The sequence below is a fragment of the Phycisphaerae bacterium genome (assembly GCA_017999985.1).
Classification (GTDB): Bacteria; Planctomycetota; Phycisphaerae; order UBA1845; family Fen-1342; genus JAGNKU01.
On sequence record JAGNKU010000005.1, the window covers coordinates 288358 to 346028 of the forward strand.

The following is a 57671-nucleotide window of genomic DNA, read 5'->3' on the forward strand; positions in this document are numbered from 1 at the left end:
TACCGCGACCAACCCAGCTGCGGCGAATGTCGTATAGCGGATAGGAGATCAACGCGGTGCGGGCTGCGAACGACATGGCGACAGAAGTGCAGGTCGTGGAGAGCGGCGCGCCCCCCACGTCGCTGCCGCGTCTGCTGACGTTGCCGCTCTGGGGGCTGGTCCGACCCCGCGCCGCAGCGGCGAGTCTGGCAACCATTTCACCACCGGCATGGGCCGCACTGCTGGCGCTCAGCCTGTGCGCATACGCTGCCGTGTTGATCGGACTCATGCTGTGGGACCAGACCATGACCGAAGTCTGGGTGCCTGCGCCGGCGAGTGCGCCGACCAGCGCCGGCGGCGGCTACCCCATCTACTGGAGCGGCTCGACCGAGCTGCGACAGCGCACGTTGGCCGAGGTATGGGCGGGGTGGCGTGCCGAAGCCCTGGCCGGCTGGTGCGGTCCGGCGGAGTTGACGCTTGCACTGGTGGTGACGCTGGGAATGGTGCTGATCGCGCTCCTGGCATGGCTGAATCTGCCATTCGTGCATCGCAGTGGGTCGGTGGGGTGGTCGTACAAGCGCGTGCTTCGGGCGATGGCGGGCGTGTTCTGGCCACTGACCGGCCTCACGTTTGTGTGCGGCGCGGTCTTCGTCTTCCGAGAGCATGCGAGCTATGGCAGCGCCCATTCCGCTGCAATGCTGGCGGAGCCAGGCGTAGTCCTGATGGTGCTGATTTCCGCGGCGGTCTGGCCGCTGGTGTGGTGGCTGTGCGGCGCGGTGCGCGGCATCGAGGTTTTGGCGCCCGACTTGTCCTTGCCGCCGCGCTGCGAGGGCTGCGGGTACGATCTGACGCATCGGGCGGCGGACGGTCTATGCACCGAGTGCGGGCTTCCGCAGGTGGAGTCGCTGGATCCACGGCGCAACCGGCCCGGCAGCGCGTGGTCGCAGCACAAGTGTCTGGCGAGCTGGATGGCTACGGCGGTTGCAAGCCTGCTGCGCCCCCGGGAGTTCTATCGGGCCGCGCGGCTGCGCGCGCCGCTCCGGGCGGACTCCGGTTTTGCCACGCTGAATCTGGTGCTGATCGCGTGCGCGGCGCTGCTGTGGGCGGGACTCGCCACGCAGATCATGTCGCTGCGTCATGGACCGCTGCCCGATGACTTTCCCGTGTTTCTCGCGGCGCTCATCGCGCTCGGCACGTTCGGTTGCTGGCTGGGGCATCGTGTGATCGCCGCGGTCGTCGTATCGTGGTGGCTGGCGCGCGTCGCGCTGCCGGATTTCCGCTGGGCAACGAAGGCCATCGAGTACGAATCGAGCTACTTGTGGGTCTTCTGCGTCTTCTGGGGGCTGATGCTCAGCAGCCTCCTGGCATTCGAGACGTGGATCTCACGGCTGATAGGCTTCGCCGGGTTCCTTCCGGCCGGCGAGTTTCTCGCCATCGTCGGCGGCACGCTGCTGCTGGCTGTGATCTGGCTTATCCGCTACACCATCGCCTACCGCGCGATCCGCTGGAGCAACTTCTGAGTCGTCCCGCACCGAGGAGCACGACCATGGCACGCAAAGGGAAACGCCGGCGGGCTGTGCCGCACGAGTTTCAGCGCCGCACCGAGCCGGGCGCCCCGCCCGGAACGCTGATCCCCGACCCCGACGCGCCGCGGTGCGAAATCCACGTGATGGCGTACGGCGCCGAGGGCTACGAGGAAAAGCCGCTCACCAGCCTCGCCGACCTCCCCAAGCTGCTCGAAAAATGGCCGGTCACCTGGGTGAATGTCGATGGCGTGGGCGACGCCGCCCTGGTCAGCGAGTTGGGCCGGCTCTTTCAGCTCCACCGGCTGGCGCTGGAAGACGTGCTGCACGTCCACCAGCGGGCCAAGGCCGAGTCGTACGGCAGCTACTACTTCATCGTCGCCCGCATGCCCGTACCGCAGCACCCGTGGCAGACCGAGCAGATCAGCTTCTTCTTCGGCGAGAAGTTCGTCCTGACATTCCAGGAGCGGCCGGGCGGCGATTGCCTGGACGCGGTGCGTATCCGCATCCGCACCGGCTGGGGCCGGTCGCGGGCGGCGCGGCCCGACTACCTCGTGTACGCCCTGCTCGACTCGATCGTGGACCACTTCTTCCCGCTGATCGAGGAATGCGGCGAGCAGCTCGATGACCTGGAGGGCGACGTGTCCGGGGGACCCGTGCCGGACATCATGGCCCGCGTGCACCACATCAAGCGGCACCTGCTGACCGTCCGGCGGATCATCTGGCCGCTGCGTGACGCCGTGAACACGCTGTTGCGTGACGCCACACCGCTAATCTCGGACGATACGCGCCTCTACCTGCGCGACGTGCATGACCACACGATCCAGATTCTCGACCTGGTCGAGAGCTACCGCGACATCTCGTCAGGCATCACGGAAATTTACCTTTCGAACGTCAGCCAGCGGACGAACGAGATCGTCAAGGTGCTCACGATCATCTCGACGATCTTCATCCCGCTGACCTTCATCGCCGGCGTGTACGGCATGAATTTCGACCCCGGCGCGTCGCCATGGAACATGCCGGAGCTGCGCTGGTACTGGGGCTACCCGATCGCGTGGCTGCTGATGGCGGGGGCCGCGGGCGTGATGGTCTATTTCTTCTATCGTCGTGGATGGGTCTGGAACCGGCCGCCGCGCAGCCTGCCCGAGGAGCCGGAGTGACGGCTATTCGACGAGGAGCTGCTTGAGTTCGGCGACGTGCTCGGACTCGACGACGATCTGCGAGCGGATGAACTCCTCGAGCGGGATGTCGCCCTCGATCCGGCGGAGGGCGTCCTGGTAGGCTTCGAGCGCGGCTTCCTCGAACGTCAGCGCAGTTTCGAGTGCCTCCTTCGCGTCCACCGATGGCGGGCCGAGCGAGAGGTTCAGCTCCAGCGCGGGCACGGCCCCCAGGGCGCGGATCTTGTGCGCGATGACCTCCGCATGCTCGATCGTCTCGTCGAAGCCCTTCTTCAGCACCGGTCCGACGACGAGGTAGTTCACGCCGCGCACGGCATGCGACAGGTGCAGATACCGCAACGCGGCCTCGACCTCCTCGGCGAACAGGCGATTCAGTTCCTGGACGACCTCGTTGCGCGACAGGCTGCTCACTGGCTGGTCCCCTTCTCCGCCGCCGGGCGGACGTTCTGGTCGAGACACTCCGTATCGCAGACCGGGCAGGCCGCCGGGTCGCAGGCGCAGGTGGCGTCGAAGGCGCGCCATTCGGCCACCAGTTCGCGCCCCCGGCCGGCCGTGGTATCGACGAACCGCAGGAACGCGAGCATGCGCTGGGCGGTCTCGTTGCTGACGAGGTGTTCGAGCTTGCAGGCGTCGATCTCGGCCTGGTCGTCGCGCACGCCGAGCACTTCGCTGAGCAGGCGCTGCATCAAGTGCCGCTTGGTCTTGATCGCGGCGACCAGGGCCTGCCCAGACTCGGACAGGCGCAGATGGCGGTTTTCATCCTGCTCGACGAGGCCGGCCTTCTTCAGCGGGCCAAGCGAGATGGAGACGCTGCCGCGCGTGATGCTCAGCGCGCGGGCGACATCGGACACACGGGCATAGCCCAGCTTGCCGACCAGGTCGTCGATCGCCATCAGGTGATGGGCGGCGCTGTGCGTGATGACGTTCTGATCGAAGGCCTTCCAGGTTTCCACGCGCGGGCTCCGGGGCGAGCGGGTAGCGCTCACCTGCCTGGATTATACGGCCGGCGGACGCGGCGGGCAGCGCTTAGCCTTCGGCCTTCAGCCGCTCGGCCTTCTCGGCGGCCATCTCGATGCTGCCGACGTACATGAACGCCTGCTCGGGCAGGTGGTCCCACTTGCCGTCGCAGAGCTCCTGGAAGCTGCGCAGCGTGTCGGTGATCTTCGTGTAGTTGCCCGGAAAACCGGTGAACTGCTCAGCGACGAAGAACGGCTGGCTGAAGAAACGCTCGATCTTGCGGGCGCGCGAGACGATCAGCTTGTCCTCTTCGCTGAGCTCCTCGACGCCCAGGATCGCGATGATGTCCTGCAGGCTGCGGTAGCGCTGCAGGATTTCCTGCACGCGGCGGGCGATCGCGTAGTGCTCCGCACCGACGACGATGGGGTCCAGGGCGCGGCTGCTGGAGGCCAGCGGGTCAATCGCGGGATAGATGCCTTTCTCGGAGATGCCGCGTTCGAGCACGATGAACGCGTCGAGGTGCGTGAACGTGGTCGCCGGCGCGGGGTCGGTCAGGTCGTCGGCCGGCACGTACACGGCCTGCACGCTCGTGACGGCGCCCTTGCGCGTCGACGTGATCCGCTCTTGCAGCTCGCCCATCTCGGTGCCCAGCGTGGGCTGGTAGCCGACGGCCGACGGCATGCGGCCCAGGAGCGCCGAGACCTCCGAGCCAGCCTGCGAGAAGCGGAAGATGTTATCCACGAACAGCAGCGTGTCGGCGCCGCTCTCATCCCGGAAATACTCGGCCATCGTCAGGGCCGACAGCGCCGCCCGCAGACGCGAGCCCGGCGGCTCGTTCATCTGACCGAACACCATCGCGGTCTGGTCGATGACCGACTTGCCGGTGGTGCCGATCTTGGCTTCCTGCATTTCGAGCCACAGATCGTTGCCCTCGCGGGTGCGCTCGCCGACGCCGGCGAACACGGAATAGCCGCCGTGCTGGGTGGCGATGCGGGCGATGAGTTCCTGAATCACCACCGTCTTGCCGAGGCCGGCGCCGCCGAAGAGGCCGATCTTGCCGCCGCGGACGAAGGGCACGAGCAGGTCGATGACTTTGATGCCGGTCTCGAACTGCTCGGTCTTGGGCGTCAGGTCGGCGAATTCAGGCGGCTCGCGGTGGATGGGGTCGCGGCGGTCCGCCTGCACCGGGCCGCGGCCGTCGACCGGCTCGCCGACCAGGTTAAACACGCGGCCCAGCGTGGCGGACCCGACCGGCACGGTGATGGACTGGCCAGTGTCGAGCACGTCCATGCCGCGCACGAGGCCGTCGGTGGAGCCGAGCGCGACGGCGCGGACCTTCCCGCCGCCGAGGTGCTGGGCGACCTCGCACCAGAGCGTCTGCTCGACGCCGGTGAGCTTGTTCTGCACCTGAATCTGGAGGCCGTTGTAGATCCGCGGCAACTTGTCCGGGCTGAACTCCGCATCGAGCGTGGAGCCGATGACCTGAACGATCTTGCCGATGTTCTTGCCGTTACCTGCCATGACTGACTCCCGAACTACGAGAGATTAGTTGCTACTGGACCGCGTTAGCGCCACCGACGATATCCGCCAGCTCCGTCGTGATCTGCGATTGGCGCGCCCGGTTGTACTGACGCGTCAGGAAGCGGAGCATGTCACCGGCAGCGTCCGTCGCCGCCTTCATCGCGACCATCCGCGCGACCTGCTCGCTGACGATCGCATCGTTGAAACACTGGAACAGCCGGATCTTCACCGCTTCCGGAATCAGGCGGGCCAGCAACTGCTCCGGCGGCGGTGAGAACTCAAACTGCGGACGGACGCGCGGCTCCGCGGCAGTGGCCTGCGGCGGCTCGATCGGCAGCAGTTGCACACACGCCGGGCGCTGTACGCCGACACTGTGAAACTGCATGTAGACGATGTCGACCCGCGCGATCTCATTCTGGCGGTAGAGCGTCATGTAGCGCTCGGCCATTTCGCTGACGCGGCTGAACGCGATCTTGTCCTCGATGTCGGTGATCTTCAGACTGACCGGGACGTTCAGGAAGCGCAGGTAGTTCAGGCCTTTCTTGCCGACAACCTCCATCTCCGGCTGGAAGCCGCCTGCGCTGAGTTCGCGGCGGGCTTCGAGCATCCGCCGTAGCACGCCGGCGTTGTACGAGCCGCACAGGCCGCGGTTGGCGGTGATGACGAGCAGGAGGCTGCGCGGCCCGGCGTCGTTGGGACGCAGTAGCGGGTGATCCGTGGCCTCCTGCCCGCCGAGCGTCTGGATCATCTCGGTGATCCGCCGCGTATACGGCTGCGATGCGACGGCGCGTTGCATGCACTTCTGGAAACGCGCCGTGGCGATGAGCTGCATCGTCTGCGTGATCTTGCGGATGTTTCGCACCGCCCGGCGGCGTTTCACGATGGCGCGGGCCTTAGCCATGGCGGCCTCCTGCCAAGCCGGCGGCGGCGCGCCCCGCCCCAGCCTCCCGGCCGCATAGCGGCCAACGGTGGTTGCCAGAGGCGTAGCCCCTGGGCCCCGCCGCCCGCCAGTCCTTGCCCCGCCCCCACGGAGCGGACGGATGCGAGGACGCCGCGATCGGACGACCGGACTTTGCCTGCCTCATGCTCACTTCTTGCTCTCACCCGCGCGGGTCACGAACTGCCGCTTGAAATTCCCGACCAACTCCTTCAACCGGGCATCCAGCTCGTCCGAGAGCTTCCGCTCCTTCTTGAGTTGCTCGACCACCTCGGGAAACTCATCGTGATAGTGCCGCAACAACTGCTCCTCGAACAAGTGCACCTGATCGAGCGGCACATCGTCCAGGAAGCCCCGCGCGCCGGCGTGGATCGCCAAAATCTGGCTCCACACGTCCATCGGCTGGTACTGCGGCTGCTTCAGCAGCTCCACCATGCGGCGCCCGCGATCGAGTTGCCGCTGCGTCGCCGGATCCAGCTCCGTGCCGAGCTGGGCAAACGCCTCCAGCTCGCGGAACGCCGCCAGGTCCAGCCGCAACGAGCCGGCGATCTTCTTCATCGCGGGCACCTGGGCATTGCCGCCCACGCGGCTGACCGAAATGCCGACGTTGATCGCGGGCCGCACGCCGGCAAAGAACAGGTCAGGCTCCAGGTAAATCTGTCCGTCGGTGATCGAGATCACGTTCGTCGGGATGTACGCGGACACTTCGCCTTCGAGCGTCTCAATGACCGGCAGCGCCGTCAGGCTGCCGCCGGACTTCTTCAGCTTGCGAATCTCGTGCTGATCCTTGTCGGGCAGCGCGGCGAAATCGTGATCCAGGGCATGCTGGTCCTGCAGCCCCTTGTAGACCTTGCCGTTCACGCCGGTCTCCACATCCGCCGGCGCGCCCTTTTTCACGATGACGCGCAGCTCGGCCATCTTGCAGGAGCGCTCCAGCAGACGGCTGTGCAGGTAGAACACGTCGCCCGGGTACGCCTCGCGGCCCGGCGGCCGGCGGAGCAGCAGTGACAACTGCCGGTACGCCGCCGCCTGCTTCGACAGGTCGTCGTAGATGCACAGCGTGTCGCGGCCGTGCTCGTACATGAAGTACTCGGCCATCGCACAGCCCGCGTACGGCGCGATGTACTGCAACGGCGCCGGGTCGGACGAGCCCGCCGTCACCACGATCGAGTAGTCCATCGCGCCGTGCTTGCGCAGGATCTCGACCAGGCCGGCGACCGTCGATTCCTTCTGCCCGATGGCGACGTACACGCAGATCACGTCGCCGCCCTTCTGGTTGATGATCGTGTCGATCGCGATCGCGGTCTTGCCGGTCTTGCGATCGCCGATGATCAGCTCGCGCTGCCCGCGGCCGATCGGGATCATGCTGTCGATCGCCTTGATGCCGGTCTGCAGCGGCACCTTCACCGGCTGCCGCTCGGCGATGCCGGGGGCGATGATTTCCAGCGGTCGGCGGACCTCGGACTGTACCGGGCCGCGGCCGTCCAGCGGTCGGCCCAGCGGATCGACCACGCGGCCGATCAACGCGTCGCCGACTGGCACGCTCAGCAGGCGCCCGGTCGTGCGGACCTCCTGGCCTTCCTTCACGTCCAGGAAGTCGCCGAGCACTACGGCCCCGATCGAGTTCTCCTCAAGGTTGAACACGAGCCCGACCGCGCCCTGCTCGAACTCGAGCATCTCGCCGGCCATCGCGCTCGACAGCCCGAAGATGCGGGCCACGCCGTCGCCGACCTCCAGCACGCGCCCCACCTCGGCCACGTCGAGCTCGGCCCGGTAGCGGCTGATCTCTTCCTTGATGACACTGGCGATTTCGTCTGCCTTGAACTTCATCTGTGTCTCTCCGCCAACAGGTTGGCGTTCAGCGTGCACGCCGGCCTACGTCGTCGCGGCGGCGCGGTTGGTCCGCTCCAGCAGCCGCCGGCGCGCCATGCTCAGGTGCCGCCGGAGCGAATGGTCGTAGCGGTGGTCGCCGATCCGCAGCACCAGTCCGCCGATGACCTCGGGATCGACGATGTACTGCACGAGCGGCTTGCGGCCGGAGAGCTGCGCGGCCAGGCGCTCGATTTCCGCGCGCTGCGCCGCGTCGAGCTCGACCGCGCTGGTCGCCTGCACCTCGATCTGCCCGCGCGCGTCCTCGAGGCGCAGCACGTAGGCCCGCCAGAGCGCGTGGATCAGCTCCAGCCGGCCGTGCCGGTTCATTACCTGCAGCGTGTCGAGCACCAGGTCGCGCAGCCGGCCACGAAACATGCGCTCCAGGCTCTGCTCGCGCTCGTCGTCATCCACGGCCGCGGACGCGATGAACGTGGCGAAACTGCGGTCCCGCTCAACCAGCCGGACCAATTCGGCCAGCTCGTCGCGCACGTCATCGAGCACGTTCTGCTCGCGGGCGAGCGCAAACAGCGCCGCGGCATACACGTCGGCAACGTCGATACCCTTTTCAACATCGTGCGCCATGCGCGCCTCGTTCATGCGGCCCGGGCCGCATCAGTTCATCCGCGGCCGCCCCGCCGCCTGCATCTCCGCGAGCGCCTCGGCCACCAGCGCCCGGTGGTCCGCCGCCGCCAGCTCCTTGCGGAGAATGCGCCCGGCCACGCGGACCGCCAGCTCCGACGCTTCGTCTTGCAGCTCCTTGCGTGCCGAGTCGGTCGCGAGCTGGATCTCCCGGCGGGCCCGCGCAACGATCTCCTCCGACTCGCGCCGGGCCTGCTCCTGGACCGCGCGGGCCGCGACTTCCGCGTCGCGCCGGCCCTCGGCGACAATCGCGCTCGCTTCAGCGCGCGCCTTTTCGAGCTGGGCCTTGTACTCCACCAGCAACCGCTCCGCCTGCTCGCGCTCATGCCGGGCGTCGGCGATCGACTTCGCGATGAACCGCTCGCGCTCCTGCAAGACCCGCAGGATCGGCTTCCACGCCGTCAGCCGCAGCACCATCAGCAGCAGGACAAAGACGATGATCGACCACACGCTCGCGCCAGGGTCGAACTGCAGCAGGGCCGGCTTATTCGCGTCCTCGCCGTGCTCGCCGCCGGGCTCCGGCGCTTCGGCCGTGACGGCGTGCCCGGCCGCGGGTGGGGTGGCGGGCGGGGACGCGTGCTGAGCCCACGCCAGCGGCGTGGCCAACATGAGCAACCCACAGGCCGCCAGAATGCACCAGTGCTTACGCATACTCGTTCCTGCCTCGCTAACGCACACCGGCCTGGCGCCTAGGCCCCCGTGGCGATCTTGCCGGCGATGCCGTTGCACACAACCAGCGCGAAGAACGTGAAGCCTTCGATCAGGGCCGCCGCGATGATCATGGCGATGAAGGCGTTGCCGCGCACTTCCGGCTGACGGGCCATGGACTCGACCGCGCAGCCGGCCAGGTGCCCGATGCCCTTGGCGGCCCCGATGCAGACCAGGCCCGCGCCGATCCCGGCGCCCAGGCCCATCAGGCCCGCATTGCTGAACAGGGGTACCGCTTCCGCGAGGATGGTGAGCATGATTGAATCTCCTAGTGCACCATGCCGTACGATGAATCGATCCGACCGGCGTTAAGCAAGCGGGACCGGGCGCCGGCTACCCATGCCCTAAATCCGTGTAGCTGTCAGCCGTCAGCTTTCAGCTCTCAGCTTCAATGCATCAATGCTCCGGCGCCACCGCCATACTGATGAAGAGTGTCGTCAGGAACACGAAAATATACGCCTGCAGAAACGCGACGAAGAGTTCGAGGCAGTTCAGGGCGACACAGCCGACCGTGCTGATCGCGCCCACGGTGTAACCCATCACGACTGACTTGGCCGTGAAGATCAGCAGCAGGATGGAGCCGAGCACGATGTGCCCGGCGACCATGTTCGCGAAGAGACGAATCATCAGCGCGAACGGCTTGATCACCGCCCCGATCAACTCGAGCAGCAGTAGTACCAGCCACATGATGACATCGAGCACGGTGAGCACAATGGCGGCGGCGACGCTGCTCCCGGGTGCAGGCTTGAATACGTGGGGTGCAAAGTTCCAAACGTACAGGGGAAACGCAACCAGAACTGCAAGCGCCGGCGACATCCCCGCGCGGCGATTGTGATGCGCGTGATCGTGCTGTTCGTCACCTTCATGGCCGTGATGCCCATACGTCCCGGCGACAAGGCTGCGATAGACTTCCTGCACGCCGCTGCCATGGATCATCAGGAACGCACAGAGCGCGAGTCCCCCGGTGATCGCCAGGTTGCCCGTCGCCGTGCCGCCGATGTTCTGCAGCTTGCCTCCGGACGCGAACCGAATGATGTCCGCCAGGGGAATCAGGCCCAGCAGATTGCAGAACAGAATGAAGAAAAACAGCGTCCAGAGGAACGGCATGAACCGGTCCGTGCGGTGTTTCAGAACCGGACGCGCCACTTCCTCGCGGATGAACTGCAACAGCGCCTCGAACAGATTCATGAGCGAGCCGCGCGGCGGGTTCGGCACCGCGCCGCCGCCCGCGTAGGCCCGCGCCAACCACGGGAAGATCAGCAAGCACAACAGCGCCGCTACCAGCGTCATCAGCAGTTGATTGGTGAAGTAGAACTCGTGACTCAGCGGAAAGCCGAGCAACGGAATCTCGTTGGCGCCGAAGTCGAGGTTCGTCGGCAGCAACTGGAAAAAGCGGTGCGGCAGGACGTGGTCGACCGGATCGTGGGCAGCCAGCGTCAACACGGGCGTGTCACTCCGCGTGCGGGGGATGCGGGGCGTAAACGCGGCGGACAATAGTAACGATCAGGACCGTCTCCGCCACTAACAGCAAGAGATATATCGCCAGAATGCACGCCAGGAATGGCGTCAGCGGCGGTTCGACGAACGCTTCGTAGCCGATGGCGAGCGCACCCGTGACCAGGAGACGGATAGCCGTCGCGCCAAACGCGGTCATTGGTGCGTGCTGTGGCCAGTACGTCGCCACTACGCCCAGCGGGATGGCAGCCAGCACGCCGCCGACCAGGCAGATTACCGCCGCCGCATACAGCGTCGCCACGCCGGGTGGTCCCCAGCGCTCGGCCACCGGGCCGCGTCCGAGGCCGACGGCGAGCACGACGACCGCCGTCAGCACGACGATCTGTAAGAGCGTGTATTTCATAGCACTTACAGCCCAAGCCGCTTGGACTCACGGAGCATACGATATAGCCCGAGTGCCGTGCCGAGCAGGAGCCCGCCGAGCAGGCCCCAGGGTTCCCAGCCGCGCCGCTGGTCGAGCCACCAGCCTCCATAGCCGAAAACGCCCAGGTAGGCGAGGAACTCGAGGACGAGAGCATACATCCGCAGCCAGCCGACCGGCAATCGTCCGTCCGGGTGGTCCTGCTCATCGCCGGATTCAGACCGCTTGGCCGACATCGCTGACCGCGGGCTCCCGAGGTGCAAGCGGGCGGCTATACCCACAACGCCGCCCTCGGCACATGACGCCCAACGGGGCGCTTCCGATTCGTTGGTCCCTAAGTCTATGCGCGATCCGTGCCCCCGACAACGCCGAAAACATTGCTCACGCGCCGCCCGCGCGACAGCGCAATTCTCGCCGCTCCACCGCTGCTCGACGCGCCGTTCCGGCGTACTCGGACGGCCGGCGGGGGTCGGGTCGCCACTTGGAAAAACTCCCCGACTGGGGTACAACGATCCGTGTTCGCGCGCGACGACACCATCTGACAACGATGCGGATCGTGCATGGCGACTGAACCGACATCCGGGCATCCGCGACGGATTCTCCTGATCGCGGATTCGCAGGCCGCGCCCCTCTGGCTCCCGGCGCTGCAGGATCGTGGTGCGGTGCACGTGGCCGCCACGGTCGCCGAGGCGCTCGCTGCGCTGCACGACACACAGTTCGATATAGTCATCTGCCCCGGATCGGAACTGCTCCCGCTCAGCACCGCCGCCGCGCGCGATCAGGCCCGCACCATCCTGGACGGCATCGCGCTCGGTGTGTGCACGGTCAGTCGCGACGGGGCCTTGCTGTGGGCCAACGCCGCCCTGCACCAGTACGCGCCCGAAGCCGTCGAGGCCGTGCGGGCCACGTGTGCGGCACTGTTGCCGGACCTCGTGGCCGACACTGCGCCGCGGACGATCCAGCGCACGTTGAGTGTGGGGCAGAAGCAGTTCCTGGACCTGACCGTTTCGGCGCTGCGCGATGCCGCCGGCGTGGTGGACCGCGTGGTCGGCCTGGTGAACGACACGACCACGCTGGTGCGCATGCGGGACAAGCTCGACGCGATCGACGCCGCGGGGCGCGAGCTGGTCGCGCTGGGCGCCGACGACGCCACGCGGATGGAAGTGCCTGAGCGCCTGCAACTGCTCGAGGACCGGCTCATCCGCTACTGCCACGATCTGCTCGACTTCACGCATTTCGCGGTACGCGTGCTCGACCCGCAGACCGGGCGCCTGGACACGGTCCTCTCGGGCGGATTCTCGGAGGCCGCGCGGGCCACCAGCGTCTACGCCCGCAAGGAAGGCAACGGCATCACCGGCTACGTCGCCGCCACCGGAACGCCCTACATCTGCCCCGACATCACGCACGACCCGCTCTATCTGCCCGGTCTCGAATGCGCCCGCTCGTCGCTGACCGTGCCGCTGCGACTCAACGAGCGGATCGTCGGCGTGCTGAACATCGAATCCGACCAGCCCGCCGCGTTCACCGACGAGGATCGCCAGGTCGCCGAGATCTTTGGCCGCTACATCGCGACGGCCCTGCAGATGCTGAAGCTGCTGGTGGTGGAGCGCAGCGAGACCACGGGGCAACTGGCCGCCGACGTGCGCTCCGAGCTGGCTCAGCCGCTCGACGACATCGTCGCCGAAGCCACGCACCTGCTCGCCCAGCGCCCCGACGCGGACGAGACGCAGCGGCGGCTGCGCGCCATCCTGGGCCACGTGGACCGCGTGAAGGAGACGCTGCAAGGCATCGCGACGCCGCCGGCCATCCGCGGCCTGACGCCCGAAAGCGGCGAACGCCGCCCGCTGCTCAGCGGCAAGCGCGTGCTCGTCGCCGATGATGAAGACATCATCCGCGAGACGATCGCCGACGTGCTCTCGAAGGCCGGCGCCCTGCCGGTCACGGCCCGCGACGGCGAGGAGGCGGTCGGCATGCTGCACACGCAGCACCTCGATCTCGTGCTCTCCGACATCAAGATGCCGTACAAGAACGGCTATGAAGTCTTCGCCGCTGCCAAGGCCGTGAACGCCCGCTGCCCGGTGATCCTGATCACGGGCTTCGGGTATGATCCGGAACATTCGATCGTGCGGGCCAGCCGCGAAGGTCTGGCCGGCGTGCTCTTCAAGCCCTTCAAGGTCGAGCAGTTGCTCGAGCTGATCGAGAAAGCCGTCGCCACGGATGCCGGATAGGCCGGCCTCCCCTGCCCGGTGCGCCTGCCGAAGGCCGTAATACCATGAACATCCACCTGCCAGAGCGGATTTGCACGAACGTGGACGCGACCCTCGGCCGCGAGTGGCTCGTGACCAACGGCCTGGGCGGGTTCGCCGCCGGTACGGTCGCGGGCGCGCTCACCCGGCGCTATCACGGCCTGCTGCTGGCGGCGCTGCACCCGCCGGTGGGGCGCCGCCTGCTGGTGACGAAGCTGGATGAAACCCTGCAGGTCGGCGCGCGGTCGATTCAGCTCTACACCAACATCTGGAGCACCGGCGTCGAACAGCCGGCCGGCTGCCAGCACCTGCGGCGCTTCGACCTGCTCGGGGGCGTGCCGACCTGGACGTATGTGGTCGGCGGCCTGCAACTGCTCAAGCGGATCTGGATGGAGCCCGGGCAGAATGTCACGTACGTGCGCTACGAGCTGGACCGGCAGGCGCCCCGCGTGCGCTTCGCCGCGCGCCTGCTCGTGAATGACCGGGCGTACGATCAGCTCGCGCACGGCGGCGAGGAGGCGTTCCAGGTCCAGGCCGCCGAGCATCTGCTCGAGATCCAGCCCCCCCACGCGCGCGTGCCGGTCCTGGTGCGCTGCAGTGGCGCGGGCATCGCGGATCTGCGCTGGCACGTGGAATACGGCTGGTGTCGCGGGTTTCATCTGCCGCTGGAGGCCGCACGCGGGCAGGACCACGTGGAGGACCACCTCGACCTGGCGCGCTGCGAGCTGACGCTTGACCCGGGCGCGACCGTGACGTTCACGCTGGCCGCGGCGCCGCGCGGCCGGCTTGACGAGCGCACCGCGCTGCAGCGCCGCGCCAAGCACACCCACGCGCGGCTCGCCGAGTGGTCGGCCCGCACGGGGCAGCCGGTCGAAACACTGCCGGTCCCGCTGGCGCAGCTCGTGCTCGCGGCGGACCAGTTCGTCGTGGCGCGCCAGGTGCCGCAAGCGCGTGACGGCCACACGGTCATCGCCGGCTATCCGTGGTTCACCGACTGGGGCCGCGACACCATGGTCGCACTGCCGGGATTGACGCTGGTCACCGGGCGGCCGGAGGTGGCGCGCCAGATTCTGCGCACCTGGGCCCACCACGTGGACCAGGGGCTGATCCCGAACCGCTTCGCCGACGCCGGCGATCGGCCCGAATACAACACCGCCGACGCCACGCTGTGGTACCTGTGGGCCATCGACCAGTACGTCCGCGCGACCGGCGACGTGGCCACCCTGGCCGAACTGTTCCCCGTGATGACGGACATCATCGCCTGGTACCGGCGCGGCACGCACCACAACATCCGCGTCGGCGACGACGGGCTCGTGTACGCGGCCGATCCCGGCTTCAATCTCACCTGGATGGACGCCAAGTTCTTCGACCTGCTCTTCACGCCCCGCATGGGCAAGCCGGTCGAACTCAGCGCGCTGTGGTATGACGCACTGTGCAACATGGCCCGCCTGGCGGACTTGGTGGAAGCGCCCGGCGACGAGTACATGCGCCTGGCCGACCGCACGCGCGGCTCGTTCCAGCGCTTCTGGAACGCCGAGCGTCATTGCTGCTACGACGTACTCGACGGCCCGGACGGGGCGGATCCGCGCGTGCGCCCCAACCAGATCTTCGCCGTCGCGCTCACGCATTCGCCCCTGTCGCGCGAGCAGCAGGCGGCGGTCGTCGCCACCTGCGAGCGCAAACTGCTGACGTGGTTCGGGCTGCGGACGCTCGCGCCCGACGAACCGGACTACCGGGGACGCTACACCGGCGTGCTGCGCGAGCGCGACGCCGCCTACCACCAGGGCACCGTCTGGGCCTGGCTGCTGGGGCCGTTTGTCATCGCGCATCATCGCGTGCACCACGACACCACCCGCGCCGGCCACTTGCTCGAACCGCTGCTCGGGCAGTTGTGGACGACCGGCGTCGGCTCGCTCAGCGAAGTCTTCGACGGCGACGAGCCCCACGAGCCGGACGGCTGCTTCGCCCAAGCCTGGTCGGTGGCGGAAACCTTGCGAGCCTGGTGGTTGACTCAGGGAACGGGCAGTCGCGCTTGACGGCGCGCACCCCCGGTGGCGGGGTCAATTCTTGCGCGGCGGCCGCGTGCTGATCCCCAGCTTGCGCATCTTGCGCCAGAGGGTGGTCCGGCTGAGGCCGAGCTCTTCGCAGACGGCCGCGCGGTTCCAGTGGTTGCGCCGCAGGACATCCTCGATCGTGCGACGCTCCGCGGCCTCGAGGATCGGCAACTCCGCCAGCGCCTGCGCGGAAGCAACCTGGGCCCGGGCGACCGGCCGCGTGGGCCAGGCCCCCGGCGCCTCGAACGCCGGCACTTCGTGGAACGTCTCCACGCCGCCCACGATCGTCCCCGTGCTGTCGCGCAGCGCGCGCGCCGACACGTGCAGCGTTACCGGACGATTGTGGCGGTCTAGAATGTGATGCTCCTGGCTGAGCGTGTCGCGGCCGTCGCCGAACAACTGTGTCATGGGACACTCGGCGACATTCTGGCAGACGGAGCGCCGCATGATTTCATAGCAGACGCGCCCGACCGCGTCGACCCGGTTGAAACCGGTCATGTATTCCGCGGCACGGTTGAAGCTGGTGATGACGAAATCACGGTTGATGGTCAACACCGCATCCGATACGGAGTCGAGAACGGATTGATACTGCTCCCGACTCAGAGCAGAACTGAGGCGTGGTTCACTCATCACCGCCATTCTAGCATACCGCCGGCCGGCATGTGAATGCCCCGCGCTGGCGCACCTGCGCTTTTCCGCGCGGCGCGCTTCGGATAAGCTGGCTTGGCCGCTGATTCGCCAGTGAAACACTGTTTATCGGAGACACGATGGCCCGCCCGCCAGCCACTCCACGCCGCGACCAGCGCCCGTCGCGGACGACCGCCAGCCCGGCGACCGCTCGGGGAGGGCTGATCGCCGGCGCCGTGTGCCTCGCGGTGAGCAGCGTCGCCGCGCTACTCCTGGTCATCGACCATCTCGGCGCCAGCCTGCCGGGCTGCGGCCCCGGCGGGGCGTGCGAGCAGGCCGCCAACAGCATCTGGGGCAAGCTCAAGATCGGGACATTCGACTGGCCCGTATCGCACCTCGGGCTCGCGTACTTCGCCGCCGCCCTGGTCACCTGGCTGGTCACGCGCGCGGCGTTGCCGCGACCGCTGCGCTACATCGTGCGGCTGGGAGCGCTCGCCTCACTGGGCTTCTGCGGCATTATCGTGCTAGAGCACTTGCCGTGTCCGTACTGCCTCGTGGCGCATCTGGGAAACTTCGCGTTCTGGTTGACGATGGAACTGCGCCGCACCACAGGCGCTCACCCGCGCGGCGCATTCACCGCGGCGGTCGGCAGTTTCATCGCTGCAACCGCGGTGCTCGGCATCGTGGAACACCAGTACCGGGCGGGGGTCGCCGCCCGGGGCGAACGCGACCTCGCCGACGCCACCCGGACCATCATCGAACGTTCCCACACGTCCACGCAGTCCGCGACACCCGCCACGACCCCGGTCGCGCCACCGCGAACCGGCGAGACTGCACGATCACCGCAGACACTTCCGACCACGAGCGCCCCGGTCGCGCCCCCGCCCGCGAGCACGCCGGCGGACTGGCAAAAGACACCCTTCATTGGCCGATATCCCCACGGCCCTCTCGAAGCCCCGATCCGCATCGTCCTGTTTACCGATTACCAGTGCGCGGACTGCCGGCAGATCGAGGCCCAACTCGCCACCCTCATGAAGAGTCGCACTGATCTCTGCGTCTCGGTGAAGCACTTCCCCTTCTGCAAGGAATGCAACCCCAGCGTGGAGCGCGACATGCACCCCAACGCCTGCTGGGCCGCCCGCGCCGCCGAGGCCGCCGGCATGTTGTGGGGGGCGGACGGGTTCTGGAAAGTGCATGAGTGGCTGTTCGCCCGCCGGGGCAGCTTCACCACCCGCGAAGAACTCGAGCAGGGGATCCGCGACCTCGGGTTCGAGCCTGCTGCGTTCGTCGCCATGATGACCAGCCAAGAAACGCTGAATCGCGTCCGCGCCGACGCGGAGGAAGGCAAGCGCCTGGGGCTGTTCTTCACACCCATGATCTTCATCAACGGCGTCGAGTTGAAGGGCTGGTATGTGCCAAACGCGCTAGCGCGCGCCATCACGGAAATCGCCGCGACCAACCCGCCGCCGCGCACCGCCGCCTTCGACCAGCCGCCGCTGGCGCGCGACAAGTACGTGCAGGATTGGGTCGATCAGCCAGTCCGCAACCTGCCGCCGGATGCACAGGCCTGGACCCTCGGCGCGGAGCAGCCGCGGATCGAGATCGTCCTCTGGGGCGACTACTCGGAGCCCTACACCGCCGAGTCCGACGGGATCATCCGCGCCTTCGTCGCGCAGCATACCGATGCACGGTACACCTACCGCCATTATCCATTCAACAAGGACTGCAACCCGCAGGTGAGCAATACCAGGTTCCCGTTCGCGTGTCGGGCCGCACAGGCCGCGGAGGCCGGCGGCCACCTCGGCGGCCACGACGCCTTCTGGAAGCTGCACGCCTGGCTGATGGAGCACCCGCAGCAACACACGGATGAAGCGGTCATCGCGGCGGCGACGGGCTTCGGACTGGAAGCGGAAGCGTTCAAGGCGGCGATGGACTCACCCGAAGTGCACGCCGCCGTGGCCGATGACGTCCAGGCCGGCAAGCAGTTTCCGTCGCTGCGCCACGGGACGCCCGCGGGCCTGCATTCGATCCCCTCCATCTTCATCAACGGCCGGTTCGTGCCACGCCCGCGGCTGGGAAATGAATCGGTCCTGGGTCTGATCCTCGACGCAGCGGCCGCTGAGCAGCCGGCGCCGTAGTCCGCGTCAGTGTGCCCGGAAAATCCGCGCGGTCACCCCGTCCCGCCCCACCCGGGCCCGCACCTTCCTCAGGCACTTCGGGCAGTGACCTTCATAGAGCATTCGCTCAGGGCGCCGGTAAACTCGCGCGTACACGCCACAGCACTCGAAGAGAATGCCAATGTACGGGCGCGGCGCGCCCGGCGTGTCATCCGCCGGATCGATCGGGGTGTCATAGCAGTCCAACGGCACGGACGCGGCCTCCGCTGCGCGGCTGCGCGTAGTATCGGCGGCGGTCACCCCGGCCCTTGATTCTGCCCGTCGCTTACAGCCGGCGCGCCAGCTCGACGAAACGCCGCACGGCGTCGTGGTCCTTCGCCCCCGGGCGCAGTTCAACGCCGCTGGCCACGTCAACGCCGTCGTAGTGCCCGCTGGGCACGGCCGTGCCAAGGTTGCCGGGCGTCAGTCCGCCGGCGCACCACACGGCCGGCGGACGCGCGCAGCAGGCGTGGGAGATGTCGCCCAGCCGTTCGAAACCAGGGTGCGGGCCACCCTTGGGGGCATCCAGCAGCACGACGTCGATCCGCACGCCGGCCTCGCGCGCCTGTCGCAGATACAGCGCCAGGTCGTCGCCCGACTCCGGCCTCTCGATTTCCCAGGCGCGGATGAGTCGCAGGTGCGGCCGCGCGGCCAGCAACCGCCCCAGGTACGCAACCGACTCGTGCCCGTGGATCTGTATCCACCGGCAGTGTGTCGCGTCCAGCGTGGCGAAGACTTCTTCGACCGGCGCCCCGCGAAACACGAGCACGGGCTCAACCGGCGCCGGCAGGACACCCATGATGTCGCGCACGGCGTCCACGGAAACTTGCCGCGGACTGGGCGCCAGGATGAACCCGATGAAGTCCGCTCCCGCCCGGGCGACCGCCGCCGCGTCGTCCCGATTCGTCACACCGCAGACCTTCACGGACAGCGCCATGCGCGCCTCCCGCCGATCCTTACCGGACCCGCGCCGCCCGGCGACGTGCCGCGGCTTGTTTTGTGGCCGGCTCCTACTATCGTACCAGCATGTACCTGGTCGTCATCGGCGTTCTCGCCCTGGTCCTCACGCTTTCCGGCCCGATCTACCGGGGCGTGCAGGGCACCGGCCTGACCCTGGCGGCCATCGCGGGGGCCATCGTGCTGCCGCCGCTGGTCATGCTGCTGGTCACCCGCCGCACACTGCGCGTGTTTGACGACTGCCCTGAGCAGCCCAGCCGCGGGCAGGCCGCGTACGGGCGCGGGATGGTGCTCGTGCAGGCGCTGCTGGCGCTGGGACACAGCGGCACGCTACTGGCCACCGACTGGCTGCTGCTGTGCGGGCGCGTCCCGGTGGTGGGGAAGTGGGTGCTCGTGCCCGGACTCATCGCGCTCGCTCCATTCCTGCTGTCGATCGTCCTTGTGTGGCTGGCGGCCTATCCCGCGGACCGCGCCGTGCGGCAGATCGCGCTCGAAGTGTACCTGTTCCGCGGCCGGCCCGTGCGGCCGGTCTGGTCCGTCGTCCGGTTCCTCCTCTACAACCTGCGGCACCAGGTGCTCTTCGTGCTCGTGCCCATGCTGCTGATCCTGGCCGCGAATGACGTGGTCACACGCTATCGCCACGAGTTGCAGCGGCTCACAAAACTGAATTACGCGGCGGATCTGACGGTGGGGCTGGCCGCGCTGTTCGTCGCAGTCATCACGCCGGAGATTCTCCGGCACGTGTGGGTCACGCAACGGCTGCCCAGCGGCCCCTTGCGCGACCGGCTCGAGCGACTGGCCGCGAAGCTGCGGCTGCGGTGTCGCGACATTCTGGTGTGGCGCAGCGGGGGCATGATCGTCAACGCCGCGGTGATGGGCGTGGTCGCCCCGCTCCGCTACGTGCTGATCACCGACGGCATGCTCGAACAGATGGACGACACCAAGATCGAGGCCGTCTTCGGCCACGAGGCCGGGCACGTCAAGCGCCACCACATCCTCTATTTCCTGCTCTTCGCGTTCATCACGGGCTGCATCCTCACGGTCTTCTCCGTGCGCACCCACGGGCTCGCCCACCGCGACGAACTGAGCTACCAGGCCGCGCTGACAGCCATCGCCGGCGTGCTCGCGCTCAAATGGGGCGTGCTCTTCGGCTGGATCTCCCGCCGCTTCGAACGGCAGGCCGACATGTACGGCGTGCGGACCCTCGCGGTCAGCGGCCTGCCCTGCGGCCAGCCGTGCCACCTGCACACGCCAGAGGGTAACCCCGGTCGCATCCGCGGCGACGAGCTGTGCAGCACGGCCGCGCACGTCTTTGCCGACGCGCTGCACGAGGTCGCGCTGCTCAACGGCATCCGCCCCGAGGCCCGCAGTTGGCGGCATGCGTCCATCGCCCTGCGCTCGCGCACCTTGCAGGAATACGCCCTGGAACCGCAGCGCGCCCGGCGCGCGGAGCGCGTCGTCGTGGCGGTGAAGCTCGGCATCCTGCTGGCGGCGATCGTCGGCGGCGTGTGGGCGGCCCATGACCTGCGCGTCTGGGATTCGCTGCAACGCTGGCTCCCCGGATAGCGTGGCCGAGCCCACCGCTCGATCGGACGGGGTCAGAACCACAGGCACCAACCCCCGCCGTTCCCTCCCCCCAAGAGGTGCGCTGATCAGTTCATGCTGTTCCCGTCCGGCCGCATCGGCCGCCAGTAGTTGCGGGCGATGGCAGCGAGCGTCCGCATGTGGTCAATCAGCATCTGCGTCCGCGCCGCGGCTTCCGGCTCGTCCAGCAGGCATTGCCGCAGCTCCGCCTCGACCGGCAGACCCGCCGCGATCAGGTCGCACACGTCGTCCAGATCAAGGTCGGCCTCCGCCAGCCGCAACCAGTGCCGGCGCACGTCTGGATCGAGCGCCCGATTGCCGCGAATCGCCGCGAACAGCTCCTCGCGCAACTGGTCCACCTGCGTCTGGCTGCTGTGGCAATACGTCTGCACCGGCGTGACGCGCGCCAGCCGGTAGTCACGTTCCGTCAACTCCTCGACAATCGTCGCCCGGCCGACGCCGCGCAGCAGGAGGTTGTAGTTCCCATTGGCCACCTGCTCGGACTGGTAAATCTGCCCGACGCCGATCGTCTTGTGGATCGGCGCGTGCCGCGTGAACTCCAGCGGCTCGTAACCCGGCCGCAGCAACGCCACCGAGATCATGCGCGGCCCGGCGAGCGCGTCCTTCATCATCGCCCGGTAGCGCGGCTCGAAAATGTGCAGCCGCAGAATCGTGTGCGGAAAAAGCACCACCTCCGGCAGCGGAAAAACCGGCACGATCTCCGGGATGGCCCGCGAATCGTCTGCCATGTGCAGCCTCAACCGCTCCGGCGCCGCCCGCGCGGCGCCTGCGCCAAATCATAGCCCTCCGGACGGCGTTTTGGCGAGCAACGCCGCCACGTCCGCCGCCGTCTTGAATCGCCGGCCCGCAACGTGCGTCAGGTGATAATCGAGCAGTTCGAACCACGCCCGCGGCGGACCGGTCTGCGGCGTCGTGGTGACCAGCTCCGGCGGCACGCGCCATTTCTCGACGTAGTGCGCCTCACAATCGCGGCACAGCAACCCGCCCGCGCCGGCACTAAAGAAGACGACGCGCGCCGCGCCAATCGGCCGGTGACAGCTCACACACTCCGTCAGATGCGGCGCGTACCCGATCGCCCGCAGCAGATCACTCTGAAACGCCGGCAGACACGCCGACGCCGGCCCCTCTCCCGCCAGCGCCCCCAGTGTCGCCACCAGGGCCGCGTACAGCTCCGGGTGTGGGTCCGCCTCCTCCGTCAATGCCGCGACCAGCTCGACCGCGTACAGCGCGCCATAGAGCCGCAGCAGCTCGCGCCGCACGCCCGCAAACGTGTCACGCTGCACCCAGTCCGTCAGCGTCGCGAGCTGCGCATCGCCGTGCGGCGGCACGAAGCCCACCTCGCCCCGCTCCAGCAGGTCCAGACCGGCGGAGAAGCGGGTCTTGGTGCTCCGGCGGGCGCCCTTCGCGATCAGCCGCAACAGGCCGTGCTGCGCCGCGAACAGCGTGACGATCTGCGACGTCTCCGAGAACTCGGTCAGCCGCACCACGACCGCCTCGTCCTTCAGGGGATTCATGCGCACCTCGGCTCCCGGCGTGGCCGCGCGGCCCCGCCAGCCATACAATAGCGGGCACGCGGCGGAAGGAAACGGCCCCGACGCCGGTGGCCGCCGCCGTGCCCGAGAGCGGCCGTGGATTCGCCGAGCCTGGACCAATTCGTGGGGCACTGCGTCGTGCTCGACACGCCGGGGCCGCTAGTCTACATCGGCCGGCTGGAGGCGTGCGACGAGCGTGGCTACTGGCTGACGCGGGCCGACGTGCACGACCGCGACGAGGGCCACAGCACCAAGGAACGCTACGTCAACGACGCCTGCCTGCTCGAACGCGAAGGCGCCCGGCCGATGAACCGGCGGCGCGTGTTCGTCGAGCGGACGGCCGTCATCAGCATCTCGGCGCTGGCGGACGTCATCGTCGACGGCGAGTTCACCGAATAACGAGGAAGGTGGTTGGCATGAAACTGAGCTGGCACCGGCAGACGATCCGCCCGCGGCACCGCTTCGCGACCTCGGGGTGGGGCACCGATGAGAAGGAAACGATCATCGTCGAGCTCGAACACGACGGCGTGGTCGGGCTGGGCGAGTGCGTGCCGTCGGAACTCTACGGCCAGACGCTGGAGTCCTGCGAGGCCACGCTGGCCGTCGTGCCCCAACTGCTGGGCAACGACCCCTTCGCCATCGAGCCCATCATCCAGCGCCTGATCGCGGCGTACGATTCCCAGCGCGCCACAATCGACGGCCTCGACGCGGCCCTGCACGACTGGTGCGGCAAGAAGCTGGGCGTGCCCGCGTGGCGCCTGCTCGGGTTGCCGCAGCCGCGCAAGCAAACCACGTTCACCATCGGCGTCGCCGACCGCGACCTGACCCGCGTCAAGGTGAACGAGGCCCTCGAGGCCGGCTTCGACGCGCTGAAGATCAAGGTCGGCGTCGAGGACGACCACCAGACGCTGACCTACATCCGCGAGCGCTTCAACGGGCCGCTGTTCCTGGACGCGAACATGGCCTGGACGCCGGAACAGGCCATGAAGATGATCCCCGCGCTGGCACAGTACCGCCCGACGCTGATCGAGCAGCCGCTGAAGAAAGAGGATTGGAAGCACATGGCTGAGCTGCGTAAGCTGGGCGTGGCGCCGATCTTCGCCGACGAGAGCTGCGAGCGGCCCGCGGACGTGCTGCGGCTGCAGGGCTGCGTCGACGGGATCAACATCAAGTTCAACAAGTGCGGCGGCATCCGCGAGGCGCTGCGGATGGTGACGCTGGCGCGCGCCCTGGACATGAAGATCATGCTGGGTTGCTTCGTCTGCTCGAGCCTGGCGATTGCGCCGCCGCTCACGATCTCGTCGCTGATCGACTACGCGGACCTGGATGGTGCGTTGCTGCTGGCCAAGGACCCCTTCGACGGCATCACGCGTCAGGGCGGCATCATCACGCTGAGCGAAAAGCCCGGCCTCGGCGTCTGGCCGCGCAAGTAGCCCCCCAACTGTCCGGAGCACGCCGTATGCCTCGCAACCTGCGTCGGCATCTTTTGTGGCGGCTGATCTACTTGCTGATCGTGCTGATCGGCGTCGTCGTGCTCTACTATCTCGTGCCGCGCGAAGTGCTCGACGCGCTGCGGAACACGTATTTCTCCAAAAACCCCGGCGAGTTGTGACGCGCGGTCGCACCCGGGAGGGCGAAGCTCCCGCTGAGCCGGCGCAGTGATAAGGTGATAAGGTGAAGAGGGGGCGCCGCACGGGGGAGCGCTCCTAATCAGCTTATCGCCTTATCAAATTCTCACCTTTTCACCGTCCCGGTGGCGCCATTCGCCCTCCACCAGCGTGCCGGCGGCGCGGCCGCGCACCTTCCAGCCGTCGAATGGCGTGTTGCGGCTCTTCGAGCGCATCTGCTCCGCATCCACGGTCCACTCGACCTCGGGATCGATCAGCGTCACGTCCGCCGGCTGACCGACGTTCAACGTGCCGCCGGGCACGCCGAGGAGCTGCGCCGGCCGCGTGGACATCGCCCGCACAAGCTGCGGCCAGCCGATGAGCTTCGACTCGATGAGCGCGCGGATGAACAGCGGCAACGCCGTCTCCAGTCCGATGATGCCGAACGGCGCATAGGCGAACTCGTGCTCCTTGCTCTCACGGCCGTGCGGCGCGTGGTCCGTGACCAGGCAGTCGATCGTCCCGTCGCGCACGCCTTGCAGACAGGCTTCGACGTCCGACTTGCCGCGCAGCGGCGGCTTCATCTTGTAGTTCGTGTCGAACCCGCCGCAGGCCTCGTCCGTCAGCAGCAGATGGTGCGGGCAGACCTCGGTCGTCACGCGCTGGCCGGCCTGCTTCGCCCCCCGCACAAGCTCCACCGCGCCGCGCGTCGAGACATGCGCCACGTGGTAGCGCACCCCGGCCTGCGCCGCCAGCGTCAGGTCGCGCTGCACCATCACGACCTCGGACGCCGCCGGGATGCCGGACAGACCCAGCCGCGTCGCCGTCGTGCCGCTGTGCATGCAGCCGCTGCCGGCCAGCGCCGGATCCTCGCAATGCTGGATGAACAACCGATCGAACATGCTCACGTAGCGCATCGCCCGCAGGCACACGCCGGCATCCGCGACCCCGTCGCCGTCGTCGCTGAACGCAATCGCCCCGGCGCGGACCATCAGCCCGATCTCGGCCAACTCCTTGCCCTGTCGGCCGTGCGTCAAGGCGCCAATCGGGTAAACCCGCGTGTGCGCCGACCGCGCCGCCTGCCGCAGGACGAACTCGATCGCCGAGTCGTTGTCCAGCGGTGGGTCGGTGTTCGGCATGCACGCGACCGCCGTATAGCCGCCCGCCGCGGCCGCCGCCGTCCCGGTCTCGATCGTCTCGTTCTCTTCGTAGCCCGGCTCGCGGAGGTGGACATGCATGTCGATCAGGCCGGGCGTGACGAGCAGCCCGCCCGCGTCGACCACCTCGTCCGCGGACTGCGGCGCGGACCTGCCCACGCCGGCGATCCGTCCGTCCTTGATCGCCAGATTGGTGACCTCGTCGATTTCCTGCGCGGGATCGATCACCCGCCCGCCGCGAATCAGAATGCTGTTGGCCATCGTCGTCGCCACTCGCTCAGAGCCGCTGTGCTACACCGCCGCCACGGCGTGCCGAGGTATGATACTGTCCCCCGCGGCGACGTGCAGCCGCCCGTTTCGGAGAAGCCGGAATGACACCGCCCGCCGACGTCCTTGCCGACCGCCTGCGCCGCGGACCGCTGGTGCTCGATGGCGCCATGGGGACCGAGCTGGAACGGCGCGGCGCGGGTCGGCCGGTGCCGCTCTGGTCGGCGGGGGCCCTGCTGGACGCGCCGGAGGTGGTGGCGGCTATTCACGCGGAATACGCGGCGGCGGGTGCGGACATTCTCGTCGCGAACACGTTCCGGACGAACCCGCGGGCACTGCGGGCGGCGGGCCGGCTCGCGGACGGGCCGCGGTTGAACCAGTTGGCCGTGGAGCTGGCCCGGCGGGCGGCAGGGGCGCACAACGTGATCGTGGCGGCGAGCGTCGCGCCCGTCGAGGACTGCTACTGCCCGGAGCGTGTGCCGGTGGAGTCCGAGCTGCGCGCCGAGCACCGGCAGATGGCGGCGTGGCTGGCGGCGGCCAAGCCCGATCTGATCTGGATCGAGACGATCGGCACGCTTCGCGAGGCCCGCGCGGCGGCCGAGGCGGCGTGCGCGTGCGGGCTGCCATTCGTCGCATCCTTCGTCGTGCAGGAAAGCGGAGACCTGCTGGGCGGCGAACCGCTGGCGGACGCGGTCGCGGCGATCGAGCCGCTGGGGCCGGGCGCGGTGGGGCTGAACTGCATTCCGCCGCGTGGCCTGACAAGGCTGCTACCGCGGCTGCGGGAGCTGACGGAACGGCCGGTATGTGCGTATGCGCACATCGGCAACCGCGACCCGATCCCCGGGTGGAGCTGCGCGCAGGACGCATCGCCGACGGAATACGCGGTGTACGCGGCCGGATGGCTCGCGGCGGGGGCGCAGATTGTGGGCGGCTGCTGCGGCACGACCCCGGCACACATCCGTGCTGTACGCGCGGTCGTGAATCGACGTGCCGACCGGGCCTGACCGGCTTTCGTACCGGGATTCGCCACAGAGACACCGAGGACGCACAGAGGCGGCGCGGTTCGGCCACCCGCACTTGCCCGCCGCGCCACGCCGGGACATCATCCGGCGAACTTTGTGAAGTTGGAGGAACGCCCATGACCGCGTATCGCCTCGCCCGGCTCGCAATCGCCCTGAGCATCGTGACCCTCGTCCTCTGCGGCCTCGGCGCCGGACGGGCCCCGCAACCGCCGGCGACCGCCCCTGTCGCCGATCCAGATCCGGCCCGTTTTGCCAAGGCGATCGACGAATTCGAGCGCTGGGACAGCCGCAACAGCCCGCCGGATAGTCCGGTGCTCTTCGTCGGCAGCTCCACCATCGTCGGCTGGAAGACGCACGAGAGCTTTCCGAAGCTGCCGGTGATCAATCGCGGCTTTGGCGGCGCGCATCTGTCGGACGTGCTGCACTACTTCGACCGCGTCGTGAAGCCCTACCCGGCCCGCGTGATCCTGCTCTACGCCGGCGACAACGACATCGCCGACGGCAAGACGCCGGAACGCTTGCGGGACGACTATCGCACGTTCGTGCAGCGTGTGCGCGCGCTCCTGCCGGACACGCCGGTCATTTACATCTCGATCAAGCCCAGCACGCTGCGCTGGGCCCAATGGCCGCAAATGAAGGCCGCGAACGCCCTGATCAAGGAGATGTCCGACGCAAGCCAGCATCTCTATTTCGCCGACACGGCGACGCCGACGCTCGGCGAAGACGGCACCCCGCGCAAGCAATGGCTCAAGGACGACGGCCTGCACCTGAGCGACGAAGGCTACCGCCAGTGGACAGAGATCGTCGCCCCGTTGATCGAGCAGGCGCTGAAGGCGAAGTAGCGCGCTGCAACCGACTGGACTGACTGCGGATGTGTGAAGCCCGCCGCGGCAGCTCGATAGGCGCGCCCCCTTTTCACCTTATCACTTCTTCGCGCCGCCGCCGAAGCTGTCCCAGTGCAGGACCTCGCCCAGCGCGCGCTTCGCGGGCGTCGGCGTCTCGCCGCCGTGGCCGACCGCGATCAGCGAGATGAGCTTGTATTCCGCCGGCGCGCCGCACGTCGCCAGCACCTGGGCCGCGTAGGCCTTCTTGTCGCCGGCGACCCAGCACGTCGCGAGGCCCAGCGCCGTCGCCGCGATCATGATCTGTGTCGTCGCCGCGCTGCCGTCCTCGAGGTAGTACGTCGTTGGGCGGCACAGCACGACGATGCACGCCGACGCGTCGGCGATGAACTTGCCATGGTCGGCGAGGTGGGCGAGTTGCCGCAGCTTCGCGGGCTGCGTTACGACGACAAACTCCCACGGCTGCTCATTGCGGGCAGTCGGGGCGAGCCGCCCCATGTTCACGATCTGCGAAAGCTGCTCGCGCGTCACCGTGCCGGACTTGTACTTGCGCACGCTGCGGCGTTTGGCCAGCGCTTCGAGGGCATCCATGGTGTGTATCTCCAGCCGGCCCCGGGGCGGCCGGCGTCAGGCGCTACGCACTTCGTCTTCGCGTTGGGCGGCACCGGTGTTGGCCTGCTGACACAGGAACAGCACCGCCATCCGGACCGCCAGGCCGTTCGTCACCTGGCGCAAAATGCTCGAGCTCGGCCCGTCGGCGACGTCCGCCGCCAGCTCGATGCCGCGGTTCACGGGGCCCGGGTGCATGATGAGCACGTCGGGTTTGCACTGCTTGAGCCGCTCGCGGTTCATGCCGAAGAGGCGGACGTATTCGCGGGCGGACGGGAAGCCGCTGTCGGTCATGCGCTCCTTCTGGATGCGCAGCATGTTGACGACGTCCATCTCGGGCAGCACGCCCTCGAAGTCCGACGTGACGCGGGCGCCCATGTCCTCGAACGAGCGCGGCACCAGCGTCGGCGGGCCGACCAGCGTGACCTTCGCGCCAAGCTTCTGCAGGCCGCGGAGGTCAGAACGCGCCACGCGCGAGTGCACGATGTCGCCGACGATCGCGACGTTCAGCCCGTCGATGCGGCCCTTGCGCTCACGGATCGTGAACAGGTCGAGCAGCCCCTGCGTCGGGTGCGCGTGCTGGCCGTCGCCGGCGTTGATGACGCAGCACTTCACGGCCTGCGACAGGTGCAGGGCAGCGCCGGCCGCGGGGTGGCGCAGGACCATGATGTCAACACCCATCGCCTCGATATTGCGGGCCGTGTCGAGCAGCGTCTCGCCCTTCTTGGTCGACGACACCTTCTCGGAAAAGTCGATCACGTCGGCCGACAGGCGCTGCGCCGCCAGCTCGAAGCTCATGCGCGTCCGCGTGCTGTCCTCGAAGAACATGTTGACGACGACCCGGCCGCGCAGGGCCGGCACCTTCTTCACGCTGCGGGTCGAGACCTCCTTGAAGCCTTCCGCCGTGTCGAGCACGTGCAGGATTTCTTCGCGGCTGAGGTCCGCGAGCGCCAGCAGATCCTTCCGCGTCCAGACCGGCCTGTCACTCGCCGCTGCGGTCATACAGTTGTACCTCGTCCACGCCGTCCACTTCGGCGAGCTTGACCTTCACGACATGGTGCGACTCGGTGTCGGTCCGCAGCCCGACGAAATCGGGCTGGATCGGCAGCTCGCGCCGGCCGCGATCGACCAGCACGGCCAGGCGGATCGCCTGCGGCCGGCCAAAATCCGTCAGCGCGTCGAGCGCCGCGCGGATCGAGCGACCGGTGTAGAGCACGTCATCGACCAGCACGAGCCACGTGTCGGTGATGTCAAAGTCGATCTCTGTGCCACGGACGATCGCATTCGGCCCGATCGTCGTCAGATCGTCACGGTAGAGCGTGATATCGAGCACGCCGTAGTGCGCCGGCTTCACCCCCGCTTTCTCCAGCAATGGCAGCAGGCGCTTGGCGAGTGTCTCACCGCGGCGCCGAATGCCCACGACCGCAACCGGGACGTCACTGGGCGCGGCCCCCGCAATCGCCCGGGCCAGCTTCGCCAGGGTGTCCTGAACTTCACGTTGATCCAGTAGGAGTGTCATGGCCCATAGCCTACCGGCAGGCGGCGGGCCGCAAAAGGGGGCCGCCCACCGCCGGATGCGCCGCCATTTCGCGCCGCAGCCCGCCGCGGCTATAATCGCCGCTTTGCATCGGCACGCGCCGAAACCGCTTCACACGGCGCCCAGCGCTGCAGCCGGCGAAGCGCATCCTTGCGTATCGGAGACTCGCATGAGTGACCATGGCCTGATCCCGCCGCACGGCGGAAAGCTCATCAACCTCGTCGTCGAACCCGCCCGGGCAGTCGCCTTGAAGGCGTCGGCGGAGCGGCTGCCGCGGATCCAACTCGGCGAGCGCGAGCAGTGCGACCTGGAGCTGTTGGCGATCGGGGCGCTGAGCCCGCTGACGGGATTCATGGGCGAGGCCGACTTTCACAGCGTGTGCGACACGATGAAGCTGACCAACGGACTGCCGTGGTCGGTGCCGATCCTGTGTCCGGTCGACCGGGCGACGGCGGACAAGCTGGCGATCGGGCAGACGGTGGCGCTGACGGACGACCGCAGCCGGCTGCTGGCCGTGCTCACGGTCAAGGAGAAGTACGCCCACGACAAACGCAAGGAGGCGGAGAAGGTCTTCCGGACCACGGACACCGCGCACCCCGGCGTCGCGGTGACGATGGCGCAGGGCGACGTGTGCCTGGCGGGCCCGCTCGAGGTCCTCACGCCGCGGCACGACCCCGAGTTCGCGGACCGGCGCCTGACGCCGGCGCAGACGCGGGCGGCGTTCGCGGAGCGCGGCTGGGCGACGGTGGTCGCGTTTCAGACGCGCAACCCGATTCACCGGGCGCATGAGTACATCACCAAGTGCGCACTGGAGATCTGCGACGGCCTGCTGATCCACCCACTGGTCGGTCAGACGCAGAAGGGCGACATCCCGGCCGACGTGCGCATGAAGTGCTACGAGGTGCTGCTCGCGAACTACTACAACGCGAAGAACACTTTCCTGTCGGTGCTGCCGGCGGCGATGCGCTACGCTGGGCCGCGCGAGGCGATCCTGCACGCGATCCTCCGTAAGAACTACGGCTGCACGCACTTCATCGTCGGCCGCGACCACGCCGGCGTGGGCAACTACTACGGCACCTACGACGCCCAGAAGATCTTCGACGAGGTCGATCCCGCGGCGATCGGCATCCAGCCGCTGAAGTTCGAGCACACGTTCTGGTGCAAGAAGTCCGGCGCAATGGCCAGTGACAAGACGACCAACAGCACCAAGGAAGAGCGCGTCTTCCTGTCGGGCACGGCGGTGCGCGACATGCTGGCGAAGGGCCAAAGGCCGCCGGTGGAGTTCACGCGGCCGGAGATCGCGGACATTCTGATCGAATCGATGCGGAAGAGCTCATGACGACCGACCCCCTGACCGCTGACCCGGCGGTGGTGCCGGCGGAAGTGTGTGCGGCGCTGCGCGGCGCGCACGAGATCGCGCTCGTCGGCCACGTGACGCCGGACGCCGACGCGATTGCGTCGCTGGGTGCGCTGTGGCTGGCGCTGCCCGAGCTGGGCAAGCGGGCGCACCTGGTGCTGCCGGACGGCACGGTATCGCGGAACCTGCGCTTTTTGCTGCGCTACGCGGGCCTGCGCGGGGCGCACGCGAACGACGTCCGCGCGTGCGACCTGATCGTCGCGCTGGACACCGCGAAGGACCGGCGGCTGAACGGCACCGAGCACCTCACCGCGCTCACCAGCATCCCGATCCTCAACATCGATCACCACGCCACGAACACGCAGTTCGGCCGCTGGAACTGGATCGTCGACCACGCCAGCAGCACGTCGGAGCTGGTGTACGGCGTGCTGCGGGCGCTGGGCTGCACGATCACGCCGACGATCGCCACGCTGCTTTACGCCGGGCTGCACTCGGACACACAGGGCTTCGCGCTGTCCAACACCGGGCCGCACGCGCTGCAGGTGGGTTACGAACTGGCGCGCGCGGGCGCTGCGATTCCCGAGATCTGCGAGCGGCTGCATCGCAGTCGCAGCCACGGCGAGTTCGAACTGCTGAGCCTGATCTACCGCAACACGCAAGTCAGCGAAGACGGGCGCCTGGCCTGGAGCACGGCGACCTTCGCCGAGATCGCCGCGACGGGCTGCACGGCGGCGGACATCGACGACCAGGTCGAGGTGCCGCGCTCGATCGAGGGTGTCGCGGTGGCGATCCTGTTCACCGAGGGCCGGCAAGGCAAAGTCCGCATGAACTTCCGCGGTGAAAGCGGCATCTCCGTGCTGGAGCTGGCGCAGCAGTTCGGCGGCGGCGGACACCAGGCCAGCGCCGGCGCGATCCTGGACGGCGACATCCCATCCATCACGGCCCGCGTGCTGCCGGCGGCCCGGGCGTTCGTCGCCGGCCTGCCGCCACGACGGGCCGAGTAACACGGACCGGAGGCGACGCATGACCGATTCGCCGCCGCGCCCGCCGCTGTTTCGCACCGGCGTCCTGTCGGTCCTGATTCCGGTCTACAACGAACAGGCGTACCTGCGGCGCTGCGTCGAGCGCGTGCTGGCGGTGGAACTGCCGCGCGGGTTGCGCAAAGAGCTGGTGCTGGTCGACGATGCGTCGACCGACGGCACGGCGCGGGTCATCGACGAACTCGTGGCGGCGCACGGGGACGTCATCCGCGCGCTACGCCAGCCAAAGAACCAGGGCAAGGGGGCCGCGGTCCGCCGGGCGATCGGCGCGATGACCGGGCAGTACGCGATTATTCAGGACGCGGACCTGGAATACGACCCGCAGGACTACCCGCTGCTGCTGCAGCCGCTGCTCGATGGCCTGGCGGACGTGGTGTACGGCTCGCGCTTCGCGGCGCGGACGATGCGGCGGGTGCTGGCCTACCACCACACGCTGGGGAACAAGCTGCTGACGCACCTCTCCAACGTGACGACGGGCCTGAACCTTACCGACATGGAGACGTGCTACAAGGCGTTCCGTGCCGACGTGCTGAAGACCATCCCGATCCGCTCGAACCGCTTCGGGATCGAACCGGAGATCACGGCGAAGATCGCCAAGCGCGGCTGCGTGGTCTACGAGGTGCCGATCAACTACCGCGGGCGGAGCTACGCCGAGGGCAAGAAGATCGGCTGGAAAGACGGTTTCCACGCGCTGTGGACCATCGGCAAGTACTGGCTGATCGACGACTGCTTTGACGAGTGCTACGGTCGGGCGATCCTGACGAGCCTCGCAACCGCCCGGCGGTTCAACGCCTGGATGGCCCAGGTGATCCGGCCGTATCTGGGGACGCGCATACTCGAGATCGGCGCGGGGTTGGGCAACGTGAGCCGCCATCTGCCGAAGAAAGAGAAGCTGATCGTCACCGACATCGACCCGGTGTACCTCGAGATTCTGCATGAGGCGTTCGACGATAACGACGTCGTGGAGGTCGCCAAACTCGACCTGACCTGTCCCGCCGACTTCGACGCGCTTGGCAGCGCGGTGTGCGACACCGTCGTCTGCCTGAACGTGCTCGAACACATCGCGGACGACCTGGCGGCGCTGCGGCGGATGCGGACACTGCTGGAGCCCGGCGGCCGGCTCATCTTGCTCGTGCCGCAACACCGTTGGCTGTACGGCTCGTACGACCGGCACGTGGGGCACTGCCGGCGCTATACCCGTCGGACGCTGCGCGCGGCGCTCCAGGCCGCGGGCTACACGGTCGTGCGGCTCCGCGATTTCAATTTCCTGTCGATCGCCGCCTGGTGGCTGAATTCCTGTCTGCTGCGGCGGGCTGAGATGGATCGCTGGCAGTTGAAGCTGAACGACATGTGCGTACCACTGATGCGGCCACTGGAGCGCGTCCTGCCGCTGCCGGGCCTGTCACTGATCGCGGTGGCCGAGCGGGCGGCGTAGACTCCCGGCTGCCGCGCATTCCACCCAGCCCACGTACATGGCTGGTTTGCGCATCCCGCCCGGGGCGCTGTATACTGATGACAGGAGTTTACGCTCCACCGGGGCACTGTTTGCGTGTGTCATCGCGGCGGGGCGACGGAGGAAATTTAGGCGCTCACGACGTGCACATGACGGTGGCCGTGCGAGCATGCGCGGCCACGGTCCGGACGGCAATCGGCACGCCGCAGCGCGCAATCGGACCGAGCACCAGCCGCAGTTCGCGGCGGGCACGCGTCCACGAAGAAACGATGGCCGGTGCCGCTGCGCCGCGGGCGCGGCGGGCGCGGGCCTTGGAGTCAGGCGAGAGGAGAACACCCCATGAAGCGCAGCGCGATTCTGTTTGGCCTGGTCGTGACGCTGATTCTGACGGCACCGGTGGTGGCGTCGCCGGTGTACTTTCTGGTGAGCGGCTACACGTCGCACAATGTCGTGAAATACGATGCCGCGACCGGGGCGTACCTCGGCGCGCTGGTGACGGGCGGAAGCGGTGGGCTGGTTTGCCCCGAGGGCCTGGCCATCGGACCCGACGGCAACCTCTATGTTGCCAGCGCGGGCACGCATTCGGTCAAGCGCTACGATCTGCAGACCGGTGCGTATCTGGGCACCTTCGCCTCCGGCCACGGGATGCAGTATCCACGCGGCGTCGCCTTCGGGCCCGACGGGAACTTGTATGTTGCCAGTTCGAGCGACGTCATCCTGCGCTACGACGGCGACACCGGGGCGTTCATCGACGACTTTGTGCCATACGGGACCACCAACCTCAACGACCCGCAGGACCTGGATTTTCGCGGCGACGGCTACCTGTACATTTCCAACGGCCAGACGCGCTGCGTCATGCGGGTGAACGCGCTGACCGGGGCGTACGTGGACACGTTCGCGGCCGGCAGCCCGACGGACAGCCTGCAGGGGCTGGTCTTCGGCAGCGACGACCACCTGTACGTCGCCGACGCGGACAACAACCGCGTGCGGCGCTTCGACGGCCAGAGCGGCGCGTTCATGGATGACTTCGTGCCGCCCGGCTACGGCGGGCTGAATCACGCCGAGGATGTGCTGTTTGGCCTGGACGGAAATTTGTATGTGACCTCCCACTACACGGACTCGATTCTGAAGTATGACAGTGCCACGGGCGGCCACCTGGGGAGCTTCACGACGACCGGGCTGGACGCCCCGACATACATGCTGCTCGTCCCGGAGCCGGGCAGTCTGGCGCTGCTGGTCCTGGCCGGCCTGCTCGGCGCGCGCCGTCGTTAGCGCCGCGCGGGAAACCTTACAGGTAGCCGGACGTCAGGCGCGGCGCCGCAGGAGGTTCCGTGCGCTGCCGCCCTCAGCTCCCCCGCCGTCGCCAGTACCACAGAAACGCCGCCACCGACGCGACGGCCATGCCCATGATGACCCAGAACGCGAAAGCAAACCGCTGCATCGGAATGGCCACGTTCATCGAGAAGGCACTGACCACGAACGTCGGCACCATGATCGCGATCGTGATGATGTTCAGGTTCTTCATCAGCACGTTCAGGTTGTTGCTGACGATCGAGGCCCGCGCGTCCATCAGGCTCGCCAGAATGTTCGAGTACATCTCCGCCTGCTTCGCGCACTGGTTGTTCTCGATGATCAGGTCGTCGAGAAACTCCAGCTCCTCGGTGCTCAGCCCGATCTTGCCGGCGTTGTGCTTGAGCTTCTCCAGCAGGGCCCCGTTCGAGTTGATCGAGTTCACGTAATACACCAGGCTCTTCTGCAGCGCGAACATGTTGATGAGGTGTTTGTTCTCCATCGCCCGGTTGATTTCGCTCTGCAGTTCGTCGGACACCATGCTGATGCCCTTGAGGTGCTCACGAAAATGGATCACCGACCGCGCCAACAGCTTCAGGATCACGTCGGCCAGCGAGTGAATCCGCGCCAGCGGCGCCCCGTCGAACAACGCCGCCTCCTCCGGGATCACGATCCGCAGCCCGTCCTTGAACAGGAACGCCCCCGCCGACGTGACCTTGAACATGAACTGCTCGGCGCCCGAGTAGTTCTTCGGGCGCTTGAAGATCAACGCCATGTGCTCGGGCTCGAACTCCAGACGCGACAGCTCATCCGGGTCCAGCGCCGAGTTGAACGTGTGCTCGTCAACCTTCAGCTCGTCGATCAGGTGGCGCTTCTCACGCTCGTCCGGGCGCGCATAAATCGTCACCGCCGCCGGCTGCTCCGGCACTTCCACCAGCTTGCGCTCGACGATGTTGTAGGCCTTCCACATGCCGCCATCTTACGTCGCCAGGTGGCACCCGGGGAAGGACGCCCGCGCACCCGCCCGCGTCAACGCGCCGGCTGACTGGCGGGGGTGGTCGCCGGCGGCGCGGGCGTGTCCGGCAACCCGGGCGGCAGGAGCGTGACCCGCAGGGATATTGGCCCGCGCCGCTGCTCGGCCGCTGCGTCCACGACACCATCGAAGTCAGAATCGTCGGCCTTCGGGCCAGACAGCGACAGCTCGAGCAAGCGCTCGGCCGACGTGCCTGAAGCGGGCTGGGACGCCAATACCCCGCCGGCCGGGGCCGCCTCGGTCATCGGGCGCGCTGCCCGCGCCGCCGGGGCCACGCCGCGCTTCTGCTCCCCCGCCTCCCGCGCAGGGGGCTCCGGCTCCGGCACGAAGACGATCGTGAGCTCCGGCTCGGCAGTCACGGCCAGGTGCCGGCGATGCAGAGCCTCAGCCTCGTCCGCACGTGCCTGGTCGTACATCAGGCGTCCGCGACCAGTCGCGCCACCGCCGCGGCCCGCGGCGCGCTTCTCGCGCGAGCTCGCGGCCGGCGTGCCGGGCTTCAGAACGTCCCCCGCCCAAGGCACGCCGCGGTCCTGGAGCGCCGAGACCACCGGCGCCAGCAGCGCCGCGGTGTCCGCATCGCCCTCAAAATTGGCTTCATAGCGCACCTGGTCGCGCGTGTTGACCGCCAGGAGTTGATCGATCCGGGCCGGCAGCTCCGACGGCACCACGTAGAAAAGCTGCTCGCCAGGCTGCGCGGCAACCGCCTCGTCGGCGGACGCGGTGGCAACGGCCGGTGCGGCGGCTGGCGCGCCGGCCGCGGACCATTGCGCGAGCACGGTGACGTTCCGCGCGTACTGGTCCTCGTCCTGCGCACGGATGACAACATGCACGGTCGCAGTCGGCGCGGGGGCGACGGCCAACACCTTGGCTTCGGACTCTTCGAAATCCCGCGCGACCCCCTCCTGCCTCGTCAACTCGTCCGGTTCCGGGGCCGCCTCGAATACAGGCGCCGGCAACTTGGCCACGGGTAGCTTGTCCTGAGGCTGCTCCGGCCAGCGCGCGGCCAGTTCCACATCGCGGCGGCCGTCCCGAACGATCCCACGTGCCGGCGCCGCGGCGGGGGCCGGCGTGTCTGACTTCTGCAGACTTGGCGCCAGCACTGGCGACCCGGGCAGCGTCTGTTCCTGCATGATCTGGTAGCCGACGAGCACCCCCGCCACGATGACCGCGGCCGCCGCCGTCACCTGCGCGCCCAGCCGAATGATGCGCATCCGGCGCTTGCCGGCGCGCGGCGCGGCGCGCAGTTGCTGCTCGGCCTGCGCAGCCAGCGTGCTCGCGAGTTCGGCCGGCGCCCGCAGGCGCGGCAAAGCGCCAAGCTGTTCGGAGACCTCGCGCAGCTCGTCAAGCTGGCGGCGCGCGTCCTCGGAGCTGGCGAGCACGCGCTGGATCTCGCGCGAGCGTGCAGCGCTCAACTCGTCGTCGAGGTACGCCGACAGGTCGGCCCCCAGCTTGTCGCGCTCATCGTTCACCAACTTGCATCCTCTCGTCGCGCAGCAGTTCGCGGAGCAGCATGCGCCCGCGAAAGATGCGGCTCTTCACCGTACCAACCGGCACACCGAGTATTTCCGCGATCGCCGCGTAGTCCAGGTCTTCGATGTCCTTCAGGACCACCGCCGCCCGGAACTCGTCGTCCAGTTGGGCCAGCGCCCATTCCACCCGCCGCCGCAGCTCGCGGTCCGCCACGCCCTGCTCCACACCGGGCTCGCGCGACACGGGCTCCGTCCGCAGCCCGCGCGCACTGGCCCCGGAGTCGTCGAGCGGGCGCACGGCCCGGCGTCCGGCCGAGCGGCGCTGTGAGATCGTCAGGTTGATCGCGATACGGAAGAGCCAGGTGTAGAAGTTCGCCCGGCTCTGGAAGCGTCCCAGTGCCTCGAGCGCGCGCATGAAGGTCGCTTGCGTGAGGTCGAGGGCGTCGGCGTGATTGTGACAAATTCGGTAGCATGTGTTGAACACGCGGTCCTGATACCGCGAAACCAGCTCCGCGAACGCCGACGCGGCGCCGCGCTGGGCGCACTGCACCAGCTCGGCATCGCTCAGCTCGTGCTCGTGCGCGGATCGATTCACAGCGATCTGGCCACCTGATTGGACGCCCGGACGGCACCCGGGTTCCCGGGCCCCTGCGCCGCCGCCGAAAAATCCGCCACCGCCCGGCCGGCGGCAACCCGCCCCCCATGCAACAGTTACGTGCCGGCCGGTCCGTATATCATACACGCGCCGGGCTGGGCCGGTAGCAGCGACGGCGGGTTATCGGCAGCGGGCCGGGCGGGCGGAGCCTATTCCGCCGTGAACGTGACGTACCCCCAGCGCTCGGGCAGGTGCATGTTCACGACGCCGGGCGGGGACCAGACCCAGTTGCCCTCGCGTGTCTCCGGCAGCTTTTCGTACGCGCCGTTGACGACGCGCGTCAGCCATTGCACGCGCGAGAAGTCCATGCGCCAGGTGTCACCGGGCCGCGGCGGGGCCGGGCGGTGGGCGGCTTCCTTGAGCGTGGCCCAGGAAATGGCAAACTCGACGGACCAGCCGCGGTCGATGTCGGTCGGGTCATTGAGCGTGCCGTCGATGTGCACGGCGGAGCGCAGGCCCTTGCAGTCCCAGGCGTGCAGCGCGGGGCCGCCGGCGATGTAGGTGCGGACGAGGAACAGGTCGAAGATCGTGTTGAAAGCGTTGATCTCGATCTCGTAGTACTCGCGCTGGTCGCCGTCGGGGTCGATGAAGATCTCGAAGTCGTTGTCGTGGAAGATGATCGCGTCGTAGTCGCGCAGCGTGGCCCAGACGTGGGGCTCCTGGAGATCGGCGCCGATGTACAGGTACGTGTCATCCCACATCAGCTTGGCCCGCGTCTCGAAACGCGGAAGCGGCTGGGCGGCGCCTTCAATATCCACGAACGCCTCCGTCCACGCCGCCGCGGACCACGCCGGCTCGTCGAGGCGCCCGTCCACCATCGGCGGTGCCGGCGCCCGGCGGCAAGCGTACGTCCGCGGCTTTTCCCGGAACGGCGGCAGCGGCTTGTCACCGGTCGGGCGTGCCGTGCTGGCACAGCCGGTCAGGAGCAGCAGACTGAGAGTGGTCATCTCCGCCGTTCTGAGTAGTGTCTTGCACGCGTTCATCGTCGCTCACCCTGCGCCGCGCCCCCGGCACGGCGGGTCAGGATAGCGGCGGGCCGGCGGACATAGAAGCACGCCTGCTCAGACCTGGACTGCGCCGGCAACCGACGCACGGCAACGCGGAAAACTCAACGCGTGGTCACTGGATCGCTGAAACCCGCCGCCGCAGCCTGCGAGAGGCCGGTCGACGCGCTCAGCTTGCGCAGGAACGCGGCTTCATCGGTGCGCAAGCCGGTGAGCACCGCGGCCGCCACCGTCGCGTAGTCGGGCGGGCGGCACAACACGTCATCGATCGGCAGGCGCTGCACGTTCAGCAGGTAGGCGATCATCAGACGATGCTGGAAGCGGGCCAGGCCGGGCGTGTCCGCCGGCGCGCCGGCGCGCAGCAGCGCCGCCCCCACCTGCGGATCGAGGGCGCTGCCGTTGGCGATGTACTCGCAGTAGCCTTCCTCAATCCAGTCCGGCAACTGGCGCAGCGCCAGCCAGCCCACGTGCTGGCGCACCAGCGCGTGCGTGATCTCGTGCGCGATGACCTCGCTGAGCGCCCGCGTGGGCCGCGCCGGCGGGTCGGGCGGCGGGCAAAGTACAACGTCGCTGGCCACGTCGGCACTGGCGATGAACGTGTCGCCGGTCGGCAGGTTGCAGCTGCACTCGAGGTTGCGCAGCAGCAACGAGCGGGCCAGCGGCAGGCTGTTGACGATGTAGATGCGATGGTGGGCGTCGGGGTCATGGAGCTCGCTGACCGCCAGCCGGGCGTCCACGCGGTCCAGCACCGCCACGATCTCGCCCGGCACCTGCGTGCGCATGTGCACGGTGTAGTTCTTGTGTGTGCGCTGGTGCGGAAACAGCGGCTGCGGGCTCACGAGCAGCAGCGCGTGCTGCAGGCAGCAGCAGGCAAACGCGGTGGCCCACATTCGGTCGAACGGCATGTGTCACCTGCCTTCCGCCGGCGCGGTGCCCTGCCCGCGGCCTCCTCAACGCGCCCCGGCCGTCGTCGGGCGCTCCGCCGGCGAGAAATAGTGCGTCACGGTCCGCGTGCGCCACGCCAGCCCGTCAAACGTCGTCTCGCTGGCGGTCGACTTGAAGAAGTTGATCTTGCGCACCACCGGCGTCAGCTTGGCGAGGATACCGGCCAGGCGCGTGATCACCGGCCGCACGGACGGCTCGGGGATAAATGCGCCCATCATGCCACTCACCATTGAGACGATGCCGATGCCCTTGGCGATTTCCTCGCCCAGGCCGCGCTGATCCGCGAGCGACACGCTGTCCACCGGCCCATCCGGCAGGAGCGCTTCGCTCATCACGCGGGCGTTCTTCCGCACGTTCGGGTGCTCGCCCCGCGCCGTCGCCAGACACAGGGCCACCGCGTCCGCCGATGAACCGAACATCAGGTAGCCATCCTGGACGCCCCACACCGCCGGCTGCGGCGAGAACGAGGAATGGATGTTCTGGAAGCCGGTCAGCCGCGGATCCTCAATCTCGGACGTGTGAATAGCCAGCATGGCGAGGCCCGCGAGGGCCGGCTGCTTCGCGATCGCGTCCGAGAGCTGCGTCGAGAGGAACCCGAGCGCCGCGCCGACCTTGGACCGGGCGGTCTCCTCGTCCTTCACCTTGACCAGCCAGACTGAGCCGCGCTCGCCGTCCAGCGTGACGCTGATGAACTGGCCATCGAGCCAGGCGACCACGTCCCGCTGCACATCCACGCCGATCTGCTTCTGGATTTCTGCCCATTTCTGGAGCATCTCTTCGCCGACCGGGCCGGCTGCGCGGACGGAGTCCTCGAGGAACCGGTACAGGGCGCCGCAGTCCACGCCGCTGGAGACCGAGAACGAGGCGGTTTCCTCGGGCAGGTAGTGCGTGCAGTCCGTCACGGGCGGGCGCTGCCCCAAAACCGCGTAGAAGGGGTTCTTGCGGGCATCCGACACCAGGACGGCCAGCGATTCCATGTGGGTCGCGTAGCCCTCGGTGCGCTCCACCGTCGCCGCGTAGTCCATGATGCGCATCGTGGAGGTCACGCGGTCCAGGAAGTGCCGCACGACGGACAGTTCGTCGGTGGCGCTGCGCGCGCCGCGCGCCGCGGCCTGCTTGCGGGCGTTGGCCAAGGCCGCCGCAAAACGCTCGCTGCCGCGCAGGCTCTCCAAGTCCGGGTCCTTGGCGATGTGCCGCGGGCAGTAGAAACCGCCCGCGACGGCCTTCTCGAGATAGTCCAGCGCCGTGCTGGTGTGCCCGAGCAGCGCGTGGAAGCAGGCCAGGTCGTACAGCACGCGGGAGTCCTGCGGCGCGACCGCGAAAGCCTGCTCGGCCAGCTTCAGCCCCTGCTCGTACTCCTTCTGTTCGTAAGCCTGCCAGGCCTGCAGGTGCAGTTGATAGGCCTCGCCGGTCTTGGCGGAATTCTCGATGACATCTTCGGCGCGATACTCATCAGCCAGCTCGCCGGCCCGGGCCAGCGCCGCCTTGTAGCGCGGCTCGTCGCGCAGGCTCTCGAGATCCGAGTCGGTGGAGATCTTGGTCGGCGCGTAGAAACCGGCGTTGACGGCCTGCTCCAGCCAGTCCAGCGCCTCGGTCGGCTTACCGTTCAGGGCGCTGAAGCACGCCAGGTTGTACAGAATGATCGGGCTCTTGGGACTGATCTCATAGGCCTTCTGCGTGCAGGCCAGCGCCTGGGCGTAGTCGCGCTGCCGGTACGCCTGGATCGCTTGCGAGGTCAGCGCGCTCGCCTTCGGCTCCATGCTCCAGTCCAGCGGCAGGTCTTTGGGCGCCCCGGCGACACTGAAGACACCCTCCATCATGGTCTGCATGGACGTGGCCAGCGCCTGCATGTCAAAAAACGTCATGCTGTCTTCGGCCTGTGGCAGCTTGGCAAATGCGGCCTTGAAGCGCGGGTCCGCGCCGACGGCCGTCTTCGACCCGCTCTTGTTGATCAGTTCGAGCACGTCATCCAGCAGCGGCTCGCCCACCGCAATGATGATGATGTCGTCGCGCAGCGCCAGCGCGGCCGGCGCCGCGGGCACTTCGCTGGCCCACGCAGTCAGGCTCATCGTGGTGACCGACGCACCATGACGCTGGCCGCGCTCGAGCGCGAGCGCCTCCGCGCCGCTCAGCCGGTTGATCTCCTCCACGATCGCGCCCAGGATCGCCTCCAGCCCCGTGAAATTCTGCGCGGCCCCCTCCGGAGTGCCGCGCAGGAGCCAGACCATCTGCGGCATCACGGCGACCCCCTGGCCGCCGATCTTGAGTGGCTGCGCCAGCCGCTCGGCAAATACCATCTCCTTCCCCGCCAACTGCTCCCAGTCGACGCCGGCCAGCAGTTGCGTCGCGCGGTCCTTGAGCCGCATGAACTCCGCCTTCTGGTCACCCTGGAAAAGGGTGCCGAGCAGCTCGAGCAAATCGGTGCCCACGCCACTCTGACGCAGGGCCGTGAAGACCTCGTCCCAGTAACGGTCGAGAAAGTCGCGCTCGGGGTTGTGCCGCCCCGCAACGAACAGGAACACGTCGTTCGGCACGTACCCGGCCAGCGTGAACTCCGCCCGGTTGGATTCCGCCGGCGGCGCCGGGATCACGGTCAGCAGGGTGCTGATCAACACGCCACCCCAGTAGTGTGCGATGAGATTCATGGTCCGGGCTCCTTGTCTACGGCGAGTGCCGGTCGTGTGTGCGTGTCACCCGCGCTGCAGGTCACGCGGCGCCCGGCACGGGCCAGGCGGCGTACCTAATCCGCAATGCGCCGTTGCGCCGCCGCGCGCCTCAGTGTCACCGGAATTTGTGGTACCCCGTGCGGCCGCGGGATGGCCGCCGGCTCAGCCCCCGTCGCGGGCCGCGCCGGACAGGGCTTCGAGCTTCTGGCGCCACTCGGTCGCCTGGGCCGGCTTGCCCCAGGTCTCATAAAGTCGCACGACCCGGCTCACGGCCCGGCGCTGGTTGTCGACGGGTACCCCCTCGCGCGCCACCAGGGCCGCGCACGCCCCCAGCAGCAGCGGCTCCGCCTCCGCGAGCTTGCCGCTCGCCGCGAGCGCGGCCCCCAACTGGCTGTTGGTTTCGGCAATCAGCCAACTGCCCGCGGGCAACGACTTTTCCCGCAGGGCGACGCACCCGCGCAGGAGCGCGACGGCCTCGTCGTAGCGCCCGTCGCGCAGGAGCGCTTCGCTGCGGCGGACGACGTCCGCGCCGGGCGCCGGGTGGATGTTGAGCGCGGGGCCCAGCCGCGCCGCCAGCCCCTCCCAGGACGCGCTGGCCGCCGCGACGAAATCGCCGCTCTCGAAGAGGTACTCAGCGAGCTGCGCCTCGAGCTCCTTGCGGTCGTACGGCCCGCCCGCCCGGGCCTGGGCGAGCGCGCGCCGCTGCGCGTCGACGGCCTGCCGCAGGTCGCCATTCGCCCGGTATGCCAGGGCCAGCGTCTCCAGCAGCCCCGCGTCCTGGCCGCCGTCCAGCTCGACGGCACGCCGGGCGACCGGGAGGGCCGCCTGAGCATCACGCAGATCGGCCGGCTCGCAGTGCAGCAGCTCCCAAGCATAGGCGTGCAGCGCGGCTGCATCGGCCGTGGGACGCTCCGCCGCGCGCTGCAGCCGGGCGAGACGCTCGGCGATCAGCGGGCGGATCGCGTCCAAATTGCCCGCCACCTGCAGGACCCGCAGCAGGTTGTTCATCGCGATCAACGTCCGCGGATGGTCGGTCCCCAGGACCTGACAATCGATTTCATAGGCCCGGCGGAAGACCGCCTCGGCCGCGGCGCTGTCGCGCTGGTCCTCCCGAAGCAGCCCGAGGTTGGTCAGCACATCCGCGGTGGTCGGGTGCTCTTCGCCAAGCGTGCGGCGGCTCAGGTCGAGTGCCCGCTGCAGCAGGCGCTCGGCTTCGTCGAGCCGGCCGAGTACCCGACAAACTGCGCCGAGATGCGCCGCGGACTCGATCGTCTGGCGATCTTCCTCGCCAAGCACGCGCTGCTGGATGCCCAGCGTCTGGCGGTGAATGACCTCTGCTTCCTCGAACCGGCCCGGACCCCAAAGCGCCAGCGCGAGCTCGGTCATCGTCGCCAGCGTGTCCGGGTGCTCTTCGCCCAGCACCCGCCGCTGCGTCGCTGCCGTGGCGCGCAGGAGCGCTTCGGCCTCGGCGAACTGGCCGCGGACGCGCAGCACGCCGGCCAGCGCACGGCTGGCCCGCAGCGTCTCGTGGTGCTCCGCGCCCAGCACGCGCACTTGGGTCTCCTGCGCGGCCCGCAGGTGCGTCTCGGCGACCGGGTACAGCCCGAGGGCGGCGTACGTCTCACCGAGGGTCATGCGGATCGCCGCCTCGACTTCCGGCTGCGCGGCCAGGGCGCCCTGCTCGATCTTGCGGGCCGCCTCGTCCAGCGCGTAGCGCACGCTGACCTCGCGGCCCAGCGCCTGGCTCGGATCGACCGACCGCAGCATCTCCTGGAGAAACGCGTTGATGGTCGCGGACCGGTCGGCCTGCTTCCGGGCCTCGGCGGCGGCCGCCTCGGCGCGCACCTGGTGCTCCTGGGCCCTGACGCGCGCCTGCTGGGCCGCGTCGCGCTCAAACTCCAGCGCGTCGCGGGCGCGATTCACCTGGATCAGCGCCGTCGTCGCGAGCGAGAGCCCACTCAGCAGCGCCGCAATGACGATCGCACTCGCCAGCACACCGACCCGGTGCCGCCGGATGAACTTGCCCACGCGGTACGTGACGCCCGGCGGGCCGGCGACCACCGGTTCGTGCCGCAGGTGCCGCTCGATGTCGTCCGCCAGGTCCTTGGCCGTGGCATAGCGCCGCGTGCGGTCCTTCTCGAGCGCCTTCATCGTGATCCAGTCCAGATCGCCGTGCAGCAGGCGCGGCAACGCGGCCGGCAGGCACTGCCGACGGACGGCGATGTCCGGGCCCCGGGCGAGCAGAGTCTGGACGCGCAGGGTCAGCTTGGGCGGCTCGACCTCGCGAATAATCCGCTTGATTTCGTCAAACGACGATTGCCGCAGCGTGGCCGAATCGAACGGCGTCGCCCCGACCAGCAGCTCGTACAGCAACACGCCCAGTGAATAAATGTCGGTGCGCGTGTCGACATCCAGCGCGCCGCCTGCGAGCTGGTCCGGGCTCATGTACTCGGGCGTGCCGAGGAATTGCTGGAACCCGGTGAAGAGCGTCTTCTCGGTGAGCCGCTGGCTGGTCGCCTTGGCAATGCCGAAGTCGATGACCTTCGCGACCGGCTGGTCGTCCTGGATCGTCACCAACACGTTGCTGGGCTTCAGGTCGCGGTGAATGATGCCCTTCTGGTGCGCGTGCTGGATCGCATGGCAAACCGGCAGGAACAGGCGCAGCCGCTCCGCCAGCGGCAACTTGTGCTCGTCGCAGTAGTTGGTGATCCGCACCCCCTTCACCAGCTCCATCACGAAGTACGGCCGGCCGGCCTCGGTCGCGCCGCCATCGAGCACGCGGGCAATGTTCGGGTGATCCATCAGCGCCAGCGCCTGCCGCTCCGCTTCGAAGCGGGCGATGACCTCGCGCGTGTCCATGCCCAGCTTGATGATTTTCAGCGCGACCTTCCGGCGAACCGGCTGCTCCTGCTCGGCCAAGTAGACAACGCCGAAGCCGCCCTCCCCGATTTCCTGCAACAGCCGGTAATGACCGATCCGCGTCCCGATCAACTCGTTGGTGGGTTGGCTTTTCAGGGTCGCGTCCGGGTCGACGGCGGGCACGTCCAGGAACGAGCCGACGCGCTCGTGCGCGCTGAGCAATCCCTCGACGTGCGCGCGCAGTGCGGAATCGTCGCCGCACGCCTCAGCGAGGAACGCGCTCCGCTCGGCCCAGGAGTCCTTCTCCAACGCCGCACAGAACAGGCTCTCCAGCTTTTCGTGATCCCGCGTCGCCACTACCTCGTTCCCGCCTTGCTCCCTGTCGCCGCACCGGGACGGTTCCCGGGGCCGCGGCCTGCCTCCACGACATCATGCGCCGCCACGATCAGCGGCGCCTCAGTCCCTTATGTCTTCGCTTCGGGCTGGTCGCCCTTCGCCACCTCGTAATACAACCACGTGCGGGCGAACGTCCAATATCGATCAGCCGTCGCCCGCGAAATGCCCAGCACCCGCCCCGCCTGCTCCACGGTCAGGCCCGCGAAGTAACGCAGCTTCACCAGCTCGGCTTTCACGGGGTCCTCGCCACTCAGCTTCCCCAGCGCCTCGTCGAGCGCCACGAGGTCGATCGAGTCGGGCATGACGATCGCATCCGCTTCGTCGATCTCTCGGCCCGGTCGCCCCCCGCCGCGCTTGATTCGCGCCTTCCGCCGCGCACACTCGACCAGGATCCGCCGCATCGCCTCGGCCGCCGCCGTGAAGAAATGCGCGCTGTTGTCGAATTCCGCCCCACTACCGCCCAGCAACCGCAGGTACGCCTCGTGCACCAGCGCCGTCGCCTGGAGCGTCTGGCCCGGCCGCTCATGCGCGAGCTTCGCCGCCGCCAGCCGGCGCAGCTCGTCGTAGACCGCGACCAGGAGCCGGTCCACCGCGGCCCGGTCGCCCCTTCGCAGTTCTTCGAGAATGCGCGTGACTTCGGTCATGGGTCGCCCGTCGTACCCGGCCGTGCAGCGTTGGGCCTCGTCTTCAGAGTCTGCCCCAAGCGAGCGCGGGATGCAACCCAGCCGGCCCCTGCCGCGGATCAGTCATCCGGCCCGGTCCGCCGCCGCAAACACCGCCGCGATGTCGCCGCCCGTCCCCACCCCTTCCACGAACCGGCGGAATAGGTAGCCGGCGTCATGCGGCCCGGGGCTGGCCTCCGGGTGGAACTGGACGCAGGCGATGCGGTGGTCGCGGTGGAGATAGCCTTCGAGGCTGCCGTCATTGAGATTCACATGCGTGACAGTGCCGCCGGCACGCTCCAGCGACGCGGCATCCACCGCAAAACCGTGGTTCTGGCTCGTGATCTCGACGCGCCCGCTGACGCGGTTGAGCACGGGCATGTTGGCCCCGTGATGGCCAAAGCTCAGCTTGTAGGTCTGCGCCCCCATGGCCAGCGCCAGAAGCTGGTGCCCCAGACAGATGCCCAGCATCGGCACCGCACCCAGCAGGCTCCGCAGCGTGGCAATCAGATCGGTCACCGCCGCCGGATCGCCGGGTCCGTTGCCCACCAGCAGCCCGGCGGGCCGCAGCGCGCGGATCTCGGCAGCGCTGGCCGACGCGGGAACGACCGTGAGCAAGCCACCCCACTCGGCCAGGTGCCGCAAAATGTTGTGCTTGATTCCGCAATCGAGGGCAACGATGCGCGCGGCTGCCGTCGGGCGCGGCGGGGCAGGTTCATCGCCGAGTCGCACCAGCGGCTGATCCCACGCGGCGACCTCTTTCGTCGCGACCTGTGGAACGAGGTTCGCACCGCTCATCGGCTCGGCGGCCTGCGCCCGGCGCACCAACTCCAGATCGTCGTCGATCTCCGTGGACAGCACGCCGCGCAACGCCCCGCTGATCCGCAGCCGGCGTGTCAGCGCCCGCGTGTCGACATCGGCCAGGCCGACGATGCCGTGTTTCGCCAGGAAATCGTCCAGGGCGCGCGTCGCGCGGTAGTTGCTCGGTCGCCGGGGCAGCTCCTTGATGACCACGCCGGCGAGGAACGGCTCCCGCGCCTCGAAGTCCTCCGGATTGATGCCGGTGTTGCCCAGCAGCGGATACGTCATGGTCACGATCTGTCGGCAATACGACGGATCGGTAAACACTTCCTGGTAGCCGGTCAGGGCGGTGTTGAAGACGACCTCGCCAGCGCGTGTGCCCGCCGCGCCGAAGGCCTGCCCGGCGAAGATGCAGCCGTTCTCCAGGGCGAGCTTGCAGCGCATCAGTGCACTCCCTCCGGTGCCGCGACCACCGCGCGGGCCGGCCAGCCGCCGCTGAGATAGTCCTGCAGCGCCGCGACCTCCATCTTCTGCGCCCGCAAGGCCTTGATGGCATCGACCGCGGCGCGGGCCCCGGCCAGCGTCGTAATCAGCGGAATGCCCAGGCGAATGGACGCGACCCGCCAGCGGCCTTCTTCCGTCGCGCTGCCCGTGTGGATCGGCGTGTTGATCAGCAGATCGAGCTCGCGGGCGTTGATCTTCTCGAGCAGGAACGGCGCACCCCGCCCGTCATGCTTGGAAACCAGCACCGCCGGAATGTGATGCTCCAGCAGCACGTCGCGCGTCTTCAGCGTCGAGAAGATCTCGAATCCCAGCTCGTGCAGCTCGCGCGCAATCGAGATGACGCGCGGCTTGTCGGCGTCGCACACGCTGACCAGCACCCGCCCCGTCGTCGGCAGCCGCAGCCCCGCCGCCAGCAGCGCCTTCGCAAACGCCAGCGCATAGCTCGGATCGATGCCCATGACTTCGCCGGTGCTCTTCATCTCCGGCCCCAGCGCAAAGTCCACCGTCTGCAGCTTCTTGAACGGAAACACCGGCGCCTTCACCGCGAAATGACGCGGCGCCGCCGCGGACGTGGCCCGTGCATCGGCGCGCCGCCCGGCCGGCGTGCCCGCGACCACCGTCGCCGCGGGGAGATTCGTGCGCGCCAGGGCCTCGTCGAGCGAGCGGCCCAGCATCACCTGCGTCGCGATCTGCGCCCACGGCACGCCCGTGGCCTTGCTCACGAACGGAATCGTTCGCGACGCGCGCGGGTTGACCTCGATCACGTAGACCGTACCGCCCTGAATCGCGAACTGCACGTTCATCAGCCCGCACACGCCCAGTCGGCGGGCCATGACTTTCACCTGGTACTTCAGCTCGTCCACCAGCGCCGGCGACAGCGAGTACGGCGGCAGCACGCAGCAACTGTCGCCGCTGTGTATGCCGGCCTCCTCGATGTGCTCCATGATGCCGCAAATGTCGCAGCGCCCACTGGACGGATCGCGCCCCGGGTAGCCGTAGTCGGCGATCGCGTCCACGTCCACCTCGATCGCATCGAGCAGGAATTTCTCGATCAGGATCGGGCTCGACCGGCTGAGTTGCACCTCGCGATCCGTCGCCCCCAGCGCGCCGTCGATGTAGCGGTTCACGTCGCCCGCGTGGTTGCAGACCTGCATGCCGCGCCCGCCGAGCACGTACGACGGTCGGACCAGCACGGGGTAGCCGAGCCGCTCGGCGACCTCCGCCGCCTGGCCGCGCGAGAACGCGATGCCGTTCGCCGGCTGCCGCAGGCCCAGTTCCTGCAGCATCTGCTGGAAACGCTCGCGGTCCTCCGCCAGGTGAATGCTGCCCGGCGTCGTCCCGAGGATCGGCACGTGTGCCTCCTGCAGCCCGGCGGCGAGGTTCAGCGGCGTCTGCCCGCCGAACTGGACGACGACGCCCACCACGCGATTGCCTGTCGCGTTGGCGCCGAACGGCTGGCCGTTCAAGCGCTCGCAAATGTTGAGCACGTCCTCATGCGTGAGTGGCTCGAAGAACAGCAGGTCGCTGATGTCGTAGTCCGTGCTGACCGTCTCCGGGTTCGAGTTGATCATTACCGTCTCGAAACCCTGGGCGCGCGCCGCCAGCGCCGCGTGCACGCAGCAGTAATCGAACTCGATCCCCTGCCCGATGCGGTTTGGCCCGCCGCCGAGGATCACGACCTTCGGCTTGTCCGTCGCGCGCAGCTCGTCGTCATGCAACTCGACCAGCACGTGCTCGTCGTCGAGCGGACGGGCGCGATACGCACCATCGATGCCCAGCCCGCGAATCGCCACCCCCAGGTCCGTCTTGCGGCCCGACTCGTGCAGGCGGCGCAGCTCGCGGACGGCGTCCGCACTGCGGACCACCTGTGCCAGCGGACGTTCGTGCGTCGAGTAGTAGTACGGCGTCTGCGCCTCGAACTCCGCCGCGCACGTGTCCACCAGCTTGAACTTCGGCCGGTCGAGCTGCTGCCGCAACCGCCGCAGCGCCGCCGCCTCCAGCCGCCAGATGTGCCCGAGCTGCGCGTCGCTGTAGCCGCGCGCCTTGGCCTGCTGATAGGTCTGCACCAGCTCCGGCGTCGTCCGCAGCCCGCCGCCATTGCCGGTCGGCGTGCGCAGCAGCCGCTCTTCAAACTCCACCAGGTCGGCGAGCTGATCGAGGAACCAGGGGTCGATGTGTGTCAGCGCATGAATTTGCTCGACGGTCCAGCCCAGCTTGAATGCGTAGCGGATGTAGTACAACCGGCCCTGGCACGGCGTGCGGAGCTTTTGCTCCAGCACGTCCGCCGGCACCGGCCAATGCGTCACGGCGTGCTCTTGCGTGTCGGCCGGCGGCTCGCTGAGCGACGTGCCCCCGAACGCGCCCTGCGGCCCCGATTCGTGCCCGAACGCATCGATCCAGACAACGTCCGGCTCGCTCGTCGCGGCTTCGGGTTGGAGCGCATCGAACCACTTGTCGCCCGGGTGCAGACCATACCCAGGGCGCTTGATCTCCATCGAGCGGATCGCTTTCTGAAACGCCTCCTTGAACGTGCGGCCGATGGCCATGGCCTCGCCCACCGACTTCATCGACGTCGTAAGCGTCTCGTCCGCCTCGGGGAATTTCTCGAACGCGAAGCGCGGCATCTTCACGACACAGTAGTCGATCGACGGCTCGAAGCACGCCGACGTGTTCCGCGTGATGTCGTTGTGCAGCTCGTCGAGTGTGTAGCCGATCGCCAGCTTGGTCGCGATCTTGGCGATCGGATAGCCGGTCGCCTTCGATGCCAGCGCGGACGAGCGCGACACGCGCGGGTTCATCTCGATCGCCAGCATCCGCCCGGTTTGCGGATGCACCGCGAACTGAATGTTCGACCCGCCGGTGTCCACGCCCACCGCCCGCATGATCGCGATGGCGGCGTCGCGCATGCGCTGGTATTCCCTGTCGGTCAGCGTCTGCGCCGGCGCCACCGTCACCGAGTCGCCGGTGTGAACACCCATCGGGTCCAGGTTCTCAATGGAGCAGACGACCACCACGTTGTCGCGGCGGTCGCGCATCATCTCGAGCTCGAACTCCTTCCAGCCGGTGAGGTCCTCCTCGATCAGCACCTGCCCGATGGGCGACTGCGCCAGCCCGTCCCGGACGAGCGCTTCGAATTCGGCCGCATTGTGCGCCATGCCGCCGCCCGTGCCACCGAGCGTGTACGCCGGGCGAATGCAGGCTGGCAGCGGGATGACCTCGAGCACGCGGCAGGCCTGCTCGTACGACGTCGCGATGTCGGAACGCGGGCAATCGATGCCGACCGAATTCACCGTGCGCTTGAACTCGTCGCGGTCCTCCGCTCGGCGGATCGTGTCGCAGTCGGCGCCGATCAGCCGCACGTGGTGGCGCGCCAGAATGCCGTGCTCGTGCGCCGCCAGCGCGGTGTTCAGGCCCGTCTGGCCGCCAAGGGTTGGCAGAATGGAATCCACTGGCGTGCCACGCGCGGCCTCGCGGGCGAGGATCTGGTCGAGCACTTCGGGCGTGATCGGCTCCAGGTAGGTCCGCTCAGCCAGCTCCGGGTCGGTCATGATCGTCGCGGGGTTGCTGTTGAGCAGCACAACCGCGATGCCTTCGTCCCGGAGCGCCCGGCAGGCCTGGGTGCCGGAATAGTCGAACTCACAGCCCTGGCCGATGATGATCGGGCCGCTGCCGATGATCAGCACCCGCTGGATGTCCGGTCGCCTGGGCATGCGTGTCTGGCCTTGCCGGGGAGCGGCCCCGTCAGGAGTCGGGCGGTTCGGTCGAACCCGCCGGGTTGGGCGCAGCGCCGTGCGGCGTCTTCAGGTGGGCGAGCACGCGGCCCTGCGCCGCCCGGCTGTGGACGGCCACGAACACCGTGTCGTCCCCCGCGATCGTGCCGGCAATCTCCGGCAGGGCCAACCGGTCGAGTTCCACGGCCAGCGCGCTCGCGGCCCCGATGGGCGTCTTCACGATGAGCAGGTTCGCGCCGACCGGCGTCACACCCACGATTAATTCGTCAGGCGGGGTCCCGCGGCCGTCGGGGCGGCGCGCCGCGGCCACCCGGCCGGCGGGCACGTAACGGCCATTGAGCTTGACCAGCCCTAGCTCGCGCACGTCACGACTGACGCTCGCCTGCGCGGCAGAGAACCCCCGCCGGTTGAGCAAGCGCACAAGCTGGTTCTGGTTCCGGATGGGCTGCTGGCGAACCAAACGGAGAAGCGCCGCCTGACGTTCGCGCTTCTGGCGCACAGCCACCTGGTGCGGTTTATTCACTGCAGCGTGAATATTACGCTTCCGGCCCGTCGTGTCAAGCCGCGCCCGCGTGCATCGGCGCCCCGACCAGGCATAATACGCGCAAGCGCCGTCGCGGTGACGTGCGCTGGAAGTGCTTCGCATCCGAGGGCAGCCCGATGAGAACCCCTGTGTGCCTCGTGGCGGTTGTGCAACTGGGAACCGTGCTCGCTTGCGCCACGGCCGAGCCCCACTGGATCGCACCGCAGCGACCGGACGCCGCAGCCACGTCGGATCGGCCCTGCCCGCTGCTGCGCGGCGCATTCACCCTCGCCGACCAGCCGACCAAGGCCACGGTGCGCGTCATCGGCCTGGGCCATTACGAGCTACGCCTGAACGGCCAGGTCGTGGGCGATACGGTCGCCAACCAAGCGTGGTCGCAGTACGACAAGACGCTGTTCTGGCAGGAGTTCGACATCACCGGGCTGCTGCGCCCGGGCGCAAACGCCTGGGGCGTGCGGCTGGGCAACTCCTTCTGGCAGGTCACCGCGGCCAATCACGAGCGACGTTTCGTCAAGACCGATGCGATGCCCGACTACTCGAAAGGACAGCCCTACCTGCTCTGGCTCGAAGCCCGCATCGAGACGGCCGACGGGCGCGAACAGGTCATCGTCTCCGATGCCTCCTGGAGATGGAGCGACGGCCCGCTGACGTTCTCGCATATCTACGCGGGCGAAGACTACGACGCCGGCCAGGAACCCACCGGCTGGGACCAGCCCGGGTTCGACGATCACGCCTGGCAGCCGGTGCAGGTCGTGGCCGCGCCGCCGGCCGAGCTCGCGCCGCTGGCCATGCCCGGGCTGCGCACCTTCGAGGTCTTCGAGCCCAAGGAGATCAAGGAGCCCGAGCCGGGCATCTTTACCTACGTCTTCCCGCAGAACTGCTCCGCACTGCTCCGCTTCACCCTCGACGGCCCGGCCGGCCAGACCGTCCGCTTCAAACCGTGCGAGTACATGGACCCCACTGGCCGCGTGAAATTCACCTACACCTGGGGCACCGGCAAGGACATCTGGCACGACTACACGCTGCACGGCGGCGGACCCGAGTCGCACCAGACCCTGTTCTGCTACGTGGGTTGCCAGTACGTCGAAGTCACCGGCGCCGTGCCGGAAGGAAAACCCAATCCACAGGGCCTCCCCGTGCTCAAGCGCCTGGAGCTCGTCCACACCCGCGCCGCCAACCGGATCGTCGGGACGTTCGCCTGCACGGATGACCTGCAAAACGGCACCCACCGCATCATCGACTGGGCCATCCGCTCGAACATGAGCTACGTGCCCACCGACTGCCCCCACCGCGAGAAGAACGGCTGGCAGGAGCAGAACTGGCACATGGCCCGCGCCATGAGCTACGGCTACGACATCCATGACTGGCTCCGCAAAGTCACCCGCGACCTGCGCGACACGCAGCTTCCCGACGGACACATCCCCACCAACTGCCCCAACTACCTCGTTGGCATCCCGCCCCATGGCTTCTGGAACGAAGCCCCGGAATGGGGTGTCGCCGGCGTCTGGGTCCCCTGGCACCTCTACGTGTGGTACGGCGACAAGGAAGCCCTCGCCGCCAGCTTCGACAGCATGAAACGCTACGTCGATTACCTCGCCACGCAGGCCCAGGATGGCGTCATCAAGAGCAATCTCGGCGACTGGTACGACTTCGGCCACGGCAAGGGCGACGGCCCGTCTCAGTGGACCCCCAACGAGGTCAGCGCCACCGCCGTGTGGGCCGGGGCGGCGGCAACCGTGGCGGAAGCGGCAGCCGTCCTCGACCGCGCCGACGATGCCGTGCGCTATCGCACGCTGTTCGAGACCATTCGGCGCGATTTTCAACGGCACTTCTACGACGCCAACGCGAAGATGGTGAAGAACAACGGCTCCTGCCAGGCCGGCAACGCCGCCGCCCTGTGCCTGGACCTCGTGCCCACGGCGGACCGGCCGGCGTTGGTCCAGGCAATCGTCGACGACCTGGTGCAGCGCGGCTACCAGCAGACAACCGGCGAGGTGCTGCACGTCTTACTGATCCGCGCCCTCGCCGAGGCCGGCCGCGCCGACGTCCTGCACAAGGTCTACAGTCGGACCGAACGCGGCAGCTACGGCTTCATGGTTCAGAGCGGCCTGACGACCCTGCCGGAGAGCTGGGACGCCAAGCCCGGCACCGGCAACAGCCTGAACCACTTCATGCTCGGCCATCTGAATGAATGGCACTACGCGTACGTCGCCGGCATCCGCCAGGCCCCCGGCAGCGTCGGCTGGAAGAAGATTCTCATCGCGCCCAGCCCTGGTACACTGGCGCACGCCGAAGCCGCGTTCGAAAGCCCCGCCGGCCGCGTCGCCAGCCGCTGGCGACGAGCTGGCGGCGAATTCGAGCTGACTGCGGAAATTCCGGCTGGCGTGGAGGCGCAGGCGACCCTGCCCGATGGAACACAGCACGCGCTGCCGGCTGGGCTTACGACGCTGCGCTGCACCGAGCGTCCGGCCGCGGACGCGCGCGGTACACCGCCGCCGCTCGCCGCACGTTGAACGAATAAAGGCGCCCGTCGCCCGTGTTATATAGTGTGCGACGCTGGCTCGGTCGCCGGCGACAGACTGCGCACGTCGTCGTGGGAGAAGGGTGCCCGCATGCTTCGCGTAAACGCTCGGTACCGTAGCCTCGTCGTGTCGTGCCTCTGTCTGCTCAGCCTCGCTGGCAGTAGCGCCTGGGCCCAGCCACCGCGTGGTCCGCGCGGCCGGACCGGCCCCACGCAGACCGGCCTGCTCGTCAATCGCGCGGACGCGTACCCCGGCTACACGCTGTACGCCCCGCTCAACTCGACCACCACGTACCTCATCGATCTCGCAGGCACGGTGGTCCACGCGTGGTCCAGCCAGTACACGCCCGGCCAGGCTGTGTACCTGCTCGACGATGGGTCCCTGCTCCGCGGCGCGCGCGAACCGCGCCTCCGGCATTTCGGCGGCGGCGGCATCGGTGGACGTGTCGAACGCCTCGCGCCCGACGGCAAGGTGCTCTGGGAGTTCGTCTACGCCAACGACGAGCACTGCCTGCACCATGACATCGAGCCCCTGCCCAATGGCAACGTGCTCATGATCGCCTGGGAGAAGAAAACCGCTGACGAGGCCATCGCGGCCGGATATGACCCCGACCAGCTCTTCGGCGACGAACTCTGGCCGGATTGCATCATCGAGGTCGCACCCCGGGGCCCCCACGAAGGCGAGATCGTCTGGGAGTGGCACGTCTGGGACCACCTCGTGCAGGATTTCGATGAGAGCAAGTCGAACTTCGGGGACGTCGCCGCGCATCCCGAACTCGTCAACCTGAACTACCGGCGCGTCGCTCCCCGGGAAACACCCGCGGAAATCCGCCGCCTGCGCGCGCTGGGCTACGTCGGTGGCCCGGAATCCGACGACGAGGACGAAGACCAGCCAGGGCCGCGCCCGCCGGGGCCCCGCGGGTTCGGCGGCGGCGACCCGCGCGCCGACTGGTGCCACACGAATTCCGTCGCCTACAACGCCAGGCTCGATCAGATCGCGCTCAGCGTGCACACGTTCAACGAAATCTGGATCATCGACCACAGCACCACCACGCGCGAGGCCGCCAGTCACGCGGGCGGCCGCTACGGCCACGGCGGTGACCTGCTCTATCGCTGGGGCAATCCGCGCGCGTACGGCGCCGGCACCGCCAGCGATCAGCAGCTCTTCGCCCAACACGACGCCCGCTGGATCCCGGAAGGCTTCCCCGGTGCCGGGCACCTGCTGGTCTTCAACAATGGAGGCGGGCGGCCGGGCGGGCAGTACTCATCCGTGGTCGAGATCGTTCCACCACTCGAAGCCAATGGCAGCTACACGCTCGCGCGCGGCCAAGCCTATGGGCCGTCCAAGCCCTGCTGGGAATACACGCACGCCCGGAAGCGCGAGTTCTTCTCACACTCCGTCTCCGGGGCGGAACGACTGCCAAACGGGAACACCCTGGTCTGCGCCGGCGAGCAGGGCTGGATGCTCGAGGTGACACCCGCCGGCGAGACCGTCTGGGAATACGTCAATCCACACTCGGAGCGGCGCGGCCCCGACGAGCCGGCCGGCCCCCCGGGCGCCGCCCCCACCTCGCAGCCGCGACGCCGCCCGCCGATGCCGCCACCCGGCGGCGGTCTGGGCCGCGCCGGCGGTCCTCCGCCCGGTGGCCCACCCGGTATGGGCGGACCCGCCAGTGGCAGCGTCTTCCGCGCGAGCCGCTTTGCCGCCGACCACCCAGGCATAAAGTTGTTACTCGGCGCGCACTATAGCCAAGTGTCGCCGTAGGCTCCTGAATGCTCGCGCCAGGGAGCGGTTCCGGATCCCCTTCGCGAGCGTTCATTTGCCATCCACCTCCGCGCGCAACCCCGAATCATTCGCACCCCGTTGCGCGTTCCAGCCCTCATTGTCGCGTCTCTGCCTGAGCGGGCCCACGTGCCGTCGCCAGTCCGTTTCCGGCACGCCGCGCGGAATCCTGCCGTCAGGGAACCGAAGGCCGTGGCGCGCGGACCCCACGCTTCAGCTCCCGCGCAGACAAACGCCCGGCGCGTGCCGGGACGTGCCAGGCAAAGCAAAGTGAGGAATTGATGATGAGAAACTGGATGCTGGTCGTGTTATTGATGGTCGCGGTGCCCGCGTTCCTGGCACCGACCACCGGGTGTCAGAACCTCTTCGACACGCTCTTTCCCTCCTTGGACAACGGCGACAACGGGGACAATGGAGACAACGGCGATAACGGAGACAATGGGGACAACGGTGATAACGGTGATAACGGCGATAACGGCGACAACGGCGACAACGGTGACAACGGCGACAATGGCGACCTGGTCATCGTCAAGACCAACATCGCCGTCCGCCACGACGCCGGCCTGCGCGTCGGCGACGATCTGATCGCCTTCGGCACCGGTGCCCTGGATGGCGTCTCGTACATCATCCCGTCCGAGGCCCCGACCGCCGGCACCCCCGTCCCGGGCGGCCCGTATCGCGCCAAGGGCTTCGCCGTGGGCGGCCGGACGATCTTCCTCGTCGACGGCAACTTCCATGTCAGCATCTTCGACGTCGACGCCGGCGGCACGCCCACCATGATCCCCGAGGACACGATTCGTCTCGTGAACATCCCCGTCGGCGCCAACGACATCGGGCACATCCAGGCCGACGGCGACTATTGCGTCGTCCGCTGCGACGCCGGAACCGTCACCGATGGCAAGATCATCAAGGTCATCGACGTCAGCGGCGCGGTGCCGGTCGTCGTCTCGCTGAATAACCCGCCGGATGTGTTCAGCGGCTTCAACGTCCAGCAGGTCGCCGTGGACGCCGCCACCCAGCGCGTCGTCGCCGCCGCCGGCTCGCCGACCGCGCTCTATGTCTATGATCTTGCGACGCCGGCCGCCGACCCCGTCGAAATCGCGCTGCCGAACGAAATCGGGGACGCGCAGATGCAGATTTCCGGCGACCATCTGATCGCGCTCGACGACCAGAGCTACCCCCAGGCCTTCCTTGTGAACCTCGCCACGCCCGCAGTCGTCGCGCTGACCAACGCCAACGGCATCACGGACGTGGATGTCGGCGCCGATGTGTTCGCCTTCTTCGCCGATCTGGATGCGGCGGACAGCGTGGGCGGCTGGCAGCGGACAGCGGTCGGCGAGGTCCCAGGGCCGGGCTTCGACAAGGCCGCTCTGGACCAGTACATCGATGGAGCCACCACCAACAACGGGCAGGTCGGCTTCGCCGGCAGCCTGTGTGTCGTCCCGGACGGCAGCTACGTCTTCCTGGCCGACACGTATCTGCAGTACAGCCCCGGCAACGTCGCCTTCGTAGTGCCCGATGACCCCGAGGGTCAGGATCCATATGCCTGC

48 protein-coding genes (1 of these 48 running past the window's edge) are annotated in these 57671 nt (G+C 68.3%); 18 read left to right on the top strand and 30 right to left on the bottom strand.

The genetic code is table 11. The annotated features are described in order from the left end of the window. Positions 1–56 precede the first annotated feature (56 nt). On the top strand, positions 57–1499 hold the full coding sequence (locus KA383_09060; protein MBP7746271.1) for a hypothetical protein: 1443 nt from the start codon (positions 57–59) through the stop codon (positions 1497–1499). Positions 1500–1525: 26 nt separating this feature from the next. After that, on the top strand, positions 1526–2662 hold the full coding sequence (gene corA / locus KA383_09065; GenBank protein MBP7746272.1) for a magnesium/cobalt transporter CorA: 1137 nt from the start codon (positions 1526–1528) through the stop codon (positions 2660–2662). A gap of 3 nt (positions 2663–2665) precedes the next feature. Here the strand turns inward: corA and KA383_09070 are convergent, their stop codons facing one another. The 11 genes from KA383_09070 to KA383_09120 form a co-directional block, all read right to left on the bottom strand. Next, positions 2666–3091, bottom strand: coding sequence for a ferritin-like domain-containing protein (locus tag KA383_09070; GenBank protein MBP7746273.1), 426 nt, complete (start codon positions 3089–3091; stop codon positions 2666–2668). Next, the gene (locus KA383_09075; GenBank protein ID MBP7746274.1) at positions 3088–3633 is read right to left on the bottom strand and encodes a metal-dependent transcriptional regulator; all 546 of its coding nucleotides are present in this window, start codon (positions 3631–3633) and stop codon (positions 3088–3090) included. Before KA383_09075 ends, KA383_09070 begins: the two co-directional genes overlap by 4 nt. 73 nt (positions 3634–3706) lie before the next feature. Continuing rightward, complete coding sequence (gene atpD / locus KA383_09080; GenBank protein MBP7746275.1) at positions 3707–5158, bottom strand: F0F1 ATP synthase subunit beta; 1452 nt, start codon at positions 5156–5158, stop codon at positions 3707–3709. 31 nt (positions 5159–5189) lie between these two features. Further along, positions 5190–6059 carry an ATP synthase F1 subunit gamma gene (gene atpG / locus KA383_09085; GenBank protein MBP7746276.1) on the bottom strand — a complete coding sequence of 290 codons (870 nt, stop codon included), beginning with the start codon at positions 6057–6059 and terminating at the stop codon, positions 5190–5192. Between the two features lie 186 nt (positions 6060–6245). After that, positions 6246–7925 (bottom strand): F0F1 ATP synthase subunit alpha, encoded by a 1680-nt coding sequence (atpA, locus tag KA383_09090; protein MBP7746277.1) that lies wholly within the window; start codon positions 7923–7925, stop codon positions 6246–6248. A 45-nt stretch (positions 7926–7970) separates the two neighbouring features. After that, on the bottom strand, positions 7971–8549 hold the full coding sequence (atpH, locus tag KA383_09095; GenBank protein ID MBP7746278.1) for an ATP synthase F1 subunit delta: 579 nt from the start codon (positions 8547–8549) through the stop codon (positions 7971–7973). A gap of 30 nt (positions 8550–8579) precedes the next feature. Continuing rightward, positions 8580–9257, bottom strand: coding sequence for a F0F1 ATP synthase subunit B (gene atpF, locus KA383_09100; protein MBP7746279.1), 678 nt, complete (start codon positions 9255–9257; stop codon positions 8580–8582). A gap of 38 nt (positions 9258–9295) precedes the next feature. Beyond that, positions 9296–9571, bottom strand: a complete 276-nt coding sequence (gene atpE / locus KA383_09105) for an ATP synthase F0 subunit C (GenBank protein ID MBP7746280.1) — start codon at positions 9569–9571, stop codon at positions 9296–9298. Positions 9572–9710: 139 nt separating this feature from the next. After that, on the bottom strand, positions 9711–10757 hold the full coding sequence (locus KA383_09110; protein ID MBP7746281.1) for a F0F1 ATP synthase subunit A: 1047 nt from the start codon (positions 10755–10757) through the stop codon (positions 9711–9713). A 7-nt stretch (positions 10758–10764) separates the two neighbouring features. Then, complete coding sequence (locus KA383_09115) at positions 10765–11172, bottom strand: hypothetical protein (GenBank protein ID MBP7746282.1); 408 nt, start codon at positions 11170–11172, stop codon at positions 10765–10767. Between the two features lie 5 nt (positions 11173–11177). Further along, complete coding sequence (locus tag KA383_09120; protein MBP7746283.1) at positions 11178–11426, bottom strand: AtpZ/AtpI family protein; 249 nt, start codon at positions 11424–11426, stop codon at positions 11178–11180. A 324-nt stretch (positions 11427–11750) separates the two neighbouring features. On the opposite strand from KA383_09120, the gene KA383_09125 reads away from it, so the two are divergent. Both KA383_09125 and KA383_09130 read left to right on the top strand, forming a co-directional pair. Then, on the top strand, positions 11751–13418 hold the full coding sequence (locus tag KA383_09125) for a response regulator (GenBank protein ID MBP7746284.1): 1668 nt from the start codon (positions 11751–11753) through the stop codon (positions 13416–13418). 44 nt (positions 13419–13462) lie between these two features. Next, positions 13463–15472: a glycogen debranching enzyme family protein gene (locus KA383_09130; protein ID MBP7746285.1), complete on the top strand. Its 2010-nt coding sequence runs from the start codon at positions 13463–13465 to the stop codon at positions 15470–15472. Between the two features lie 24 nt (positions 15473–15496). Here KA383_09130 and KA383_09135 read toward each other — a convergent pair whose 3' ends face one another. Further along, positions 15497–16120 carry a PAS domain-containing protein gene (locus KA383_09135; GenBank protein ID MBP7746286.1) on the bottom strand — a complete coding sequence of 208 codons (624 nt, stop codon included), beginning with the start codon at positions 16118–16120 and terminating at the stop codon, positions 15497–15499. A gap of 137 nt (positions 16121–16257) precedes the next feature. Here KA383_09135 and KA383_09140 point away from each other — a divergent pair, with 137 nt between their 5' ends. Continuing rightward, positions 16258–18255 (top strand): thioredoxin domain-containing protein, encoded by a 1998-nt coding sequence (locus tag KA383_09140; GenBank protein MBP7746287.1) that lies wholly within the window; start codon positions 16258–16260, stop codon positions 18253–18255. 304 nt (positions 18256–18559) lie between these two features. On the opposite strand, the gene KA383_09145 is transcribed toward KA383_09140, so the two are convergent. Then, positions 18560–19210 (bottom strand): phosphoribosylanthranilate isomerase, encoded by a 651-nt coding sequence (locus KA383_09145; protein MBP7746288.1) that lies wholly within the window; start codon positions 19208–19210, stop codon positions 18560–18562. A 62-nt stretch (positions 19211–19272) separates the two neighbouring features. Here KA383_09145 and KA383_09150 point away from each other — a divergent pair, with 62 nt between their 5' ends. Next, positions 19273–20796, top strand: coding sequence for a M48 family metalloprotease (locus KA383_09150; GenBank protein ID MBP7746289.1), 1524 nt, complete (start codon positions 19273–19275; stop codon positions 20794–20796). 86 nt (positions 20797–20882) lie between these two features. Here the strand turns inward: KA383_09150 and KA383_09155 are convergent, their stop codons facing one another. Beyond that, on the bottom strand, positions 20883–21563 hold the full coding sequence (locus tag KA383_09155) for an LON peptidase substrate-binding domain-containing protein (GenBank protein MBP7746290.1): 681 nt from the start codon (positions 21561–21563) through the stop codon (positions 20883–20885). A gap of 48 nt (positions 21564–21611) precedes the next feature. Then, complete coding sequence (gene recO / locus KA383_09160) at positions 21612–22349, bottom strand: DNA repair protein RecO (GenBank protein ID MBP7746291.1); 738 nt, start codon at positions 22347–22349, stop codon at positions 21612–21614. A 114-nt stretch (positions 22350–22463) separates the two neighbouring features. Between recO and KA383_09165 the strand changes: the two genes are divergently transcribed. From KA383_09165 to KA383_09175, 3 genes are read left to right on the top strand one after another with little or no spacing between them, the layout of a single operon-like run. Beyond that, positions 22464–22766 (top strand): hypothetical protein, encoded by a 303-nt coding sequence (locus KA383_09165; GenBank protein MBP7746292.1) that lies wholly within the window; start codon positions 22464–22466, stop codon positions 22764–22766. A 17-nt stretch (positions 22767–22783) separates the two neighbouring features. After that, positions 22784–23800, top strand: coding sequence for a dipeptide epimerase (locus KA383_09170; protein ID MBP7746293.1), 1017 nt, complete (start codon positions 22784–22786; stop codon positions 23798–23800). A gap of 26 nt (positions 23801–23826) precedes the next feature. After that, positions 23827–23979, top strand: a complete 153-nt coding sequence (locus tag KA383_09175) for a hypothetical protein (GenBank protein ID MBP7746294.1) — start codon at positions 23827–23829, stop codon at positions 23977–23979. Positions 23980–24093: 114 nt separating this feature from the next. On the opposite strand, the gene KA383_09180 is transcribed toward KA383_09175, so the two are convergent. Next, on the bottom strand, positions 24094–25392 hold the full coding sequence (locus KA383_09180; protein MBP7746295.1) for a dihydroorotase: 1299 nt from the start codon (positions 25390–25392) through the stop codon (positions 24094–24096). A gap of 110 nt (positions 25393–25502) precedes the next feature. Here KA383_09180 and KA383_09185 point away from each other — a divergent pair, with 110 nt between their 5' ends. Together KA383_09185 and KA383_09190 are read left to right on the top strand one after the other, a co-directional pair. Next, on the top strand, positions 25503–26402 hold the full coding sequence (locus tag KA383_09185) for a homocysteine S-methyltransferase family protein (protein MBP7746296.1): 900 nt from the start codon (positions 25503–25505) through the stop codon (positions 26400–26402). 134 nt (positions 26403–26536) lie between these two features. Further along, positions 26537–27262 carry a hypothetical protein gene (locus KA383_09190; protein MBP7746297.1) on the top strand — a complete coding sequence of 242 codons (726 nt, stop codon included), beginning with the start codon at positions 26537–26539 and terminating at the stop codon, positions 27260–27262. A gap of 81 nt (positions 27263–27343) precedes the next feature. Here KA383_09190 and KA383_09195 read toward each other — a convergent pair whose 3' ends face one another. The 3 genes from KA383_09195 to pyrR are packed head-to-tail and all read right to left on the bottom strand — an operon-like array spanning position 27344 to position 29390. Beyond that, positions 27344–27853, bottom strand: coding sequence for a nitroreductase family protein (locus KA383_09195; protein ID MBP7746298.1), 510 nt, complete (start codon positions 27851–27853; stop codon positions 27344–27346). A 36-nt stretch (positions 27854–27889) separates the two neighbouring features. Beyond that, positions 27890–28873, bottom strand: coding sequence for an aspartate carbamoyltransferase catalytic subunit (locus KA383_09200; protein ID MBP7746299.1), 984 nt, complete (start codon positions 28871–28873; stop codon positions 27890–27892). Beyond that, positions 28854–29390: a bifunctional pyr operon transcriptional regulator/uracil phosphoribosyltransferase PyrR gene (pyrR, locus tag KA383_09205; GenBank protein ID MBP7746300.1), complete on the bottom strand. Its 537-nt coding sequence runs from the start codon at positions 29388–29390 to the stop codon at positions 28854–28856. Before pyrR ends, KA383_09200 begins: the two co-directional genes overlap by 20 nt. 187 nt (positions 29391–29577) lie before the next feature. Between pyrR and sat the strand changes: the two genes are divergently transcribed. The 4 genes from sat (at position 29578) to KA383_09225 (ending at position 34530) form a co-directional block, all read left to right on the top strand. Continuing rightward, positions 29578–30747: a sulfate adenylyltransferase gene (gene sat, locus KA383_09210; protein ID MBP7746301.1), complete on the top strand. Its 1170-nt coding sequence runs from the start codon at positions 29578–29580 to the stop codon at positions 30745–30747. Next, positions 30744–31769 carry a bifunctional oligoribonuclease/PAP phosphatase NrnA gene (locus tag KA383_09215; protein MBP7746302.1) on the top strand — a complete coding sequence of 342 codons (1026 nt, stop codon included), beginning with the start codon at positions 30744–30746 and terminating at the stop codon, positions 31767–31769. The genes sat and KA383_09215 overlap by 4 nt, the downstream gene beginning before the upstream one ends. A 19-nt stretch (positions 31770–31788) precedes the next feature. Next, positions 31789–33240 carry a glycosyltransferase gene (locus KA383_09220; GenBank protein ID MBP7746303.1) on the top strand — a complete coding sequence of 484 codons (1452 nt, stop codon included), beginning with the start codon at positions 31789–31791 and terminating at the stop codon, positions 33238–33240. Positions 33241–33597: 357 nt separating this feature from the next. Continuing rightward, the gene (locus tag KA383_09225; protein MBP7746304.1) at positions 33598–34530 is read left to right on the top strand and encodes an NHL repeat-containing protein; all 933 of its coding nucleotides are present in this window, start codon (positions 33598–33600) and stop codon (positions 34528–34530) included. A gap of 73 nt (positions 34531–34603) precedes the next feature. Here the strand turns inward: KA383_09225 and KA383_09230 are convergent, their stop codons facing one another. From KA383_09230 to KA383_09280, 11 genes are all read right to left on the bottom strand, one after another. Next, entirely contained in the window at positions 34604–35518 is a 915-nt protein-coding gene (locus KA383_09230) for a magnesium transporter CorA family protein (GenBank protein MBP7746305.1), read from the bottom strand. 59 nt (positions 35519–35577) lie between these two features. Continuing rightward, positions 35578–37050, bottom strand: a complete 1473-nt coding sequence (locus KA383_09235; GenBank protein MBP7746306.1) for a hypothetical protein — start codon at positions 37048–37050, stop codon at positions 35578–35580. Beyond that, complete coding sequence (locus KA383_09240) at positions 37040–37645, bottom strand: sigma-70 family RNA polymerase sigma factor (GenBank protein ID MBP7746307.1); 606 nt, start codon at positions 37643–37645, stop codon at positions 37040–37042. Before KA383_09240 ends, KA383_09235 begins: the two co-directional genes overlap by 11 nt. A gap of 209 nt (positions 37646–37854) precedes the next feature. After that, entirely contained in the window at positions 37855–38688 is an 834-nt protein-coding gene (locus KA383_09245) for a carbohydrate-binding family 9-like protein (protein ID MBP7746308.1), read from the bottom strand. Between the two features lie 125 nt (positions 38689–38813). Beyond that, entirely contained in the window at positions 38814–39614 is an 801-nt protein-coding gene (locus KA383_09250) for a hypothetical protein (protein MBP7746309.1), read from the bottom strand. Positions 39615–39659: 45 nt separating this feature from the next. Then, entirely contained in the window at positions 39660–42299 is a 2640-nt protein-coding gene (locus tag KA383_09255) for a hypothetical protein (GenBank protein MBP7746310.1), read from the bottom strand. Between the two features lie 183 nt (positions 42300–42482). Beyond that, positions 42483–45536: a serine/threonine protein kinase gene (locus KA383_09260; protein ID MBP7746311.1), complete on the bottom strand. Its 3054-nt coding sequence runs from the start codon at positions 45534–45536 to the stop codon at positions 42483–42485. Positions 45537–45643: 107 nt separating this feature from the next. After that, entirely contained in the window at positions 45644–46219 is a 576-nt protein-coding gene (locus KA383_09265; GenBank protein ID MBP7746312.1) for a sigma-70 family RNA polymerase sigma factor, read from the bottom strand. 102 nt (positions 46220–46321) lie between these two features. Next, positions 46322–47482, bottom strand: coding sequence for a glutamine-hydrolyzing carbamoyl-phosphate synthase small subunit (carA, locus tag KA383_09270; protein ID MBP7746313.1), 1161 nt, complete (start codon positions 47480–47482; stop codon positions 46322–46324). After that, on the bottom strand, positions 47482–51252 hold the full coding sequence (carB, locus tag KA383_09275) for a carbamoyl-phosphate synthase large subunit (GenBank protein MBP7746314.1): 3771 nt from the start codon (positions 51250–51252) through the stop codon (positions 47482–47484). The genes carA and carB overlap by 1 nt, the downstream gene beginning before the upstream one ends. Positions 51253–51283: 31 nt before the next feature. Next, complete coding sequence (locus KA383_09280) at positions 51284–51919, bottom strand: hypothetical protein (protein MBP7746315.1); 636 nt, start codon at positions 51917–51919, stop codon at positions 51284–51286. Positions 51920–51933: 14 nt separating this feature from the next. Between KA383_09280 and KA383_09285 the strand changes: the two genes are divergently transcribed. From KA383_09285 to KA383_09295, 3 genes are all read left to right on the top strand, one after another. Continuing rightward, the gene (locus tag KA383_09285; GenBank protein MBP7746316.1) at positions 51934–54330 is read left to right on the top strand and encodes a family 78 glycoside hydrolase catalytic domain; all 2397 of its coding nucleotides are present in this window, start codon (positions 51934–51936) and stop codon (positions 54328–54330) included. Positions 54331–54465: 135 nt separating this feature from the next. Continuing rightward, complete coding sequence (locus KA383_09290; GenBank protein ID MBP7746317.1) at positions 54466–56103, top strand: aryl-sulfate sulfotransferase; 1638 nt, start codon at positions 54466–54468, stop codon at positions 56101–56103. A 302-nt stretch (positions 56104–56405) separates the two neighbouring features. Next, positions 56406–57671, top strand: partial view of a hypothetical protein gene (locus KA383_09295; GenBank protein MBP7746318.1) — the 5' portion only. 108 nt of this gene lie beyond the right edge of the window; the window shows 1266 of its 1374 coding nt (coding positions 1–1266); it begins with the start codon at positions 56406–56408; its stop codon lies beyond the right edge, outside the window.

Coding starts and splice junctions, on each gene's coding strand:
- corA (MBP7746272.1), top strand. CDS start 1,526: ATGGCACGCAAAGGGAAACGCCGGCGGGCTGTGCCGCACGAGTTTCAG.
- atpD (MBP7746275.1), bottom strand. CDS start 5,158: ATGGCAGGTAACGGCAAGAACATCGGCAAGATCGTTCAGGTCATCGGC.
- atpG (MBP7746276.1), bottom strand. CDS start 6,059: ATGGCTAAGGCCCGCGCCATCGTGAAACGCCGCCGGGCGGTGCGAAAC.
- atpA (MBP7746277.1), bottom strand. CDS start 7,925: ATGAAGTTCAAGGCAGACGAAATCGCCAGTGTCATCAAGGAAGAGATC.
- atpH (MBP7746278.1), bottom strand. CDS start 8,549: ATGGCGCACGATGTTGAAAAGGGTATCGACGTTGCCGACGTGTATGCC.
- atpF (MBP7746279.1), bottom strand. CDS start 9,257: ATGCGTAAGCACTGGTGCATTCTGGCGGCCTGTGGGTTGCTCATGTTG.
- atpE (MBP7746280.1), bottom strand. CDS start 9,571: ATGCTCACCATCCTCGCGGAAGCGGTACCCCTGTTCAGCAATGCGGGC.
- KA383_09115 (MBP7746282.1), bottom strand. CDS start 11,172: ATGAAATACACGCTCTTACAGATCGTCGTGCTGACGGCGGTCGTCGTG.
- KA383_09120 (MBP7746283.1), bottom strand. CDS start 11,426: ATGTCGGCCAAGCGGTCTGAATCCGGCGATGAGCAGGACCACCCGGAC.
- KA383_09125 (MBP7746284.1), top strand. CDS start 11,751: ATGGCGACTGAACCGACATCCGGGCATCCGCGACGGATTCTCCTGATC.
- KA383_09130 (MBP7746285.1), top strand. CDS start 13,463: ATGAACATCCACCTGCCAGAGCGGATTTGCACGAACGTGGACGCGACC.
- KA383_09135 (MBP7746286.1), bottom strand. CDS start 16,120: ATGAGTGAACCACGCCTCAGTTCTGCTCTGAGTCGGGAGCAGTATCAA.
- KA383_09140 (MBP7746287.1), top strand. CDS start 16,258: ATGGCCCGCCCGCCAGCCACTCCACGCCGCGACCAGCGCCCGTCGCGG.
- KA383_09145 (MBP7746288.1), bottom strand. CDS start 19,210: ATGGCGCTGTCCGTGAAGGTCTGCGGTGTGACGAATCGGGACGACGCG.
- KA383_09155 (MBP7746290.1), bottom strand. CDS start 21,563: ATGGCAGACGATTCGCGGGCCATCCCGGAGATCGTGCCGGTTTTTCCG.
- recO (MBP7746291.1), bottom strand. CDS start 22,349: ATGAATCCCCTGAAGGACGAGGCGGTCGTGGTGCGGCTGACCGAGTTC.
- KA383_09170 (MBP7746293.1), top strand. CDS start 22,784: ATGAAACTGAGCTGGCACCGGCAGACGATCCGCCCGCGGCACCGCTTC.
- KA383_09175 (MBP7746294.1), top strand. CDS start 23,827: ATGCCTCGCAACCTGCGTCGGCATCTTTTGTGGCGGCTGATCTACTTG.
- KA383_09180 (MBP7746295.1), bottom strand. CDS start 25,392: ATGGCCAACAGCATTCTGATTCGCGGCGGGCGGGTGATCGATCCCGCG.
- KA383_09185 (MBP7746296.1), top strand. CDS start 25,503: ATGACACCGCCCGCCGACGTCCTTGCCGACCGCCTGCGCCGCGGACCG.
- KA383_09190 (MBP7746297.1), top strand. CDS start 26,537: ATGACCGCGTATCGCCTCGCCCGGCTCGCAATCGCCCTGAGCATCGTG.
- KA383_09195 (MBP7746298.1), bottom strand. CDS start 27,853: ATGGATGCCCTCGAAGCGCTGGCCAAACGCCGCAGCGTGCGCAAGTAC.
- KA383_09200 (MBP7746299.1), bottom strand. CDS start 28,873: ATGACCGCAGCGGCGAGTGACAGGCCGGTCTGGACGCGGAAGGATCTG.
- pyrR (MBP7746300.1), bottom strand. CDS start 29,390: ATGACACTCCTACTGGATCAACGTGAAGTTCAGGACACCCTGGCGAAG.
- sat (MBP7746301.1), top strand. CDS start 29,578: ATGAGTGACCATGGCCTGATCCCGCCGCACGGCGGAAAGCTCATCAAC.
- KA383_09215 (MBP7746302.1), top strand. CDS start 30,744: ATGACGACCGACCCCCTGACCGCTGACCCGGCGGTGGTGCCGGCGGAA.
- KA383_09220 (MBP7746303.1), top strand. CDS start 31,789: ATGACCGATTCGCCGCCGCGCCCGCCGCTGTTTCGCACCGGCGTCCTG.
- KA383_09225 (MBP7746304.1), top strand. CDS start 33,598: ATGAAGCGCAGCGCGATTCTGTTTGGCCTGGTCGTGACGCTGATTCTG.
- KA383_09230 (MBP7746305.1), bottom strand. CDS start 35,518: ATGTGGAAGGCCTACAACATCGTCGAGCGCAAGCTGGTGGAAGTGCCG.
- KA383_09245 (MBP7746308.1), bottom strand. CDS start 38,688: ATGAACGCGTGCAAGACACTACTCAGAACGGCGGAGATGACCACTCTC.
- KA383_09250 (MBP7746309.1), bottom strand. CDS start 39,614: ATGCCGTTCGACCGAATGTGGGCCACCGCGTTTGCCTGCTGCTGCCTG.
- KA383_09255 (MBP7746310.1), bottom strand. CDS start 42,299: ATGAATCTCATCGCACACTACTGGGGTGGCGTGTTGATCAGCACCCTG.
- KA383_09265 (MBP7746312.1), bottom strand. CDS start 46,219: ATGACCGAAGTCACGCGCATTCTCGAAGAACTGCGAAGGGGCGACCGG.
- carA (MBP7746313.1), bottom strand. CDS start 47,482: ATGCGCTGCAAGCTCGCCCTGGAGAACGGCTGCATCTTCGCCGGGCAG.
- carB (MBP7746314.1), bottom strand. CDS start 51,252: ATGCCCAGGCGACCGGACATCCAGCGGGTGCTGATCATCGGCAGCGGC.
- KA383_09280 (MBP7746315.1), bottom strand. CDS start 51,919: ATGCGAAGCACTTCCAGCGCACGTCACCGCGACGGCGCTTGCGCGTAT.
- KA383_09285 (MBP7746316.1), top strand. CDS start 51,934: ATGAGAACCCCTGTGTGCCTCGTGGCGGTTGTGCAACTGGGAACCGTG.